Source organism: Microbacterium maritypicum MF109, from assembly GCF_000455825.1.
GTDB lineage: Bacteria > Actinomycetota > Actinomycetes > Actinomycetales > Microbacteriaceae > Microbacterium > Microbacterium maritypicum_A.
The window spans coordinates 1-56,587 of the sequence record NZ_ATAO01000101.1 but is presented as its reverse complement, the minus strand read 5'-3'; the positions used below and the strand labels follow the sequence as shown (position 1 = coordinate 56,587).

51 protein-coding genes and 1 tRNA gene (1 of these 52 cut by a window edge) are annotated in these 56,587 nt (G+C 69.0%); 24 read left to right on the top strand and 28 right to left on the bottom strand.

Annotated elements, in window-relative coordinates; all coding sequences use genetic code 11:
- Positions 1-223 carry the final stretch of a phosphoribosyltransferase gene (locus tag L687_RS26455; RefSeq protein ID WP_021198813.1) on the top strand. It extends 287 nt beyond the left edge of the window, so the window shows 223 of its 510 coding nt (coding positions 288-510); its start codon lies beyond the left edge, outside the window; the stop codon is at positions 221-223.
- A gap of 16 nt (positions 224-239) precedes the next feature.
- Here L687_RS26455 and L687_RS26450 read toward each other — a convergent pair whose 3' ends face one another.
- The 8 genes from L687_RS26450 to L687_RS26415 all read right to left on the bottom strand — a co-directional run bounded on the left by L687_RS26450 (position 240) and on the right by L687_RS26415 (position 7,006).
- Positions 240-1,763, bottom strand: coding sequence for an ATP-dependent DNA ligase (locus L687_RS26450; RefSeq protein WP_031206820.1), 1,524 nt, complete (start codon positions 1,761-1,763; stop codon positions 240-242).
- Between the two features lie 160 nt (positions 1,764-1,923).
- On the bottom strand, positions 1,924-2,694 hold the full coding sequence (locus L687_RS26445; protein WP_021198811.1) for an enoyl-CoA hydratase/isomerase family protein: 771 nt from the start codon (positions 2,692-2,694) through the stop codon (positions 1,924-1,926).
- 13 nt (positions 2,695-2,707) lie between these two features.
- Positions 2,708-3,871, bottom strand: coding sequence for a 1,2-phenylacetyl-CoA epoxidase subunit PaaE (paaE, locus tag L687_RS26440; protein WP_021198810.1), 1,164 nt, complete (start codon positions 3,869-3,871; stop codon positions 2,708-2,710).
- A gap of 1 nt (position 3,872) precedes the next feature.
- Positions 3,873-4,367 carry a 1,2-phenylacetyl-CoA epoxidase subunit PaaD gene (paaD, locus tag L687_RS26435; protein WP_021198809.1) on the bottom strand — a complete coding sequence of 165 codons (495 nt, stop codon included), beginning with the start codon at positions 4,365-4,367 and terminating at the stop codon, positions 3,873-3,875.
- The gene (paaC, locus tag L687_RS26430; RefSeq protein WP_021198808.1) at positions 4,361-5,224 is read right to left on the bottom strand and encodes a 1,2-phenylacetyl-CoA epoxidase subunit PaaC; all 864 of its coding nucleotides are present in this window, start codon (positions 5,222-5,224) and stop codon (positions 4,361-4,363) included. The genes paaD and paaC overlap by 7 nt, the downstream gene beginning before the upstream one ends.
- Entirely contained in the window at positions 5,221-5,526 is a 306-nt protein-coding gene (paaB, locus tag L687_RS26425) for a 1,2-phenylacetyl-CoA epoxidase subunit PaaB (protein WP_017828375.1), read from the bottom strand. Before paaB ends, paaC begins: the two co-directional genes overlap by 4 nt.
- A complete protein-coding gene (gene paaA / locus L687_RS26420) occupies positions 5,526-6,500 on the bottom strand; it encodes a 1,2-phenylacetyl-CoA epoxidase subunit PaaA (protein WP_021198807.1) in 975 nt (324 codons plus the stop codon). The genes paaB and paaA overlap by 1 nt, the downstream gene beginning before the upstream one ends.
- An 86-nt stretch (positions 6,501-6,586) precedes the next feature.
- Complete coding sequence (locus L687_RS26415; RefSeq protein WP_021198806.1) at positions 6,587-7,006, bottom strand: hypothetical protein; 420 nt, start codon at positions 7,004-7,006, stop codon at positions 6,587-6,589.
- A 92-nt stretch (positions 7,007-7,098) separates the two neighbouring features.
- On the opposite strand from L687_RS26415, the gene L687_RS26410 reads away from it, so the two are divergent.
- The gene (locus L687_RS26410) at positions 7,099-9,219 is read left to right on the top strand and encodes a RecQ family ATP-dependent DNA helicase (protein ID WP_021198805.1); all 2,121 of its coding nucleotides are present in this window, start codon (positions 7,099-7,101) and stop codon (positions 9,217-9,219) included.
- 123 nt (positions 9,220-9,342) lie between these two features.
- Here L687_RS26410 and L687_RS26405 read toward each other — a convergent pair whose 3' ends face one another.
- Entirely contained in the window at positions 9,343-10,110 is a 768-nt protein-coding gene (locus L687_RS26405) for an IclR family transcriptional regulator (RefSeq protein WP_029260505.1), read from the bottom strand.
- Positions 10,111-10,270: 160 nt separating this feature from the next.
- On the opposite strand from L687_RS26405, the gene dhaK reads away from it, so the two are divergent.
- From dhaK to L687_RS26375, 7 genes are all read left to right on the top strand, one after another.
- Entirely contained in the window at positions 10,271-11,263 is a 993-nt protein-coding gene (gene dhaK, locus L687_RS26400; RefSeq protein ID WP_029260506.1) for a dihydroxyacetone kinase subunit DhaK, read from the top strand.
- The gene (gene dhaL, locus L687_RS26395; RefSeq protein ID WP_021198802.1) at positions 11,263-11,904 is read left to right on the top strand and encodes a dihydroxyacetone kinase subunit DhaL; all 642 of its coding nucleotides are present in this window, start codon (positions 11,263-11,265) and stop codon (positions 11,902-11,904) included. Before dhaK ends, dhaL begins: the two co-directional genes overlap by 1 nt.
- Positions 11,904-14,411: a phosphoenolpyruvate--protein phosphotransferase gene (ptsP, locus tag L687_RS0121110; RefSeq protein WP_021198801.1), complete on the top strand. Its 2,508-nt coding sequence runs from the start codon at positions 11,904-11,906 to the stop codon at positions 14,409-14,411. Before dhaL ends, ptsP begins: the two co-directional genes overlap by 1 nt.
- Before the next feature lie 154 nt (positions 14,412-14,565).
- Positions 14,566-15,855: a sensor domain-containing protein gene (locus L687_RS26390; protein WP_021198800.1), complete on the top strand. Its 1,290-nt coding sequence runs from the start codon at positions 14,566-14,568 to the stop codon at positions 15,853-15,855.
- Positions 15,856-15,991: 136 nt separating this feature from the next.
- Complete coding sequence (gene paaI / locus L687_RS26385; RefSeq protein WP_021198799.1) at positions 15,992-16,420, top strand: hydroxyphenylacetyl-CoA thioesterase PaaI; 429 nt, start codon at positions 15,992-15,994, stop codon at positions 16,418-16,420.
- 21 nt (positions 16,421-16,441) lie between these two features.
- A complete protein-coding gene (paaK, locus tag L687_RS26380; protein ID WP_021198798.1) occupies positions 16,442-17,767 on the top strand; it encodes a phenylacetate--CoA ligase PaaK in 1,326 nt (441 codons plus the stop codon).
- A 76-nt stretch (positions 17,768-17,843) separates the two neighbouring features.
- The gene (locus tag L687_RS26375; RefSeq protein WP_021198797.1) at positions 17,844-18,485 is read left to right on the top strand and encodes a TetR/AcrR family transcriptional regulator; all 642 of its coding nucleotides are present in this window, start codon (positions 17,844-17,846) and stop codon (positions 18,483-18,485) included.
- Positions 18,486-18,516: 31 nt separating this feature from the next.
- Here the strand turns inward: L687_RS26375 and paaZ are convergent, their stop codons facing one another.
- The 8 genes from paaZ to L687_RS26335 all read right to left on the bottom strand — a co-directional run bounded on the left by paaZ (position 18,517) and on the right by L687_RS26335 (position 28,689).
- Complete coding sequence (paaZ, locus tag L687_RS26370; protein WP_021198796.1) at positions 18,517-20,598, bottom strand: phenylacetic acid degradation bifunctional protein PaaZ; 2,082 nt, start codon at positions 20,596-20,598, stop codon at positions 18,517-18,519.
- 41 nt (positions 20,599-20,639) lie between these two features.
- On the bottom strand, positions 20,640-21,509 hold the full coding sequence (locus L687_RS26365) for a 3-hydroxyacyl-CoA dehydrogenase family protein (RefSeq protein ID WP_021198795.1): 870 nt from the start codon (positions 21,507-21,509) through the stop codon (positions 20,640-20,642).
- A complete protein-coding gene (locus tag L687_RS26360; protein ID WP_021198794.1) occupies positions 21,506-22,261 on the bottom strand; it encodes an enoyl-CoA hydratase/isomerase family protein in 756 nt (251 codons plus the stop codon). The genes L687_RS26365 and L687_RS26360 overlap by 4 nt, the downstream gene beginning before the upstream one ends.
- Entirely contained in the window at positions 22,261-23,466 is a 1,206-nt protein-coding gene (locus tag L687_RS26355) for a thiolase family protein (protein WP_021198793.1), read from the bottom strand. Before L687_RS26355 ends, L687_RS26360 begins: the two co-directional genes overlap by 1 nt.
- A 148-nt stretch (positions 23,467-23,614) precedes the next feature.
- Positions 23,615-24,934, bottom strand: coding sequence for an MFS transporter (locus tag L687_RS26350; RefSeq protein WP_021198792.1), 1,320 nt, complete (start codon positions 24,932-24,934; stop codon positions 23,615-23,617).
- Between the two features lie 136 nt (positions 24,935-25,070).
- Positions 25,071-26,537, bottom strand: coding sequence for a dihydrolipoamide acetyltransferase family protein (locus tag L687_RS26345; RefSeq protein ID WP_021198791.1), 1,467 nt, complete (start codon positions 26,535-26,537; stop codon positions 25,071-25,073).
- The gene (locus L687_RS26340) at positions 26,534-27,562 is read right to left on the bottom strand and encodes an alpha-ketoacid dehydrogenase subunit beta (RefSeq protein WP_021198790.1); all 1,029 of its coding nucleotides are present in this window, start codon (positions 27,560-27,562) and stop codon (positions 26,534-26,536) included. The genes L687_RS26345 and L687_RS26340 overlap by 4 nt, the downstream gene beginning before the upstream one ends.
- Positions 27,559-28,689: a thiamine pyrophosphate-dependent enzyme gene (locus L687_RS26335; protein WP_031206816.1), complete on the bottom strand. Its 1,131-nt coding sequence runs from the start codon at positions 28,687-28,689 to the stop codon at positions 27,559-27,561. Before L687_RS26335 ends, L687_RS26340 begins: the two co-directional genes overlap by 4 nt.
- Before the next feature lie 150 nt (positions 28,690-28,839).
- On the opposite strand from L687_RS26335, the gene L687_RS26330 reads away from it, so the two are divergent.
- Complete coding sequence (locus L687_RS26330) at positions 28,840-29,277, top strand: Lrp/AsnC family transcriptional regulator (RefSeq protein WP_021198788.1); 438 nt, start codon at positions 28,840-28,842, stop codon at positions 29,275-29,277.
- Here L687_RS26330 and L687_RS26325 read toward each other — a convergent pair.
- The 3 genes from L687_RS26325 to L687_RS26315 are packed head-to-tail and all read right to left on the bottom strand — an operon-like array spanning position 29,262 to position 30,761.
- Entirely contained in the window at positions 29,262-29,699 is a 438-nt protein-coding gene (locus L687_RS26325; RefSeq protein ID WP_021198787.1) for a DUF202 domain-containing protein, read from the bottom strand. The two genes, L687_RS26330 and L687_RS26325, sit on opposite strands and share 16 nt — an antisense overlap.
- On the bottom strand, positions 29,696-30,052 hold the full coding sequence (locus L687_RS26320) for a YidH family protein (protein WP_021198786.1): 357 nt from the start codon (positions 30,050-30,052) through the stop codon (positions 29,696-29,698). Before L687_RS26320 ends, L687_RS26325 begins: the two co-directional genes overlap by 4 nt.
- A 58-nt stretch (positions 30,053-30,110) precedes the next feature.
- Entirely contained in the window at positions 30,111-30,761 is a 651-nt protein-coding gene (locus L687_RS26315) for an HAD-IA family hydrolase (protein WP_021198785.1), read from the bottom strand.
- 95 nt (positions 30,762-30,856) lie between these two features.
- Here L687_RS26315 and L687_RS26310 point away from each other — a divergent pair, with 95 nt between their 5' ends.
- The gene (locus tag L687_RS26310; protein WP_021198784.1) at positions 30,857-31,972 is read left to right on the top strand and encodes a DUF998 domain-containing protein; all 1,116 of its coding nucleotides are present in this window, start codon (positions 30,857-30,859) and stop codon (positions 31,970-31,972) included.
- A gap of 32 nt (positions 31,973-32,004) precedes the next feature.
- Here L687_RS26310 and L687_RS26305 read toward each other — a convergent pair whose 3' ends face one another.
- The gene (locus tag L687_RS26305) at positions 32,005-32,931 is read right to left on the bottom strand and encodes a hypothetical protein (RefSeq protein WP_136053605.1); all 927 of its coding nucleotides are present in this window, start codon (positions 32,929-32,931) and stop codon (positions 32,005-32,007) included.
- A gap of 91 nt (positions 32,932-33,022) precedes the next feature.
- On the opposite strand from L687_RS26305, the gene L687_RS26300 reads away from it, so the two are divergent.
- The 3 genes from L687_RS26300 (at position 33,023) to L687_RS26290 (ending at position 37,719) form a co-directional block, all read left to right on the top strand.
- Positions 33,023-34,846 (top strand): ABC-F family ATP-binding cassette domain-containing protein, encoded by a 1,824-nt coding sequence (locus L687_RS26300; RefSeq protein WP_021198782.1) that lies wholly within the window; start codon positions 33,023-33,025, stop codon positions 34,844-34,846.
- 40 nt (positions 34,847-34,886) lie between these two features.
- A complete protein-coding gene (locus L687_RS26295; protein WP_021198781.1) occupies positions 34,887-36,653 on the top strand; it encodes a Na+/H+ antiporter in 1,767 nt (588 codons plus the stop codon).
- An 88-nt stretch (positions 36,654-36,741) separates the two neighbouring features.
- Positions 36,742-37,719, top strand: coding sequence for an NADP-dependent oxidoreductase (locus L687_RS26290; protein WP_021198780.1), 978 nt, complete (start codon positions 36,742-36,744; stop codon positions 37,717-37,719).
- Positions 37,720-37,803: 84 nt separating this feature from the next.
- On the opposite strand, the gene L687_RS41785 is transcribed toward L687_RS26290, so the two are convergent.
- The gene (locus L687_RS41785) at positions 37,804-38,433 is read right to left on the bottom strand and encodes a hypothetical protein (protein WP_136025231.1); all 630 of its coding nucleotides are present in this window, start codon (positions 38,431-38,433) and stop codon (positions 37,804-37,806) included.
- A 295-nt stretch (positions 38,434-38,728) separates the two neighbouring features.
- Here L687_RS41785 and L687_RS26280 point away from each other — a divergent pair, with 295 nt between their 5' ends.
- The 3 genes from L687_RS26280 (at position 38,729) to L687_RS26270 (ending at position 41,445) form a co-directional block, all read left to right on the top strand.
- A complete protein-coding gene (locus L687_RS26280; RefSeq protein ID WP_021198778.1) occupies positions 38,729-39,640 on the top strand; it encodes a MetQ/NlpA family ABC transporter substrate-binding protein in 912 nt (303 codons plus the stop codon).
- Between the two features lie 102 nt (positions 39,641-39,742).
- A complete protein-coding gene (locus L687_RS26275; protein WP_021198777.1) occupies positions 39,743-40,786 on the top strand; it encodes a methionine ABC transporter ATP-binding protein in 1,044 nt (347 codons plus the stop codon).
- Positions 40,786-41,445 carry a methionine ABC transporter permease gene (locus L687_RS26270; RefSeq protein WP_021198776.1) on the top strand — a complete coding sequence of 220 codons (660 nt, stop codon included), beginning with the start codon at positions 40,786-40,788 and terminating at the stop codon, positions 41,443-41,445. Before L687_RS26275 ends, L687_RS26270 begins: the two co-directional genes overlap by 1 nt.
- On the opposite strand, the gene L687_RS26265 is transcribed toward L687_RS26270, so the two are convergent.
- The 3 genes from L687_RS26265 to L687_RS26255 are packed head-to-tail and all read right to left on the bottom strand — an operon-like array spanning position 41,432 to position 43,400.
- Positions 41,432-42,382, bottom strand: a complete 951-nt coding sequence (locus tag L687_RS26265; RefSeq protein WP_197020511.1) for a pseudouridine synthase — start codon at positions 42,380-42,382, stop codon at positions 41,432-41,434. The genes L687_RS26270 and L687_RS26265 overlap by 14 nt on opposite strands.
- Before the next feature lie 19 nt (positions 42,383-42,401).
- Positions 42,402-42,896 (bottom strand): MarR family winged helix-turn-helix transcriptional regulator, encoded by a 495-nt coding sequence (locus L687_RS26260; protein WP_021198774.1) that lies wholly within the window; start codon positions 42,894-42,896, stop codon positions 42,402-42,404.
- Positions 42,897-42,926: 30 nt separating this feature from the next.
- Positions 42,927-43,400 (bottom strand): GNAT family N-acetyltransferase, encoded by a 474-nt coding sequence (locus tag L687_RS26255; RefSeq protein WP_021198773.1) that lies wholly within the window; start codon positions 43,398-43,400, stop codon positions 42,927-42,929.
- Between the two features lie 111 nt (positions 43,401-43,511).
- Here L687_RS26255 and L687_RS26250 point away from each other — a divergent pair.
- The 6 genes from L687_RS26250 to L687_RS26225 all read left to right on the top strand — a co-directional run bounded on the left by L687_RS26250 (position 43,512) and on the right by L687_RS26225 (position 49,105).
- Positions 43,512-43,583 (top strand) — tRNA-Gln (locus L687_RS26250).
- A 1-nt stretch (position 43,584) separates the two neighbouring features.
- Positions 43,585-45,015 (top strand): bifunctional UDP-N-acetylglucosamine diphosphorylase/glucosamine-1-phosphate N-acetyltransferase GlmU, encoded by a 1,431-nt coding sequence (gene glmU / locus L687_RS26245; protein WP_021198772.1) that lies wholly within the window; start codon positions 43,585-43,587, stop codon positions 45,013-45,015.
- Positions 45,016-45,021: 6 nt separating this feature from the next.
- Positions 45,022-46,056 (top strand): ribose-phosphate diphosphokinase, encoded by a 1,035-nt coding sequence (locus L687_RS26240; protein WP_021198771.1) that lies wholly within the window; start codon positions 45,022-45,024, stop codon positions 46,054-46,056.
- A gap of 93 nt (positions 46,057-46,149) precedes the next feature.
- A complete protein-coding gene (locus tag L687_RS26235) occupies positions 46,150-46,620 on the top strand; it encodes an FMN-binding protein (protein WP_021198770.1) in 471 nt (156 codons plus the stop codon).
- Between the two features lie 14 nt (positions 46,621-46,634).
- The gene (locus L687_RS26230; protein WP_021198769.1) at positions 46,635-47,516 is read left to right on the top strand and encodes an FAD:protein FMN transferase; all 882 of its coding nucleotides are present in this window, start codon (positions 46,635-46,637) and stop codon (positions 47,514-47,516) included.
- A 14-nt stretch (positions 47,517-47,530) separates the two neighbouring features.
- Positions 47,531-49,105 carry an FAD-dependent oxidoreductase gene (locus L687_RS26225; protein ID WP_021198768.1) on the top strand — a complete coding sequence of 525 codons (1,575 nt, stop codon included), beginning with the start codon at positions 47,531-47,533 and terminating at the stop codon, positions 49,103-49,105.
- 18 nt (positions 49,106-49,123) lie between these two features.
- On the opposite strand, the gene L687_RS26220 is transcribed toward L687_RS26225, so the two are convergent.
- The 3 genes from L687_RS26220 to L687_RS26210 all read right to left on the bottom strand — a co-directional run bounded on the left by L687_RS26220 (position 49,124) and on the right by L687_RS26210 (position 52,434).
- Complete coding sequence (locus tag L687_RS26220) at positions 49,124-50,623, bottom strand: sensor histidine kinase (RefSeq protein WP_021198767.1); 1,500 nt, start codon at positions 50,621-50,623, stop codon at positions 49,124-49,126.
- Between the two features lie 26 nt (positions 50,624-50,649).
- Positions 50,650-51,378 (bottom strand): response regulator transcription factor, encoded by a 729-nt coding sequence (locus L687_RS26215; protein WP_017828429.1) that lies wholly within the window; start codon positions 51,376-51,378, stop codon positions 50,650-50,652.
- A 90-nt stretch (positions 51,379-51,468) separates the two neighbouring features.
- Positions 51,469-52,434, bottom strand: a complete 966-nt coding sequence (locus L687_RS26210; protein ID WP_021198766.1) for an acetylxylan esterase — start codon at positions 52,432-52,434, stop codon at positions 51,469-51,471.
- A 124-nt stretch (positions 52,435-52,558) separates the two neighbouring features.
- On the opposite strand from L687_RS26210, the gene L687_RS26205 reads away from it, so the two are divergent.
- Positions 52,559-56,569: a golvesin C-terminal-like domain-containing protein gene (locus tag L687_RS26205; RefSeq protein ID WP_152525859.1), complete on the top strand. Its 4,011-nt coding sequence runs from the start codon at positions 52,559-52,561 to the stop codon at positions 56,567-56,569.
- Positions 56,570-56,587 lie beyond the last annotated feature (18 nt).

Genomic DNA, 56,587 nt, shown 5'->3' with positions numbered 1-56,587 from the left:
GCTCGTCGACGATGTCGCGGATTCGGGTCGCACGCTCGCCCTGGCCGTGCAGCTGCTGAAGGACAAGGGGGCCGACGTGCGGTCGGTCACGATCTACACCAAGCCGTCGACGATCATCCAGCCCGACTTCGCCTGGAAGGACACCGACCTCTGGATCGACTTCCCGTGGTCGTTCCGTGGAACCGTCCGCGAAGAGGATCAGGGGCTCGCGCCCTCCGCCTGAGCCTGCTGCGCGGGGGTCACGCGTGCAGCAGCGAACGCAGCGTCTGGATCGTGTCGGCCTCGACTGCGGTTTTGTCGGTGCGGTATCCCTTCACGCGAGCGAATCGCAGCGCGATGCCTCCCGGGTATCGCGGTGAGCGCTGCACGCCGTCGATCGCGATCTCCACGACGAGCTCTGGGCGCAGGAACACGGTCGACGCGGTGCGGTGCGACTCGTGCTCGGGGAACTCCGCGGTCTGCCACCTCAGCAGTTCATCGGTGAGCCCCTTGAACGTCTTGCCGACCATGACGAACCCGCCGGGCTCGCCGAACTCGCCCTCCGGGTCGCGGGCCCCCAGGTGCAGGTTCGAGAGCCAGCCGCGACGGCGGCCGGAACCCCACTCCGCGCCGAGGACCACCAAATCGAAGGTCAGCACAGGCTTGACCTTGACCCACGACTTGCCTCGGCGACCGGCCGCGTAGGGCGCGTCGATCGCCTTGACCACGACACCTTCGTGGCCCGCGGCGAGGGCCTCGCGCGAGAGACGTTCGGCGGCTTCGGCATCGTCTGTCACTATGCCGGGCATCCGCCAGTCGCCGGCCACGCGTTCCAGTTCGGCCAGCCGCACGGACAGCGGCTCGTCGATCAGGTCGCGCCCATCCACGTGCAGCACATCGAAGAACCACGGCCGCAGGACGAGTTCGCGGGACACATCGGCGCCGAACCGCGACATCGTCTCCTGGAACGGGAGCGGCCCTCCGTCCTCGTCGAGCGAGAGCGTCTCCCCGTCGAGGATGACATCCGTGACGGGGAGCGCGCGCACGATCTCGACGAGCTCCGGCACCCGGTGGGTGACGTCGGCGAGGCTCCGCGTGTAGACGCCGACCTCGTCGCCATGACGGTGCACCTGGATGCGGGCGCCATCGAGCTTGTACTCGACCGACGCCTCGCCGGTGATCTCGAGCGCGGCGGAGGGAGTCGGCGCGGTGGCCGCCAGCATCGGCAGGACGGGGCGTCCGACCTGCAGACCCACGGCTTCGAGGTCGCCTTCGTCTCCGGTGAGTGCGATGCGGGCGGTCTCGCCGAGATCGCCGGAGAGCATGGCGGCGCGACGCACGAGGGCGAGGGGGCGGTCGGCTGCTCTCGCGATCGAGTCGAGGAGCACGCCGGACAACGCCCCCGTGCGGAGTTCGCCGAGCATGGCGCGGACCAGGAAGTCCCACTCCGCCGCCGTGGCGCGCGACGCGAGCTCGACGAGGATGCCCGTGCGGGTGGCCGTCGAGCCGGAACCGGACGCTGCGGCGAGGGCGTCGAGCGAGGCGTCGACATCGCCCACGGTCAGCGCGGGATCGTCGGCGTGCGCGATCTCGATGGCCGTGAGTCCCCGCCATCCGACGCCGAGTCGGCCCTGACGTGGGGAGGCCAGCAGCAGTCCCACGAGCGTCGCGATCTCATCTGGGGCGGATCGCGCCAGCAGTCGCGCCAGGGCATCGACCTTCGTGAGACGGGACGCCGTGGCGGAGACCTCTTCTGTCGTGGTGACGACCTCGGAGAGCATCATCCCGGTATTGTCGCACCGGCCACCGACGCTGGACAGGAGACGGATTCAGGCCGATGCGCCGATTCAGGCCGATCGTCGCCCGAACTGCCTGATGCGGCGCGAGTGCCTGATGCCGCGTGAATCGTGTCCCCGCTCGGGCACGCGTGAGCGGGGCGGCGCGTCAGCGCCCGCCGAACTCGGGCTTCCGCTTCTCCTGGAAGGCCGCGAAGCCCTCGCGGTAGTCGTCGGTGTCGCACAGCGCGGCCTGCGCGGCGTTCTCGATGCCGACCGCATCCCACAGCGCGAGCCGCTCGTCGCGGATGCGGGCGATGAGCTCCTTGCTCGCCAGGAACGCCGCCGTGGCACCGCGCGCCGCCGTCGCTGCGGCATCCGTCGTCGCCTGCACGACCTCGTCATCCGGGAACACGCGCGAGAACAGGCCCGATGCCACGGCCTCCGCGCCGCTCATGAGGCGGCCCGTGTAGATGAGGTCGAGTGTCTTGTGCGCCCCGAGCCGATCGAGGAACAGGGCGTGGCCGCCGGAGTCGAGCGTCGCGCCGAGCGCCGCGAACGGGGAGCCGATCTTCGCAGACTCGGCTACGTACACGACATCGGTCGCGATCAGGAGGCCGAGGCCGACCCCGAGGCAGGCACCGTGCGCGACGGCGAACGTCGGCGCGGGAAACCGGGACATCCGCTGCAGCAACGGCGTCACGAGGCCGCCGAGGTAGCCGAGCACATCGTCATCCCGCGGGTCGACGCCGGAGATATCCCGCCCAGCGCAGAACCCGCGTCCTTCGCCACGGAGCACGAGGGCCCGCACGCCCGCCGTCTCCGCCTCGACATATGCGGTGTCGAGTTCCGCCAGCCCCTGTTCATCGAGGGCGTTCCGCTTCGACGGCGCGTTCAGCACGATCGTGGCGACGTCGTCGGCGATGGTGAGGTCGATCATGGGGCCTCCGGGGTCAGACGTCGTAGTCGACGACCACGCGGTCGCTGGTCGGGTGGGACTGGCAGGTGAGCACGAATCCGCGTTCGAGCTCGTCGGGCTCGAGCGCGTAGTTCTCGGTCATGGTCACGCTGCCCTCGATCACGCGCGCGCGGCACGTGCCGCAGACGCCGCCCGCGCAGGCGAACGGAGCGTCGGGCCGCACGCGCAGCGCCGCGTTGAGCACCGACTCGTGTGCATCCACCGGGCTCTCCACGGTCGAGGAGACACCGTCGAGCGTGACCTCGATGCGCACGGTCTTCTCGCCGGCGCGCACCTGCACCGGCCGGGCCGCACGTGCCGGTTCATCACCGGTCGTGAACAGCTCGAAGCGGATGTGCGAGCGATCGACCCCGACATCGGCCAGCACCTCGCGACAGAGGTCGACCAGCGCGAGAGGTCCGCACAGGAACCATTCATCGACGGTCGCGGGCGGGATGAGGGTGCCGAGGATCGTGCGGAGCTTCTCCTCGTCGATGCGTCCGGACAGCACAGGAGCCGCCCGCTGCTCTCGGGACAGCACGTGGTGGAGCACGAGCCTCGTCGGGAAGCGGTCCTTGAGGTCGGCCAGATCTTCCAGGAACATCACGTCGAGCGTCGCGCGGTTCGTGTAGAGCAGGGTGAACCGCGACGTGTCCGACCGGTTCAGCACCGTGTGCGCGAGTGCCATCAGCGGCGTGATGCCGGAGCCGGCGGCGATCCCCACCACATGGCGGTCGTCGAGGTCGTCGAGCGCCGAGGTGAAGGTGCCCTGCGGGCTCATGACGTCGATCTCGAAGCCGGCGTGCAGGCCTGTCTGCGCCCACGTGGAGAAGAGTCCGCCCTCGTCGCGCTTAACGGCGACGCTCAGCCGGGTGTCCTGTCCGTCGTCGCGATGCTCCGGTGCGCGGCACAGCGAGTAGGAGCGCCGCACCTCGACGCCGTCGAGGGTGGTGCGCAGGGCGACGTACTGACCGGGAAGGTGGTCGTATTCGTCGGCGAGCGCGGCCGGGACCGTGAACGTCACTTCCACGGCATCCTCGGTGAGCGGACGCACGTCTTCGACGACGAGGGTGTGGAAACGGGCGCGCTTCCGGGGGGAGGTCGCGCGTGCGGCGGTCGTCCGCGGCGAGGGCGCGGGCGCCGAGGTGAAGAGCGACATGTCAGTGCACCTTGAAGTGGTCGAAGGGCTCGAGGCAGGCGCGGCACTCGAAGAGCGCCTTGCACGAGGTCGAGCCGAAGTGGGAGACCTCGCGGGTGTCGAGCGACCCGCATCGCGGGCAGCGCACGCTCAGCGCCAGGCGGATCGGCCCGGTCGAGACGGCGGCGCGGCCGGAGGGCGGCGCGATGCCGTACTCCGCGAGCTTCGTCTTGCCGACTTCCGTCATCCAGTCCGTCGTCCAGGCGGGCGAGAGGACCAGCCGCACATCGACCCGGTCGAAGCCGGCGGCGGTGAGGGCGAGGATCACATCGTCTCGGATCGTGTCCATCGCGGGGCAGCCGCTGTACGTCGGCGTGATGTCGACGTGCACCCGGGTGCCGTCGACCTCGACCGCACGGAGCACGCCGAGGTCCTCGATCGTGAGGACGGGGACCTCGGGGTCGGGAACGGAAGCGGCGATCCGCCAGGCGGCCTGCGTCGGAGTGAGAGTCACCATGTCGCCCCCGGATGCCGTCGCGCGAGCACCTGCATCTCGGCGAGGATGTGGCCGAGGGGGGTCGCGTGCGCGCCGCGACGCCCGCCCGCCGACGACGACATGACGTCGGGAACCGTCAGCTCCGCCTCGGTGAAGACGGTCGCGACCACGCCGTCGAACCCGGGACGCAGGCGCGACGGGGACACGGCCGCATCGCCGAGTCGCTCGATCAGCTCATCGTCGCGGAACAGCTCGTCGACGTACGGCCAGACATCACCGATCGCCCGGATGATGCGGGTGCGGGACTCCTCGGTGCCGCCCGCGAGGCGCAGCATCCACTGCACGGCGTGATCGCGGTGGTAGTCGACCTCCTTGAGCGATTTCTCGGCGATCGCGGCGAAGGTCTCGTCGCTGCTGCCGCGCAACGCCGTGTAGAGCTCGAACATGTAGGTCGCCACGACGAACTGTCGGGCGATCGTCTGGGCGAAGTCGCCGTTGGGCTGCTGCACGATCCACGCGCAACGGAACTCGGGCTCGTCGCGGAAGAAGGCGAGGTCGTCTTCGCTGCGGCCGTCGTACGACCCCGCGTAGTGCAGGAATGAGCGCGCGTGGCCGAGCAGGTCGAGCGCGATGTTGCCCAGGGCTACGTCCTCCTCCAGCTCCGGGGCCCGCGAGATCCAGGCGCCCAGCTGCTGGGAGAGGATGAGGGCGTCGTCTCCGAGGCGCAGTGCGTACTCGGCGATGTCGGCGGACATGGCCACCGCGCCGGTGCCGGAGAGCTCCTGCGAGAGGCGGAGTTCGTCGACCGAGACGTCGCCGTGGATGTCGCCGTGAACGTCGACGTCCTCGGGCGCGGTGGTCGGGTGCGGTGTGCTCACAGGTGCGGCACTCCCTCGGAGGCCGTGTAGTACACGGCGTGGCGGTAGTTCTTGCCCGCGGGGCTCTCGAAGTATGCGCCCTTGGCGTCGGGATCGCTCGTGGTGATCGCGTCGGCGGGCGCCACCCAGATCGACACGCCCTCGCCGCGGCGGGTGTAGAGGTCGCGCGCGTTGCGGATCGCCATCTCGGCGTCGGGTGCGTGCAGCGAGCCGACGTGCACGTGGCTGAGCCCGCGATTGGCGCGCACGAACACCTCCCACAGCGGCCAGGGTTCGCGCTCATCCGCGCCCGGTGTCGCCATCACGCCACCGCCTTCGTCTCGAGGGACTGCTTGCGGGCATACTCCGCGGCGGCCTCGCGCACCCAGGCGCCCTCTTCGTGGGCCGTGCGTCGGCGCTCGAGTCGCTCGGCGTTGCACGGCCCGTTGCCGCGCACCACCTCGAAGAACTCGTCCCAGTCGATCTCGCCGATCACATACTGGCCGGTCTGCTCGTCGAAGCGCAGATCGGGGTCGGGCAACGTCACCCCGAGGATCTCGGCCTGGGGCACGAGCATGCCGACGAACCGCTGGCGCAGCTCGTCGTTCGAGAACCGCTTGATCTTCCACTTCATCGACTGCGCCGAGTTCGGGGACTGGTCGTCGGGCGGCCCGAACATCGCCAGGCTCGGCCAGTACCAGCGGTTCACGGCATCCTGTGCCATCTCGCGCTGCTCCGCGCTGCCCTGCATCAGCGTGAGCAGGATCTCGAAGCCCTGCCGCTGGTGGAACGACTCCTCCTTGCACACGCGCACCATGGCGCGGCCGTACGGACCGTAGGAGGCCCGGCACAGCGGCACCTGATTGCAGATCGCGGCGCCGTCGACGAGCCAGCCGATCGCGCCCATGTCGGCCCAGGTGGGGGTGGGGTAGTTGAAGATCGACGAGTACTTCGCCTTGCCGCTGATGAGCTGATCCATCATCTCGTCGCGCGTGGTGCCCAGGGTCTGCGCCGCGGAGTAGAGGTAGAGACCGTGGCCGGCCTCGTCCTGCACCTTCGCCATCAGGATCGCTTTGCGCTTGAGGCTCGGCGCGCGTGTGATCCAGTTGCCCTCGGGTTGCATGCCGATGATCTCGGAGTGTGCGTGCTGGGAGATCTGCCGCACCAGCGTCTTGCGGTAGGCATCGGGCATCCAGTCGCGGGGCTCGATGCGCTGCTCGTTCGCGATGAGCTCGTCGAAGAGACGCTCCTCATCGGAGAGCTCGCCCACCAGGGACAGGTCTGCGGGACTGGTCATCGTCGACTCCTCGGCCTCCGGCCAACTTTACTGACCGATCGTTAGGTAATTCTGACACAGAGCACGGCCGGTTTCAAGGCACCTGCTCAGTGCGAGCGCGAGATCAGCTCGAGGAGCGCCCGGCCGTAGGCCTCCGAGGGATCGGGGTGCTCGAAGGCGATCACATGGCCACCGATCTCGACGTCGACGCGAAAGGCGTCTTCGAGGCGCACCAGCGCGCGGAAGGTGCCCCGGAGCAGGTCGCGCAGCTGATCCTCCCGCGGCAGCCACACCGCATCCGCGAGGGTCACCGCGTCGAGCGCCCATTCCGTGGTGCCGTTGAACGCCAGATCGGTGCCGCTCGGCGTCTGGCGGGCTTCGATCGTCATCTCGCTGACCGTGAAGACCTCGGCCTCCGCTTCGAGTTCCACCTCGTCCGGCAGGTCGAGCTGGAAGCGGTCGCCCTCGGCGGGATGCCAGACGAGTCCGGAGTCTCGCAGGGCGACGGCGAGCTCGCGTGTGATCATCTCCTCACGCTAGACGACGGGACTCGCCGACGGCTCGGCGAACCTGTGGATGACGACGTCGTCGTGTCGGCGGCGTGGGGCAGAGTGGGCGCATGACATTCGCAGCTCCCGCCGACACCCGCGAGGCCGCACGCGCGGCGCTGCGCGAACTCGTCGGCCGCCCCGACGCCGACTTCCACGACGGGCAGTATGAGGCGATCGAGGCGCTGGTCGAGGGGCGTCGGCGCGCGCTCGTGGTGCAGCGCACCGGCTGGGGAAAGTCCGCGGTGTACTTCGTCGCCACCCTGCTGCTGCGTCGACAGGGGGCGGGGCCGACCGTGCTGGTGTCGCCGCTGCTCGCGCTCATGCGCGACCAGATCGCCGCGGCCGAACGTGCCGGGGTGAGGGCGGTCGCGATCAACTCCACCAACGCGCACGAATGGTCTGAGGTGCTCGGGCAGCTCGACCGCGATGAGGTCGATGTGCTGCTGGTCTCGCCGGAGAGGCTGAACAACCCCGCGTTCCGCGAGCAGCAGCTGCCGGCGCTGGTGCGTCGCATCGGCATGCTCGTCGTCGACGAGGCGCACTGCATCAGCGATTGGGGACACGACTTCCGTCCCGACTACCGGCGGCTGCGCGACCTGATCGCGCAGATGCCCGCCGACGTGCCGGTGCTGGCGACCACCGCGACGGCGAACAGCCGGGTCGTGGCAGACGTCGCCGAGCAGCTCGGCAGTCTCCAGAGCGGTGACCGCGACGCCGAGCCGGTGCTCACCATCCGCGGCCCGCTCGCCCGCACCTCATTGCGTCTGGGGGTGCTCCGCCTGCGCGATTCGGCGAGTCGTCTCGCGTGGCTGCTCAGCCACATCGACGATCTTCCCGGATCCGGCATCATCTACACGCTGACCGTCGCGGCCGCCGTCGACACCGCCCGGCTGCTGCGAGACCACGGACACGACGTGCGGGCCTACACCGGACAGACCGACACCGATGAACGCGCCGAGTCCGAGGGGATGCTCAAGCGCAACGAGGTGAAGGCGCTCGTCGCCACGAGTGCGCTCGGCATGGGCTTCGACAAGCCCGATCTGGGATTCGTGCTCCACCTCGGTGCGCCCTCGTCGCCGGTGGCCTACTACCAGCAGGTCGGCCGTGCCGGTCGCGCGAGTGAGAGCGCCGACGTGCTGCTGCTCCCCGGCGTCGAGGATCGCGATATCTGGCATTACTTCGCGACGGCGTCGATGCCCGACAAGGAGCGGGCGGAGCGGGTGATCGGTGCGCTCGGCGATGCTCCGATCTCGACGCCGGCGCTCGAAGCGATGGTCGACATCCGCCGCACGCCGCTCGAGCTGCTGCTGAAGGTCCTCGACGTCGACGGCGCGGTGCGGCGCGTGCAGGGCGGCTGGGTCGCGACCGGCGAGCCGTGGACCTACGACGCCGAGCGCTACGAGCGCATCGCCGCCGAGCGTCTCGCCGAGCAGCAGCACATGATCGAATACGAGCAGACCGACGGCTGCCGTATGGAGTTCCTGCAGCGTGCCCTCGACGACGACACGGCCGCGCCCTGCGGAAGGTGCGACAACTGCGCGGGCGGATGGTTCCCTCGCGAGATCGGAGAATCCGCGAGCTCGCAGGCCGCGGAGTCGCTCGACCGTGTCGGTGTGCCGATCGAGCCTCGTCGTGCCTGGCCGACCGGAGCCGATCGGCTCGAGGTGCCGGTCAAGGGGCGCATCCCCGCCGACGAGCAGGCTGCCGAGGGGCGAGCACTGGCGCGCCTCACCGACCTGGGCTGGGGAGGGGCGCTGCGCGAGATCTTTGCCGCGGGCGCGCCCGACGCCGCGGTGACCCCGCAGTTGCTCCAGGCCTGCGTCCGCGTGCTCGCCGGATGGGGCTGGGAGGAGCGCCCGGTGGCTGTCGTCGCGATGCCATCGCGTTCGCACCCGCTACTGGTCGACTCGCTCGCCCGCGGGCTCGCCGACGTCGGCCGTCTGCCCTCCCTCGGCGCGCTCGAACCCGTCGGCGGCGGGCCCTCCGGCGGACCGGGCGGGAACAGCGTCTTCCGTCTCGCCGGGCTGTGGGACCGTTTCAGCGCGCAGCACCTCGACGTGCCGTCGGGGCCGGTGCTGCTCGTGGACGATCTTGTCGACAGTCGATGGACGATGACGGTCGCGGCCCGGACTCTCCGTCAGGCCGGGGCGACCGCGGTCCTGCCGTTCGCCCTCGCGCTTCGCGGCTGAGTGGATTCGCGGCTGAGTGGATTCGCGGCTGAGCGGAGTTAGCGGCTGGGTGGAGGAGGCGTCGGCGAGCGCCGGTTCGTCGGGCGAGTGCTGATCCGCCGCACCGGATCGGACGCGCGGACGTCAATCGTCGGCGGGCGCCACGCGCGGTGGCCAGGTGGTCGCGCCGAGTTCGCGGGAGACGTTCCGTGCCGTCTCGCGCAGGGCATTGAGGATCGCGTCCGAGGCGGGTGTCTGCGATGTGGGCAGCACCACGGCGACCGCGGCGACGATGTCGTTCGACGCGTCAGCGACGGGGGCGGCGATCGAGGACTCGCCGAGCACCGCCTCGTCGAACTCTCCGGCCGTGCCGCGTTCGGCGATGGCCGGCAGCTCGAGGGTCAGCCGAGCGACGTCGGTGATCGTGTCGCCGGTGAGGCTGCGCAGCGGCTGTTCGAACACGCTCTGCTGGAAACCCAGGTCGTAGGCGAGGAGGACCTTGCCCATCGCCGAGGCATGGGCGGGGATGGCCACCCCGGTCTCGAGCATCTGCTGGCTGTCGTCGGGTCGCAGGTTGTGATGGATGACGAGCACGTCGGTGAAGTGCGGTGCGCCCAGCCGTACCGAGAGGTTGGTGCGGCGCGCGAGTTCCTGCGTCCATCTCATCGCCCTGGCGCGTACGTCGAGGGTGTCGAGGTAGACGTTGCTCAGGCGCAGGAGAGTCGGACCGAGCATGTAGCGCTGGCCGCCCCGCTCCTTCGCGACGAGTCCGTGCGACCGCAGCGACTTCACGATCCCGTGCACGGTCGACGGCGGCAGGCTGAGTGCCGCCGCGAGGTCGGTGATGCCGAGGTGGCGTGCTCCCTGGAGCAGTTCGAGGATCTTCGCCGCGCGGTCGATCGCCTGGATCACGGGGAGGCCTCCTTCCGGTGCGTCGTCGAGCCGGAGCCGATGGAGCCGGGCTTCACGATTGATCTTGACAACCCGGCAGGGTCCGAGCATATTCGACATTAACGAATTGCTTTCGGATTTTTTGCGAAAGAGACCTCGAAGGATCAAAGGAGATCGAATGATGAAGAAGCTCATCAACGCCCCGGAAGACGTTCTCGTCGAATCGTTGAAGGGTGTCGCCCTCGCTCATCCGGAGCTCTCCGTCGACCTCGAGAACCATGTCATCACCCGAGCCACGCCCAAGGCCCAGGGCAAGGTAGCGATCGTCTCCGGTGGCGGCTCCGGCCACGAGCCGCTGCACGGCGGGTTCGTCGGCACCGGGATGCTGGATGCGGCGGTCGCCGGCGAGGTCTTCACCTCCCCGACCCCCGATCGCGTGCAGGTGGCCACCCAGGCCGTGGATCGCGGCGCAGGTGTGCTGCACATCGTGAAGAACTACACCGGCGACGTGTTGAACTTCGAGATGGCCGCCGAGCTCGCCGCGATGGACGGGATCGAGGTCGGGAGCATCACCGTGGATGACGACGTCGCCGTGCAGGACTCGCTGTACACCGCCGGTCGCCGCGGGGTGGGCCTCACCGTGCTGCTCGAGAAGATCGTCGGAGCGGGCGCGGAAGAGGGGCGGGACCTCGCCGCCGTCGTCGAGCTGGCCAAGAAGGTCAACGGACAGGGGCGCTCGATGGGCATGGCTCTCACCAGTTGCACCGTGCCCGCCGCAGGCAAGCCCACGTTCGACCTTCCGGACGATCAGATGGAGATCGGCATCGGCATCCACGGCGAGCCCGGGCGTCACCGCGAACCCCTCGCTCCGGCATCCGAGATCGCCCGGCAGCTGGTCGAGCCGATCCTCGCCGATCTCGACGCCGCAGGACCCGCGATCGTGATGCTCAACGGCATGGGGGCTACGCCGCTCATCGAGCTCTACCTCATGTACGGCGAGGTCGCGGCGATCCTCGAGAAGTCGGGCGTGCAGATCGCCAGGAACCTCGTCGGCAACTACATCACGTCGCTCGACATGGCCGGGTGCTCGGTCACCCTGCTCAAGGCGGACGATGAGCTGCTGCGGTTGTGGGATGCCCCGGTGAACACTCCCGGTCTGCGGTGGGGCGTCTGATGGGCGCGGTCGACACCGTCGTGCTCGCCGACTGGGTCGCCCGGTTCGGTGCCGCCGTCACCGAGAAGCGCGACTGGCTCACCGAACTCGACTCGGCCATCGGTGACGCCGACCACGGAGCCAACATGGCTCGCGGTATGAGCGCCGTCGGCGAGAAGCTCTCCGCGGGCGCACCCGGAAAGGTCGACGAACTGCTCAAGACCGTCGGCATGACCCTGGTGAGTTCCGTCGGCGGAGCCAGCGGACCCCTCTACGGCACCTTCTTCCTGCGGACGGGAATGGCGGCCGGGCCGGTGTCCGAACTCGACGGCCCCGCTCTTGCGGCTGCGTTGCGGGCAGGACTCGACGGCATCGTCGCACGCGGTAAGGCGGAAGCGGGGGACAAGACCATGTTCGACGCGATGGCGCCGGCGGCGGATGCGATGGACGCGGCACTCGCCGCGGGATCCTCTGTCGCCGAGGCGACCAGGGCCGCCGCGGACGCCGCGGCAGCCGGACGCGATGCCACGCTGCCGCTGGTGGCCCGCAAGGGCAGGGCGAGTTACCTCGGGGAGCGCAGCGCGGGGCACCTCGACCCGGGAGCGGCCTCCACGGCGATCCTCTTCGACACGCTCGCCGCAGCGGTCGCGGACACGGCCTGATGATCGGCATCGTCGCCGTCTCCCACAGCGCACGGCTCGGGGAGGCGGCACTGGAGCTTGCCCTGCAGATGGTGCACGACGGCGGAGTGCGCGTGCAGGTCGCGGCCGGAGCGGGAGTCGACGCCGAGGGGGCACCGATCCTCGGCACCGATGCCGTCGCGGTGGCAGCGGCCATCGATGAGCTCGCGGCGGAGTGCGAGGGCGTGCTCGTGCTCATGGATCTGGGATCCGCCGTGCTCAGCGCCGAGCTCGCCCTCGAGCTGCGATCGAGTGCGGTGCCGGTGCGGCTCGCCCCGGCACCGTTCGTGGAGGGACTGCTCGCCGCCGTCGTGTCCGCTGCTGCGGGCGGGACGCTGGATCAGGTGGCCGCCGAAGCCACGGCGGCGCTCGGGGTGAAGACCGGCGCGCTCGGCGCCGGGGAAGACCAGATCGCCGACGCACCGGCTGTGCCGCAGGCGGATGGTGACGTGCAGGTGCGTCGGGTGCGCGTCCGCAATCCGCTCGGCGTCCATGCGCGTCCCGCTGCCCTGATCGCCCGGGCCGCCGCCGGGACCGACGTACACCTGCGACGGCTTCCCGACGGCCCGGATGCGGCCGCCGCGAGCCTGACGCGCCTGCTCGTGCTCGGCGCGCGCCAGGGCGATGAACTGGAGCTGACCGCTCGCGGCGATGACGCGACGGAGGCACTGGATCGGCTGGTCGCTCTGTTCGACGACGGGTTCGGCGAGGGGACGGAGCAGGCACCACCCGAGACGGCGGTCGCACCGCCTTCCGGGGTGTCCGGAGCCGCAGAGGCATCCGCGGTCGATGCGCCGTCGTCGCGGGAGGGGGAGCCCGCGCGTGCGGTCCCGCCCGGCACGGTGCTTCGCGGACGAGGAGTGAGCTCCGGCCGAGTCGCCGCGCCCGTGGTCCACCTCGCGCCCCCGCTTCCCGAGCCCGACCCGACCACGGTCGTCCCCGAGGCCGACCGGGACTCCGAGGTCTCAGCGATCGAGTGGGCGGCCGTCGCTGTGGCCGATCAGCTCCGCTCGCGCACCGCGCAGGCGACGGGGGAGACCAGGGCGATCCTCGACGCTTCCCGGCTTCTGGCGTCCGATCCGGAGCTGGTGTCCGAGGCCACGGCGCTCGTGCGATCGAAGGGACGCAGTGCGGCCCGTGCGGTCTGGGAGACGGCTGTCGTCCATGAGAAGGCGCTCGCCGCGCTGGGAGGGCGGATGGCCGAGCGCATCGCCGACATCCGTGACGTGCGCGACCGGATCATCGCCGAGATCCTCCAGGTCGACATGCCGGGCGTGCCCGAGCGCGATGAGCCCTTCGTGCTGGTGGCGACGGATCTCGCCCCCGCCGATACCGCGCTGCTCGCCGGCGGAGGATGCATCGCCCTCGTCACCGCGCAGGGCGGGCCGACCTCGCACACCGCCATCATCGCGCGCTCCCTCGGTCTTCCGGCCGTGGTCGGCCTCGCGGACGCGGAAGCGATCCCGACCGGAGTCACGGTGCTCGTCGACGGTGACCGGGGAACGGTCGAGGTCGAGCCTGCGCCGTCCCGCGTCGCCGAGGCGCGAGCGTCGGCGACGGTCCTCGAATTCGACGGTGCAGGCGCGCTCGCCGACGGGCAGCGCGTCCCGCTCCTCGCGAACGTCGGGGGTGCGGCGGACGCGACGAACGCCGCTTCGGCCCAGGCGGAGGGCATCGGCCTCTTCCGCACGGAGTTCTGCTTTCTCGATCGCACGGACGCCCCGAGCGTCGACGAGCAGATCGCCGCCTATCGAGGGGTGCTGGCGGCCTTCCCCGGACGCAAGGTCGTGGTGCGCACCCTCGACGCCGGCAGCGACAAGCCGCTGCCCTTCGCCAACGCGGACCGCGAGGACAACCCGGCGCTCGGGGTCCGCGGTCTGCGGATCGCCAGACGTCGACCGCAGCTTCTCGACGACCAGCTGCGGGCTCTCGCACGGGCGGCCGCCGAGGAGGAGGCTGTGGTCGAGGTGATGGCGCCGATGGTCGCGACGGTCGACGAGGCCGCGGAGTTCGCCGATCGGTGCCGGGCGGCGGGGCTGGACCGGGTCGGCATCATGATCGAGACCCCGTCGGCGGCCCTGCTCGCGGCCGAACTGTTCGAGGTCGTCGACTTCGTGAGCCTGGGTACCAACGACCTCGCGCAGTACACGATGGCGGCCGACCGACTGCTCAGCGAGTTGGGGGATCTGAACGATCCGTGGCAGCCTGCGGTGCTTCGTCTCATCGCCGCCGTCGGCGAGGCAGGCCGTGCGGTGGGCAAGCCGGTGGGGGTGTGCGGCGAAGCCGGCGGTGACCCGGCACTTGCTCCCGTGCTGGTCGGACTGGGCGTGACCTCGCTATCGATGGCTCCACGGTCGCTGGGTCGGGTGGCAGCGAAGCTGAGCGAGCTGTCCTCGGTGGAGTGCGCACGGGCCGCGGCCGCCGCGGTCGGCGCTCCTTCGGCCGATGCGGCACGTTCGGCTGCTGCCGCTGCACTCGCCGACGGGTGAGCGACCCGGGTCAGCCCGCACCATATGCGTGCAGCGACATATTCTCCGTTTCATTCTGATATCGACATGCGCGCTCGGTGACGCTGTGGCGGGCCGGCCCCTAAGCTCAGAGGAGAGGGGGGCGAGTGGCCACCCACGAGCAATCGGAGGGCTCATGTCCGCGCTGCGGTCCTATTCGCGATCAACTCTCGGGCTGCTGGCCGTGGGGGCCGTCGTGGCCCTGTCCGGATGCACCCCGGCTCCTCAGACGACGCCGAAACCGACCCCGTCGCCGGTCGAATCGGCACCGGAGCCCTATGCCGGCCCCGCGGTCTTCGTCGGCGACGAGCTCGACTGGTTCCTGCCGAGCGCGGAGGATATCGCGAGGATCCTGCCCGACGTCGGTGAGGTCGGCACGCCGACACCGTCCCTGATCCAGGTCTCCGACGGCGGTGGTCCCGACCTCTCGCCGGCGATCTGCAGCTCGTTGGTGTACGAACCCTCCCTGACGTCGATCGGTGCACGCTCCGTCACCTGGACCAGTGCTGTGCCCGAGCAGAGGGAGGGGTGGCTGCATGTGCTCCAGTTCGCCGACGAGGCGGCGGCGCAGGGGCTCATGGACACGTACGTCGACGCCGCTCAGCAGTGCGCGCAGTTCGCGTACGGGGGCGGCGCGTCGACGTTCGATTCGACCACGGCGGAGTCCGAGGACGGAGTTCGGGCCGTCGCGGGGTCGCTGGTGATCGATGACGGGTTCGGCGGCGGACACCGTCTCTACCAGGGGTATGCCTCGGTCGGCAATGTGCTCGTGAACTTCTGGCAGCCGTTCTCCGGCGAAGCCGCCTTCGACAGCGCGCAGGCCGCGTCCTTCCTCCGGGACCAGGCATCCGCCGCCCAGAAGCGGCTGGTGGAGGAGCTGACCGCGAATCCGCCGGAGGCCCCTGCCTCCCCGCCCGCGGTCGACCCCGGAGCCGCGTGGAGCACGTGGGACGTGACCGTCGAGGGTATCGGACCGATCGTCCTCGGAACCGAGCTCGACGACGCCATCGCGGCGGTGCCGGGAGCGGAGGTCATCCGGTCGGAGTGGGCGGGCGGGCAGACCCGGATCGTCAGTCCCGACGGGGCTGCGTCGTTGCTTCTCTGGACGGACGACGGCGCCACCGTGGTGGTCGCCGCCTCGGTCGGCTTCGCCAACGTCGCGGATGAGCCGCGTGAGGACCCGGCTGCGCTGCCGGCGGCAGGCGATGTGAGGATCGGGGACACCGTGGCCGAAGCCATGAGCGCGTTCCCGGGCGGGACATCGATCAGGATCGTGTCGTCGGGGGAGTACCTGTACCAGTGGACGACTCGCGAGGGAGAGGCGATCCGGTTCCGCGTCGATCGCGACGCCGCGGACCCGGATGCCGTGATCACCGGAATCCTGACGGAGGACGCGACGCTGCGCCGGCTCCCCGACTTCGGCTGAGCTTCACCCCGCGGGGGCGGGGCGCTCGGAAGGCTCGGCGGGGCTTCCGTTTGACTAACTGAACGATCGGTCGGTTAGTATGAGCGGATCGGGTGCTGCAGGTGCGCATCCGACCCGCTCGACGAGGAGGTCGACGATGACGGAAGCGACGACGCAGACGCCGGATGCCGTGCGCCCGAATCGAGCCATGATGGAACGTGACCGCGCATCGGCCGCACTGGGGCTCGTCGTCGAACGCGACGATCCGGGCCATGCGATCGTGTCGATGCGCGTGCGGGACGACATGACGAACGGCTTCCACATCACGCACGGCGGCTTCGTGTTCGCCCTCGCCGACACCGCCTTCGCGATCGCGTGCAACGAGGATGACCGGGTGACGGTCGCGGCGGGTGCGGACATCTCCTTTCTCAAATCGACCGTGTCCGGCCAGACGCTCACCGCGACGGCGGTCCGACGGACGCGCACGGGGCGCTCCGGCATCTATGACGTGAGCGTGGTCGACGAGCAGGGTGAGCCCGTCGCCGAGTTCCGCGGACGCTCCCGCACCACCAACCAGACCCTCTGATCCCCACCTCCGGAGCCCCTCGTGTCGACGACGACCGCAACGCCCTCCCGTGTCCGCCCTCCCGCAGCCGACGAGCTCGACGCCGAAGAGCGTATGAGTCGCGAGGAGATCGCGGCTCTCCAGCTCGAACGGCTTCAGCAGACCGTTCGCCATGCGTACGCGAACGTCCCTCTCTACACGCGCAAGTTCGATGATGCGGGTGTGCATCCGGATGACATCCGCACCCTGGATGACGTGCAGCGGCTGCCGTTCACGACCAAGGCGGATCTGCGCGAGACCTATCCGTTCGGGATGTTCGCGGTGCCGATGTCCGACGTCGCCCGCATCCACGCATCCAGCGGCACCACGGGCCGGCCGACGGTCGTCGGCTACACGAGGGGCGATCTCGACCGGTGGGCTTCTCTGGTGGCGCGTTCGCTGCGGGCGAGTGGCATCCGCGCCGGCATGAAGGTGCACAACGCCTACGGATACGGACTGTTCACGGGGGGACTCGGCGCGCACGCGGGCATCGAAGCGCTCGGTGCGACCGTCATCCCGATGTCCGGTGGCCAGACGGCCCGTCAGGTGCAGCTGATCCTCGATTTCGAGCCGGATGCGATCCTGTGCACTCCGAGCTATCTGCTCACGATCGCCGACGCGATGGCGGCGCAGGGGGTCGACCCGCGCTCCACGTCGTTGAAGGTCGCTGTCCTGGGCGCCGAGCCGTGGTCGAACGAGATGCGCCACGAGCTCGAACAGCGTCTGGGAATCGACGCTCTGGACATCTACGGACTCAGCGAGGTCATGGGGCCCGGGGTGGGCAACGAATGCCTCGAGACGAAGGACGGCCCGCACCTGTGGGAGGACCACTTCCTGCCGGAGATCATCGACGGCGAGAGCGGGGCGGTGCTGCCGGACGGGGAGCTCGGCGAACTCGTGTTCACCTCGCTGACGAAGGAGGCCTTCCCCGTGATCCGCTATCGCACCCGCGACCTCACCCGTCTGCTGCCGGGGACCGCGCGTCCGGGGATGCGCCGCATGGAGAAGATCACGGGCCGCAACGACGACATGATCATCCTGCGCGGGGTGAACCTGTTCCCCACCCAGATCGAGGAGCTGGTGCTGGGGATCGAACAGCTGACGCCGCACTTCATCCTCGAGCTGTCGAAGGACGGCCGGATGGACACGTTGAAGGTGCGGATCGAACGCCACCCCGACCTGTCCGTCGAGACCTGCCAGAGCGCCGCGGAGGTGCTCGCGCAGCGCATCAAGATCTTCGTCGGGTCGACGGTCGCCGTCCAGCTGGAAGAGCCGGGGACGCTGCCGCGAAGCGAGGGGAAGTACAAGCGGGTGTACGACCTGCGGTGACGACGGACGACACCCGGATCGCCTCGCGGCCGGCGATCCGGCCTGTGCGGCTGATCGGGTGCGAGACTGTGGGGTGATGTCCGAGATGCAGAGCACACGACGCGGCCGCCCCGGCTACGACCAGCAGGGGATCCTCGGCGTCGCCGTCGCCGCCTTCAACGAGCACGGGTACGACGCGACGTCGATCGGCATGCTCGCCGAGCGGCTCGGCCTGTCGAAGTCGGCGATCTACCACCACTTCGGCTCGAAGGACGAGATCCTCGACCTCGCGCTCGATGCGGCGCTGAGCGGGCTGGAAGCCGTGGTCGAGAACCCGCTTCCGGAATCGGAGGATGGACCGGAGGCCTCGAACGCGGTGGACCGCCTCGAGCATGTGCTGCGCGGTGCCGTCCGTGTGCTCGTGGAGCAGCTGCCGGCCGTGACGCTGCTGCTGCGCGTACGGGGCAACACCGACGTGGAGCGCAAGGCGCTGATCCGCCGTCGGGCCTTCGACCGTCGGATCACCGCGCTGGTGTCGGAGGCGCAGAGCGAGGGCGCGTTGCGTGCCGACATCGATGCGAGCGTGGTCGCGCGTCTCGTGTTCGGGATGATCAACTCGATCGTCGAGTGGTACCGACCCGGGGGGCGCGAGGGCGCCGACCGTCTCGCCGACGACGTGGTCGCGATCGCCCTCGACGGGCTGCGCACGAACGACGACGCCGGAGTCCCTGCCGTCTGACCGGGATCCGGCGGTCGTTGCGACGCCGCCGTCAGACCTGCGCCTTCTCCTTCGCGACCAGCGTGAGCACATCGTAGGTGGCCACGATGTCGTCGTGCTGGTTCTTCAGCACGGCATCCCAGCGCACCTCCCCGTACTCGTCGGTCTCCCGCGGAGTGATCTGCTTGGCGGTGAGCTCGACGCGGATGTCGTCGCCGGGGGAGACCGGCGTCACGAACCGCAGGTTCTCGAGCCCGGAGTTGGCGAGCACGGGGCCGGGCGCCGGGTCGACGAAGAGCCCCGCAGCCCACGACACCAGCAGATAGCCGTGGGCGACGCGTCCCGGGAAGAACGGGTTCGCTGCGGCCGAGGTCTCATCCATGTGGGCGTAGAACGTGTCGCCGGTGAATGCGGCGAACGTCTCGATGTCCTCGAGGGTGACGGTGCGGGAACCGCTCGCCACCTGGTCGCCCACATGGAGCTCGGCCAGCGACTTGCGGAAGGGATGCACTCCGTCGCTCTGCTCGTACGGGCGTGAGGTCGCTCCCTGATGCCAGACGCCGGTGAGGGCGGTCATCATCTCGGGCGAGCCCTGCACCGCGGTGCGCTGCATGTGGTGCAGCACGGCGCGGATGCCGCCGAGCTCCTCGCCTCCGCCCGCGCGCCCGGGGCCGCCGTGCACGAGGTTCGGGAGCGGGGAACCGTGCCCGGTCGAGCTGCGCGCATCATCGCGATCGAGGAAGAGCACGCGCCCGTTGTACGCGGCCATGCCGGTCGCGAGTGCGACAGCGACCTCGGGGTCGTGCGTGGCCACACTCGTCACGAGCGACCCTCCGCCCCGGGCCACGAGGGCGCTCGCCTCATCGAGGGTGCGGTAGCCGACGATGCTCGACACCGGGCCGAACGCCTCGATCTCGTTGACCGCCGCGCTTTCCGGGTCGGGGAACCGCAGCAGCATCGGCGCCACGAACGCACCGTCGGGGGCCGGCCCTTCGCTGCCGTCGCCGTGCCGGACGGTCGGTGCATCGGTCGTGCCGATCACGAGCTCTCCTCCGCCGGCCTGCAGGCGGCCGACCTGACGCAGCACCTCCTCGCGCTGCGCGATCGAGGCGAGCGGACCCATCGTCACGCCCTCGGCGCGGGGGTCGCCGAGGACGACACGTGTCGAGAGGCGTTCCCGGACTGCGGCGATGACGTCGTCGACGGCAGTCGTCGGCACGATCGCGCGGCGGATCGCCGTGCACTTCTGGCCGGCCTTGGTGGTCATCTCGGCGACGAGCTGCTTGACGTACGCGTCGAACTCGGGCGTGCCGGAGACGGCATCCGTCCCGAGGATCGAGGCGTTGATCGAATCGGTCTCGCTCGTGAAGCGCACACCTCCCGTCTGCACGGAATCGTGAGCGCGCAGCTGCTCGGCCGTCGATGCCGAACCGGTGAAGGCCACGAGGTCGCCCAGCCGCAGCTCGTCGAAGAGACCGGGCACGCTGCCCGAGACGAGCTGCAGCGAGCCGTCGGGAAGGAGCCCCGACTCCACCATCACGCGCACCATGGCTTCGGCGAGGTACCCGGTGGGGGTGGCGGGTTTCACCAGGGTCGGGACGCCGGCGAGGAACGCGGGCGCGAACTTCTCGAGCGATCCCCAGACCGGGAAGTTGAAGGCGTTGATCTGCACGGCGACGCCGCGCAGCCGCGTGTAGATGTGGCGGCCGAGGAAGGAGCCGTCCTTGGACAGGTTCTCCACGCCTCCGTCGACATACACCTTCGCATTCGGCAGCTCGCGTCGGCCCTTGCTCGAGTACGCGAACAGCACGCCGATCCCGCCGTCGATGTCCACCCAGGAATCCTGCGCCGTGGCACCGGTGCGGCTGGAGAGCTCGTACAGCTCGGCCTTGCGCTCCGTCAGGGCGAGAGCCAGTTGCTTGAGGCGCACGGCACGCTGATGGAAGGTGAGCTCTCCCAGCGAGACCTGGCCCACGGTGCGGGCGTGCTCGAGGGCGGCGCCCAGATCGAGTCCCTCGGTCGAGACACGGGCCACGACCTCACCCGTCGACGCATCCCGGACCTCGGTGGTCTTCGCGTCGGACGACGGCGTCCACCACTCTCCCTGGACGTAGCTGGGGAGGGTCTCGATCATCTCTGTTCCTTTCATGTGGGTTCCTTTCATGAGGGTTCCCTTCATGAGGCGTCCCATTCGTAGAAGCCGCGTCCGCTCTTGCGGCCGAGGTGTCCCTCGGCGACCAGTCGACGCAGCAGGGCGGGAGGTTCGAAGCGCTCGCCCAGATGCGCGGCGAGGTACTCGGCGATGCCGAGCCGCACGTCGAGGCCGACGATGTCGGTGAGCCGGAGCGGGCCGACCGGGTGCTTGTATCCGAGCGTCATCGCGGCGTCGATGTCCTCGGCGGAGGCGACGCCTTCCTCGAGCATGCGGATCGCCTCGAGGCCGACGGCGACGCCGAGTCGGGAGGACGCGAATCCGGGGGCATCTGCCACCACGATCGGCGTCTTGCCCAGCGCCTCCACCCAGCTGCGGGCGGAATCGACGAGCGGGGGAGCCGTGGTCGCACCTCGCACGATCTCGACGAGCGTGGAGGCCGGCACGGGGTTGAAGAAGTGCATGCCGAGGAAGCGTGAGGGGTGATCGAGCACGGCGGCCAGCTCATCGATAGAGATGGAGGAGGTGTTCGAGGCGATCGCCGCGTCGGGCGCGATCGCCGCCTCGACGCGTCGGAGCGCATCGATCTTGAGGGCGAGGTCTTCCGGCACCGCCTCGACGACGAGCGCGCACGACGCGAACAGCGCCGTATCCGTGCCCGTGGCGAGACGCTCCCGGTACCGGTCGACGGATTCGCCCGCCGTGCCTCTGGCGATCGAGGAGTCGACGGATTCGAGCACGCGGGCCGATGCCGATCTGGCCGCATGGGCATCGCGTTCGACGACGGTGACGCGGGAGCCTGCCAGCAGGAATGCGTGGGCGATCCCGGCGCCCATGCGTCCGCCGCCGAGCACCCCCACGTGTCGCGGGGCCGGGGAACTGCTCTCGGTCATCGGTCTCTCCGCTCCAGGAAGTCGGTCATCCGCCGGAACTTCTCCGGACTCTCGAAGAGCTCGGCCTGCGCTTCCAGGTCGACGGCGGGATGGTGGTCGCGCGGCGCGCGGAAGACACGCTTGGTCGCGATGGTGGCTGCCCGGTCGTTGCGGGCGATGCGATCGACGAGGGCGTGGGCGGCGGGCAGAAGCTCCGCTGTCTCATGGATCGCCGATACGAGACCGATGCGCAGCGCCTCATCGGCCTTCACGGTGCGACCGGTGAGCAGCAGCTCGATGGCCCTGGCGTCTCCGATGATCTCCTTCAGGCGCCACCCTGCCCCCGCTGCGGCGAGGATGCCCAGCCCGGTCTCGGGGTTGCCGATGGCGAGCGATGGCGAGGCGATGCGGATGTCCGCGGCATAGGCGAGTTCGGCTCCTCCACCGAGGGCGTACCCGTCGATCGCGGCGATGACCGGCATCGGCAGCTCGGCGAGCCGGATGAACGCGTGGGCGTTGATCCCACGAAGCGCATCGGCCGCACGGCGCTCGCGCAGCTCGGCAATGTCGGCGCCCGCGGCGAACACTCCTCCGGCCCCGGTGAGGATCAGCGGGCGCGGCACGGCTTCGAGTTCGGCGCACAGCACGTGGATCGCGTCGATCGTGGCCTGGTCGATCGCGTTGCGCTTGTGCGGTCGGTGGAGCGTCGCCACCACGCGGTCGTCGTGACGCTCGACGACGAGCGGTCCGCTGTCGAGGGGGCCGGCGGCCATCAGACCTTCTCCACGATCACGGCTGCGCCCTGCCCCACGCCGACGCACATGGTGGCGAGTCCGTATCGAGAGCCTTCGCGCTCCATGCGGCCGAGGAGGGTGACGAGCAGACGGGATCCGGAGGAGCCGAGTGGGTGGCCGAGGGCGATGGCTCCGCCGTCGGCATTCACGCGCGACTCGTCGAGTCCGAGTCTTCTGATGCAGGCGATGGATTGCGTGGCGAACGCCTCGTTGAGCTCGATCGAGCCGATGTCGTCGATGGAGAGCCCGGATCGACGCAGCGCCTTCTGTGTCGCAGGAACCGGGCCGAGGCCCATGACCTCGGGAGCCAGGCCCGCACTGGTGCCGGCCACGATACGTGCCCGCGGCACCAGTCCGTAGCGCTCGACGGCTTCCGCGCTCGCCACGACGATCGCGGAAGCACCGTCGTTGAGGGCGCTGGAGTTGCCGGCGGTGACGACCTGACCGCCGGCCACGACGGGACGCAGGCGCGCAAGTCCCTCGAGGGTCGTCTCCGGACGGGGGCCCTCGTCCACGCGGACCTCCGCACCGGCGCTGACGGCGGCGTCGAGGGGGACGCCGACGATCTCCGCCTCGAAGCGTCCATCGGCGATCGCCGATGCGGCGCGCTGCTGCGATCGCAGTGCGAACGCATCCGCTTCGTCGCGGGTGATGCGGTCGACGCGAGCGACCTCCTCTGCGGTCTCCGGCATCGTGAACGTCGCCTTCTCTCGTGCGAGCAGGCGGGGGTTCGGGAATCTCCAGCCGATCGAGGTGTCGAAAGCAGCGCCCGGCTTCGCCCAGGCCTTCTCCGGTTTGGCCTGCACCCAGGGGGCGCGTGTCATCGACTCGACGCCGCCGGCGACGATGAGGTCGGCATCACCGGCGCGGATGGCCTGCGCTGCCATCGTGACGGCCGACATCCCCGAGGCGCACAGCCGGTTGACCGTGATGCCGGGCACGGTGTCGGGGAGGCCCGCGAGCAGGACGGCCATCCTGGCGACGTTGCGGTTGTCTTCCCCGGCCTGGTTGGCCGCACCGAGGATCACCTCGTCGATCTCCGCCTGCAGGGGGTCGATCCCCGCGCGCCGCACCGCTTCGCGCACGACGATCGATGCGAGGTCGTCGGGGCGCACGGAGGCGAGGGCGCCGCCGTAGCGTCCGACCGGGGTGCGTACGCCTCCGACGAGATATGCCTCGGTCATGCGGAACTCCTGACTTCGTTGTCTCGACGGCGACCGTCGTCCGGCTGATCGGTCTGTCCGGACGATCGGCCCGAATTACTGACCGATCGTCCGGTAATTATGGCACAGGCGCGGTGACCACCGCGATCCCGCGTCGTCGATCGGCTCGTCAGGTGTGCAGATCCACGCCCTTCGTCTCTTTGACGAGCGAGACGCCGATGAGCGAGATCACGGCGGCCACGGCGATGTAGATGCCGATTGTCCATGCCGCGTGGAACTGGTTCATCAGAGCCTCGGCGATCATCGGTGCGAAGGCTCCGCCGAGGATGGCCCCGAGGGCATACCCGATCGAGACGCCCGAGTAGCGCACGTTCGCGGGGAACATCTCCGCGTAGAGGGCGGCCTGAGGGCCGTACGACAAACCGAGGGCGAACGTCATCACGAACAGCGCCACGAAGTACCAGAGGATGTTCGCGGTATCGATCAGGAACCACATCGGCACCGCCCAGAGCGCGAGTACCACGTAGCCGATCTGGAAGGTGCGGATGCGGCCGAGTCGATCGGAGAGATGTCCGCCCCACAGGGTGAAGATGAGCCAGCCGAACGAGGCGAGCGTCGTCGCCAGCAGCACCGGCGGACGTTCCATGCCCAGCGTCGTGACGGCGTAGGTCGCGAAGAAGGCGATGAGCAGGTAGCCCGCCGCGTTGTTCGCGATGAAGATGATCGCGGTGAGGACGACCTGCTTGGTGTTCTGGCGGAACAGGCGGCTCAGCGGGGCGGAGGCCTCCTTGCGGCGACGTCGCAGATCCTCGAAGACCGGGCTCTCGTCGACCGCGCGACGGATCACGTAACCGACAGCGATGAGCACGATCGAGAGCAGGAACGGGATGCGCCACCCCCACTCGAGGAAGGCCTCCGGCGACATCGAGCTGGTGAGCACCCACAGTGTCGAGGTCGCGAGGATCATGCCGACAGGCACGCCGATCTGCGGAAAGGCCCCGAAGAGCCCTCGTCGGTTGTTCGGGGCATGCTCGACTGCCATCAATGCCGCGCCGCCCCACTCGCCACCCGCGGAGAACCCCTGCACGATGCGGAGCAGGATGAGCAGGATGGGCGCGGCCACGCCGATGGCCGCGTACGTCGGCAGGAGACCGATCAGAGACGTGGACAGTCCCATCATGATGAGTGTGAGCACGAGCATCTTCTTGCGCCCGAGCTTGTCGCCGAGGTGGCCGGCGACGATCGCCCCCAGGGGGCGGAAGAGGAACGAGATGCCGATCGTGGCGAAGGAGAGCACCTGCGCGAAGCCGGGACTCTCCTCGGCGATGGGGGCGAGGAACAGGGGCGCGAGGACCAGCCCTGCGGCCTGGGCGTAGATGAAGAAGTCGTACCACTCGATCGACGTACCGACGAGGGTGCCGGCGAGCACCCTCCGTTCTTCGGCGGGCATTCGTGCGGACGAGGTGCGGTCGGACACTGCTGACGTCATGCGAACTCCGTTGTTCTGCGATTCCGAGGGGAGAGGGCGATGAAGCACTCCGGTTATTCATGACCGAATGGTCGGTCAGTAATTGCCGAGCGTAGCGCATCGTCATCCGCGGAATCGAGAATCCAGGACTTCTCCGTCAGACCCTCCCGAACGCGCGCAGCGGATGCTCGATGAGCTCGGTCACCCGCCGCAGGAAGCCCGCGGCGTAGCCGCCGTCGCACACCCGGTGGTCGAACGCGAGGGAGAGCTGCACGATCCGGCGCGCCACGATCGCCCCCTCCACGACCCACGGTCGCTCGATGATCCGCCCGATGCCGAGGATCGCCACATCGGGGTGGTTGATGATCGCGGCCGATCCATCGACCCCGAGGCCGCCGTAGTTGTTGAGGGTGAACGTCGATCCCCGCAGGCGCTCCGGCGGCATCGTCCCGGAGCGCGCCGTGGCGGTGAGCTCGCGCAGTGCCGTGTCGAGCTGCGCGACCGTGAGCGCGTGCGCGCGGGGGAGCACCGGAACAAGGAGCCCCCGTTCGGTGTCTGCTGCGATGCCGAGGTTCACGCCGTCGAACGAGATGATCTCGTCCCCGCTCTCCTTGAGGCGCGATGCGAGCACGGGATAGTCCTCGAGGGCGAGCAGGACGAAACGTGCGAGGAGCGCGGTCACCGACGGAGCCTTGCCTCCCTCCGGTGCCATCTGCGAACGCAGGTCCCACAGCGTGGTGGCATCGACGTCGACCCAGACGGTGGCTTCGGGGATCTCGGATCGGCTGCGGGTGAGCTTCGCGCTCACAGCCCGACGCAACGGCGACATCCGCTCGCGGGAGAGCACCCCGAGGCCGTCGACCGTCTCGGCGAGCGGGTGTCCGGGCGTGCCGCCGCCTGCGGTGGAGCCGTCATGGTGTGCAGCGGCAGCGTCCACGGCAGTGTCCACGGCAGTGTCGACGGCGTTCTCGACGGCGGCCCGCAGCACGTCTGCGCGCGTCACGGCGCCGTCGGTGCCGGTCGCGGCGATCGAGTGCACGTCGAGACCGAGGTCCCGAGCGAGTCGGCGAACGAGCGGGGAGCGGACAGCGACAGGTCTGCGGTCGGCCGATCGCGACGGAGGAGGAGTCTCGGGGGTGCTCGGGGCGGAAGGGACCGCGGTCGGCGTGGGGGTCGATGCTGTCGCCGGTGACCGAGGCGCAGACACCGAGGCGGCTGACGGACGGCGTCGCCCCATGGTGGGACGCGCGGTGGTGCCGTAGCCGATGAGCACGTTCCCCGAACCCGCGCGCTCCTCTTCGCGGTAGGCCTCGTGCTCGGGCTGCGCCGGTTCGGCGGTGGGCGCGGCCGGAGACGGCAGGGAGTCCGCCACCTCGAGCACGGGGGCACCGACGTCGATCGTGTCGCCGGCGGTGCCGTGCAGCGCGGTGACGATGCCGGCGAACGGCGACGGCAGCTCGACGATGCTCTTCGCGGTCTCGACCTCGGCGATCGGCTGATCGGTCGTGATGGTGTCTCCCACCGACACGAGCCACTGCACGAGTCCGGCCTCGGTGAGGCCTTCGCCGAGGTCGGGCAGGAGGAACACCTGCGTGCCAGCGTGCGGCTTCAGCGGGGTGCTCATGCGTCGTCCTCCCAGTGCAGCGTGTCGATCGCGTCGAGCACGCGATCGACGTCGGGCAGGTACCAGTGCTCGAGCTTCGGCGGGGCATACGGCGTGTCGAAGCCGGTCACCCGGCGCACGGGAGCTGCGAGGTACTCGAAGCAGCGCTCGAAGACGCGAGCCTGGATCTCGGATGCGACGCTCACGTATCCCGGGGCCTCGGCGATGACCACGGCGCGGCCGGTCGACTTCACGGCGGCCGTCACCGTCGCATCGTCGAACGGCGAGAGCGAGCGCACGTCGACGACCTGCACGCTGCGCCCCTCGGCGGCGGCGACGTCGGCGACGTCGAGCGCGAGCGGAACCGATGACCCGTATGCCAGGAGCGTCACGTCGGAACCCTCACGGGCGATTCGGGCCGTTCCCAGGTCGGCGGTGACCGAGGTGTCGACCTCGCCCTTGGCCCAGTAGAGCTTCTTCGGTTCGAGGAAGACCACAGGGTCGGGGGAGGTGATCGCCGCACGCAGCAGCGAGTAGGCATCCTGCGGAGTGGACGGGCTGACGACCGTGAGGCCGGGCGTGTGCGCGTAGTAGGCCTCGGACGAGTCGCAGTGATGCTCCACCCCGCCGATGCCGCCGCCGAAGGGGATGCGGATCACCAACGGCATCCGCATGCCGCCCCGGGTGCGGTTGCCGAGTTTGGCGACGTGGCTGACGACCTGCTCGAAGGCGGGGAGGGCGAACGCATCGAACTGCATCTCGACCACGGGACGAAGGCCGTTCATGGCCATGCCGACAGCGGTGCCGACGATGCCGGATTCCGCGAGCGGGGTGTCGAAGCAGCGCTCTTCGCCGAACCGGGCGGTGAGACCGTCGGTGATGCGGAAGACACCGCCCAGCGCGCCCACGTCTTCGCCGAACACCACGACATCGGGATCGGACTCGATGGCATCGGCCAGGGCACGGTTCAACGCGGCGGCCATCGTCATCGTCGTCACCGTGGCGGCTTCGCTCTCGGTGCGGGTGTCGTCCTGTGCGATCGTCATCGGCGTGCTCCGTTCATCGCGGCTCCGGCTCCGGCTCCGGCATCGGTGAGACGCGACCGTTCGATCTCGCCGCGCAGCAGGTCCCACTGCTCGTCGAGCTGAGAGGATCGGGTCTCGGTCACGAAGCGGAACAGGTCTTCGGGGTCGAGGTCGGCGTCGGTGTTCAACGCGGTCCGCATCGCTGCGGCGATCTCCTCGGCTCCCGAGGCGAAGCGCTCCTCGGTCGCGGTGTCGAGCGCGCCGGTGGCGGTCAGGTGCGCCCGAAGGCGCAGCAGCGGGTCACGGGCGATCCAGGCCTGCACCTCGTCGCGCTCCCGGTAGCGGGTGTCGTCGTCGGCGTTGGTGTGCGCCTGCATCCGATACGTGTGCGCCTCGACGAGGCTCGGCCCTCCGCCGGCGCGGGCGCGAGACATGGCCTCGTCGAGCACGGCGACCACGGCGGCGACGTCGTTGCCGTCGACCCGCTGCCCGGGCATCCCGTAGCCGATGGCCTTGTGGGCGAGCGAGGGGGCGGCCGTCTGGCGAGAGAGCGGGACCGAGATCGCGAACTCGTTGTTCTGCACGAAGAAGACCACGGGGACGTGGAACACCGCGGCGAAGTTCATGGCTTCGTGGAAGTCGCCCTCACTGGTGGCGCCGTCGCCGCAGAGCGCGAGGACGACCGTGTCCTCGCCCCGATGCTTCGCCGCCTGGGCGAAGCCGACGGCGTGCAGCAGCTGGGTGGCGAGCGGAGTGGCCTGCGGGGCGACGCGGTGTGCGCGCACGTCGTACCCCGAATGCCAGTCGCCCTTGAGGAGCACCATCGCATCGGCGGGGTCGACACCGCGCGCGATGACGGCGACCGAGTCGCGATAGGTGGGGAACAGCCAATCCGTGGCGCCGAGCGACATGGCGGCACCGACCTGGCAGGCTTCCTGCCCGTGCGACGACGGGTAGACGGCGAGGCGGCCCTGGCGCACGAGGGCTCCGGCCTGATCGTTGATGCGCCGGCCCTCGACGAGCCCGCGGTACGCCGCGAGCAGCGTGTCCGAATCGGGGAGCGCATACCGCTCGTCGGCGACGGCCGTTCCGTCTTCGTCGATCAGTTGCACCGCGGTGTCGCGCGGGAGCAGGTCGGTGTGCAGCATGCGTTCGCCCTCCTTGCCGAACTCGATGAGGACAGCATGCCTCTGGGGCGTCACTCATCCAAGATCTTTTGCGGAATCGTGGATGAAAGCTCGTCACATGAGGCATTCTTGAGCGAAGTGTCAGAAATTCTGCATCGAGGAAGGGGTCGCATGGTCGCTCTGGATGAGACGGATCGGGCAATCCTCGAGGAACTGCGTCAGGATGCGCGCGCGTCGATGACCGCGATCGCGGATGCCGTGCACATCTCGCGCGCCGGTGCGCACGCGAGGATCAAACGGCTCACCGACACAGGCGTCATCACGGGGTACACGGTGCGCACCGACCCTGTGCTGCTCGGGCACCACGCCAGTGCCTACGTGACCCTCGCGATCGAGCAGGCGACCTGGCAGGCGGTGAGCGAACGGCTGCGCTCGATACCCGAGATCGAGCACATGGCGCTGGTCGGTGGCGACTTCGACGTGATCCTGCTGGTGCGTGCGAACGACGCCCGCGATCTGCGTCGCATCGTGCTGGAGGACATCCAGGCGATCCCCTCGATCCGCTCGACGAGGACGACGCTGATCTTCGAGGACTATCCGCGCAACTGAACGAACGACGACACGACGACGATCCCGATGCACAGGACCCCGAATGCCGTTGCGAGAGCGGTGAGGGCGACGAGCAGCCCTCCGCCGGGCGCCGTGATCCGCGCCGAGCCCGGCGGCGTCGCGCCCGGAAGTGTCGAGTGCAGCCATGCGGTCATCCGCAGCTGACGTCGGCGTGCCGCGAACCAGAGGGCGCAGGCCGCCACGAGGCCGACAGCACCGGGGACGAACCCCCACGCGGTGAAGGCGGGCGGTAGCAGCAGAGGGAAGATGCGCAGCGACACCAGCGAGCCGATGGCGATCGCGAGGGCCGTGCGGCGCCAGGCGAGTTCGGTGCGCTCGGGTTGCAGGCCCGGATCGAAAGGCCCCTGTGCGTGTGGCCCCGGAGCATCCGGTCGTCCGGTATCCGACCTGCGAGCCGTCACCGCCAGAGCACCCCGGCCAGGACGAGCAGGCCGACGACCGTCACCACGATCGCGAGCACCACGGCAGAGAATGCTCCGGGCAGTGGGCGGGAGCGACGCATCGCACGTTCGGCGCGCATCCACTCCCACCAGGCGAGCGGTGCGACGGCAGTGCCGGTGACGATCAGCACCAGCGAGGCTGCGAGACGGAAGCCGGCGTGGAGGTCGAGGCCGAGCACCTCGAGGGCGACGCCACCGGCGATCAGCGCGAGCCCGGTGCGCGTCCAGGCGAGAAACGTCCGCTCGTTCGCGAGAGAGAAGCGCGGATCGGGCTCCTCACCGGTTTCGTAGACCGAGGCGGGGAAACGTCGCATCGCCTCATCGTAGCGGCGCGGGCAGATCGTGAAGGGTCGGCGGGAGGAGCGGGCGACGTCATCCGATCGTGAGCTCGAACCCGTCGGCCGTGGGGGAGACAGCGACCTGGGAGAGGTCGGTGACTAGGACGGTCGGGTGGTGGGCCGCGGCGTGCGTGCCCACGCCGACGACGCGCATTCCCGCAGCGAGGCCCGCCTGGATGCCCGCACCGGAGTCTTCGAACACGACACAATCCGCCGGAGCGATCCCGAGCAGTTCTGCCGCGCGGAGGAACCCTTCGGGGTCGGGCTTGGAGGCGGACACATCCTCGGCCGTGACCTTCTGTGCGGGAACGGTGAGGCCCGCGGCCCGCATCCGTGCGGTCATGAGTGCGACGTTCGCGGAGGTGACGATCGCGTGTGGGAAGGGCCGCAGCGCATCGAGCAGCGCACGTGCGCCGGGGATCTCGATCACTCCGTCGACGTCACCCGCCTCGTTCGCGAGCATGATGTCGTTCTCGTGGAGGTTGATCGCATGATCGCGCTCCGGAAGCATGATCGCCATGCTCTGATGGCCCTGTCGCCCGTGCACGGTGCGCAGCACCGTCTCCGGATCGATGCCGTGCGGCTCTGCCCATGCGAGCCACAGCCGTTCCACGACGGCGGTCGAGTCGACGAGGGTGCCGTCCATGTCGAGGAGGGCGGCGCGGGCGGCGATGGTCTGGGTCACCCGTCCAGGCTAGTCGCACACGCGACGAACGCCCGGGCGCGCAAGCCGGTGCGCGGCGTGCGCGGCTTCTAGGATGTGGACCGGGAAGGACGAGGATGAACGCACTCGCGAGCAGGGTGATGCAGGTGCTGCGTCAGGTGCGCGGCCCGGCGACGGCGGAGGCCGTCTTCGAGGCGACGGCGCTGATCGTCGGCGCCGGTTTCTTCGTCTCAGGATTCCTGATCGGACTCCCGGTCTTCTGGGGCCACGACCTGGCGATCAGCGGCAGCGGCTCGATCGGAGTCTTCGCGGCGTACGGGGGCGCGATCACCGCCGTCATCGCCTTCACCCTCGGGCGCGTCGCCGTACGCCCCGCGCAGCCCGACCCCCGCGCGGCGCGCGACGGTTTCAGCGTGCCGGGGGATCGGCTGCGGTGGTACGACCTCACCGCCATCGCCTTCGCCCACGCGGCCATCGCGTACCTCGGCTGGCTCGGCGTCGCCGAGCTCCTCGAGCGGAGCTTCACCGATGCCCCGGTGTTCCCGTTCCCCGGCGCCATCCTGGTGGCGGTCGCCTTCGCGCTGACCGGATACGTCTGTTTCCTCAGTGCCGTCGCCCTGACCCCGATGGTGCTGTCGCTGGTGCTCGCCGTCTTCCTCGTGGTCGGCGCATTCGCCAGCATGCTCGCCTCCAGCGACGTGCACTGGTGGCGCGACAACCTGTCAGCGCTCGGCATGAGCACCAACAGCGCATCGGTCGCGTTCAATGTGACGCTGGTCATCGCCGGGGTGATGATCACGACGATCTCCCGCTACGCGACCGCGGGGCTCCCGGCCGAGAGCCCGGAGGAACGGCGAGGACGCTTCATGGTGCGCGGCGGACTGATCCTGATGGGCATCTTCCTCGCGTGCGTCGGTATCTTCCCGGTGGACGAGTTCTTCCTCCTGCACAACACCGTCGCGACGGGTATGACCGTGGTGTTCGGGATCGTCGTGGTCGGCCTGCCGTGGTTCCTGCCGACCATCCCTCGTGTGTTCGTGGTCTTCGGGTGGATCTACGTGCTGGTAATCATCCTGCTCGCGGCCTTCTTCGCGGTCGGCTACTACAACCTCACCGCTGTCGAGCTGATCGCCGCCGTGCTGATCTTCAGCTGGATCATCGTGTTCCTCCGCACGGCGGGGTCGGTCACCGCACCGGCGGTCTCGGCCGATGCAGCGACCGAGACGGGCTGACGAGGCGGGCTGACGAGGCGGTCGCGCCGGGGCTAGTCCCAGATCGGATCGTCGGGGTCGGGGGAGTCCGTGCCGTCGGCGTCGGTCATGATGCGCGCTTCGGCGATCCACGACGTCAGAGAATCGTCGTGGAGCATATGAGGTCGTGGCGGGCCGAGAAGCTCGGGGATCGTCACGATGCTCAGCGGCTCGTCGCTCGCGAAGATGACGACGTTGCCCAGTGGCCCTTCATCATCCTCCGGTTCGGCGTCGAGGACGACGGCGACGTGGTCGAACACGGTGCGCAGGGTGGCCGCCTGTCGCCGTGAGTACTCGAACGGGTGCCCGTCGAGCAGGTTCACGGCCACGACGCCCGCCGCGGCGGAGCGTGCGGCGACGCGGCGGTAGAACTCCTGGCTGGCCACACGATGTCGGATGACCGCGGCATCCCACAGATCCACGACTGTGAACTGCGCATCCACCCAGTCGGTGTCGATCGCGGTGCTCTCCGCTGCAGCCGCGGCGACCGCGGGGACAGAGGACGAGGGCGCCGACGAGCGCTTCTCGTCGGGGAGATCCGCGTCTGCGACCGCTCGCGCATCGCCGAAGATGACGCGCAGATCGGTGCCGGAGGGCAGCGGCAGGGCGGCGACCACCGCGGTGTAGAGGGCGGGTTCGAACTCCACCGCGAGCTGCGGGGACCCGGCACGCGTGGCCGCGACGTAGCGAGCCAGCGTGAGTGCTCCGGCGCCCAGATGCACGGTGAACAGCGGGGCACCGGGCTCCGCCGCGGCGTCCATCGCTCTGGCGATGTGCTGGATGTAGGCGTATTCGAGCGCGGTGGGATCGGTCATCGAGACGACGGACTGCGGAATCCCATCGACGCTGAGCTCGAAGCGACCGGGTCGTCTCTTCGACTCCATCAGCTTCGCCTTGCGATTGTCGAGCATGAGCGAGAACACCCGGCGATTCCTTGGCACCCGTCGATCCTAGATCGGGCGACGTCCGTCGGAGGCAGCCTTCCGGGCAACGGCCGGACGGTTCGTCGCACGCGGCTACCCTGGAAGGAACATGGCACATCTTCTCGGGGCTGAAGCCCTCCACCTCGAATATCCGACCAGGGTCGTCTTCGACTCCGTGACCCTCGGCATCGAGGAGGGCGACCGCATCGGCATAGTCGGCCGCAACGGCGACGGCAAGTCGAGCCTGCTCGGCATGCTGGCAGGCATCAAGGAACCGAACTCTGGACGCGTCACGGTGCGCGGAGGAACGCGGATCGGCGTGCTCGATCAGGCCGACAACCTGCCAGACGACCTCACCATCAGTGCGGCGGTCGTCGGCGACACCCCGGAGTACGAGTGGGCGGGCGATGCGCGGATCCGCGACGTCATCGAAGGGCTGCTCACCGACCTCCCGTGGGATGCCGAGATCGGTTCTCTCAGCGGTGGGCAGCGGCGTCGGGTGTCGCTCGCGAAGCTCCTCACCGGAGACTGGGACGTCATCGCCCTCGACGAGCCGACCAACCATCTCGACGTCGAGGCGATCACCTGGCTCGCCGGACACCTCAAGAAGCGCTGGTCGCCGAACTCGGGCGCCCTCATGGTCGTGACGCACGACCGATGGTTCCTCGATGAGATCAGCACCGAGACCTGGGAGGTGCACGACCGCATCGTCGAGCCCTTCGAGGGCGGCTACGCGGCGTACATCCTGCAGCGCGTCGAGCGCGACCGGATGGCGGCCGCCACCGAGGCGAAGCGTCAGAACCTCGCCAAGAAGGAGCTCGCGTGGCTCCGCCGTGGCGCTCCGGCCCGCACGGCCAAGCCGAAGTTCCGCATCGACGCGGCCAATGAGCTCATCGCCGACGTCCCCGAGATCCGCGACAAGGTGTCGCTGCAGTCGCTCGCCGTCTCGCGACTCGGGAAGGACGTGGTCGACCTGCTCGACGTCGGGGTGACCTACCCGACGGCGGACGGCGGCGAGAAGGTCGTGCTGCGCGACATCGAGTGGCGCATCGCGCCGGGGGAGCGCACCGGGATCCTCGGTGTGAACGGCGCCGGCAAGTCGACGCTGCTCGGCCTCATCTCCGGCACCGTGGAGCCGACCGTCGGACGGGTCAAGCGCGGCACGACGGTGAAGGTGCAGACCCTCACACAGCGGCTCGACGAGCTCACCCAGCACTGGAACGACCCGGTGCGTGTGATCATCTCGGGCCTGCGCACCTCCTACACGATGGGGGCCGGCTCCAAGGCGCAGGACCTCACGCCCGGGCAGCTGCTCGAACGGCTCGGGTTCGACTCCGCCCAGCTCTCCACTCCGGTCAAGGATCTCTCGGGTGGACAGCAGCGTCGCCTGCAGCTGCTTCTCGTGCTGCTCGACCAGCCGAACGTGCTGATCCTCGACGAGCCGACCAACGACCTCGACACCGACATGCTCGCCGCGATCGAGGACCTTCTCGACTCCTGGTCGGGCACGCTCCTGGTCGTCAGCCACGACCGGTACTTCCTGGAGCGCGTCACCGACCAGCAGTACGCGATCCTCGACGGTCACCTGCGTCACCTCCCCGGCGGGGTCGACGAGTATCTGCGACTGCGTCACCTGCAGTCCTCCACCGGGTCGAAGCAGACCGCGACGGCCGCAGCGACGGCGACGGCCACAGCTGCCGCGAAGGGGCTCGACGGTGCGGCACTGCGCACGGCGCAGAAGGAGGTGTCCGCTCTCGAGCGGCGCATCCAGAAGCTCACGCAGCAGGTGAACGCCGCCAAGACCGCGCTGGCGGACCACGACCAGTCCGACTATGCGGGCCTCGGCGACCGGATGAAGAAGATCAGCGACCAGCAGGCCGAGATCGAGGAGCTGGAGCTGCGCTGGTTCGAACTCACGGAGGAGATCGGCTGACGGAGGAATATCCTTCTCTCAACGCTGTTGGGAGGTAGGGATGGAAGGCCTCGAAGTAACTGTCCTGCTCGGACTCACGATTCTCGTCGGAACCCTGATCGCCCCGCGCGTGCGTCTCGCGCTGCCCCTCGTCCTCGTCATCTTCGGACTGCTGCTGGGGTTCGTGCCTCCGCTGCGCGAAGTGCAGCTGCCTCCCGAAACGGTGCTGCTGCTGTTCCTGCCGGTGATGCTCTTCTGGGAGAGCCTCACCACGTCTCTGCGGTCGATCCGCCGTGACTTCCGCTACATCCTGCCGATGAGCACAGTGCTGGTCGTCGCCTCGGCGTTCGCGGTCGCCGGTATCGGAGTGCTGTTCGGGATGCCGTGGGAGATCGCCCTCATCCTGGGTGCCGCGGTCGCGCCGCCGGATGCCACGGCCGTCGCCGCCCTCGGGCGTCTGCTGCCGCGCCGCATGTTCATGAAGCTCAAGGCCGAGAGCCTGACCAACGACGGCACGGCGCTGGTGCTTTACGCGATCGCGGTGTCGCTGGCGCTCGGCGGCCAGATCACCCCGCTGTCGGTCACGCTCGACGTGCTGGTCTCCTATGTCGGCGGCATCGCGGCCGGTGTCATCGTCGCGGCTCTCGGGTACCTGCTGCTGCGGCGCACGTCGTCGACGATCGTGATCAACGTCGCTCTGCTCCTGATTCCCTTCACGGCGTTCCTCGTCGCCGAGATGGTGCACGCCTCCGGTGTGCTGGCGGTCGTGGTCGCGGGTCTCATCGTCGCCTACGTGTCGCCGAGGGTCACGACGGCCTCTTCCCGGCGGCAGGCCGACGCGGCGTGGCCGTTCGGCGTCTTCCTGCTCAACGGCGCCCTGTTCGTCCTGATCGGGCTCGAGGTGCAGTACGTCGTGCATGAGATCTCCGCGGCGGCGATCGGTCGCCTGGTGCTCATCACGCTCGCCGTCTGGGCGACGCTGCTGGCCGTGCGCTACCTGTTCCAGCTGGTGAACGTGCTGTTCCAGCGTCAGGCCGGGCCGAGACCCGCACGCGGCGCCAGGGCACGGGCCAGAGTCGTCTCCACCGTCGCCGGTATGCGCGGCGCCGTCTCGCTCGCGATCGCGCTGTCTGTCCCCACGAGCATCACAGAGGGTGGGGCCATCAACGGACGCGATGAGATCGTGTTCGTGACCGCCGGCGTCATCCTGCTGAGTCTGCTCGTGCAGGGGCCGCTCCTGCCCGCGATCGTGCGGTGGGCGCGGTTCCCCGTCGACCACGTCGAGGACGAGGAATACGAACTCGCCGAGCGGGCGATCTCCGGGGCGGCGCTCGCCGCTCTCGACGACCTCGCGGCTGAGCACGGCGTGGGTCAGGAAGTCCTCGATCGCGTGCGGTCGGAGGGCTATCAGATGCTCGAGTTCGCGAACGCCCGGTCGTTGGCCCGCGAGCAGGCCCTCGTCGACGCGGAAGCCGATGCTCTCGACGAGATGCTCGGCGAGCCCGACCCCCTCGGTGCCGGAACCGCCGACATCGGAGACGACCCCACCACGGGAGGCGGAACCTCGCAGGCGACGGAGGGGGAGGGCACCGACGGCACGGTGCTGCAGATGATCGCGACCTCGACCGATGTCGACCTCGCGCAGCGCTCGCCGCTGATCCGGCATGAGGAGCACACGCGACTCAAGCTCGCCCTGATCGACCGCAAGCGTGAGGTCCTCCTCGGGCTGCGTGGCGCCGGCACGGTCGACGACATCGTCGTGCGCCGCATCTCCGCCCGACTCGACCTCGAGCAGGTGCGCCTGCAGGGGATCGAGGAGTACGACTGAACACCCGAGCGGACGACACCGCCGTCGGAGCGCATCGAGACGACGGCGCGCACCCGCCAGAACGATCCGCCTGAGAACGAGGAGACCGATGCCCACCATGATGAGAGCCATCATTCTCGATCGATTCGGCGACGAGGGGGAGCTGCGTGAACAGTCGGTTCCGATCCCCGCGGTCGGCGAAGGTGATGTACTCATCCGCATCGATGTCGCCGGCATCGGGTCATGGGATCGGGAGGAGCGCGAAGGCCACTACGAGGGAGCTTTCGGCGTGCCGTCGACCTTCCCCTACATCCTCGGGTGGGAAGGGGCGGGAACGGTCGAGGCGGTCGGCGCCGACGTGACGCGCTTCGCCCCGGGGGATCGGGTGTACGCCGCGTCGACCCCCGTCCCGCGAGGCGGGTTCTACGCCGAGTATGCGGTGGTCGACCAGGAGCATGTCGCCCCGGTGCCCGCGCGGCTGACCGACGAGCAGGCCGGAGTGCTCGCCTGGGACGCACTGACGGCCACGAGCGGACTCGACACGATCGATGCGCGCCCCGGAGACGCCGTGATGATCTTCGGCGCGAGCGGAGGGATCGGTCACCTCGCGGTGCAGCTCGCCAAACACCGTGGACTCCGGGTGTTCGCGGTCGCCTCAGGACAGGACGGCGTGTCGCTGGCCGGGGGCCTCGGCGCCGATGTCGTCGTCGACGGGAGGCGGGACGACGTGATGGCGGCCATCGAGAGCTTCGCTCCGGAGGGCCTCGACGGCGCACTCGTCACCGCCGGAGGTCGGGCGGCCGAGGATGCGCTGCGCGGGGTGGCACCGTCGGGGCGCATCGCGTGGGCGCACGGTGTGAATCCGCCACCGTCGGCCGAGGTCGTCGAGCGTGTGTCGTTCTACGACGGCGACCGCAGCCGAGCGGCGCTGCAGCGTCTGAACGAGGTCATCGAGTCCAGTCTCATAGCCCCGCACGTGGCGCAGGTGTTCGACGCGGCCGAGGTCGCCCAGGCGCACCACGCGCTGCGAAGCCATTACGTGGGAAAGCTGGCGTTGCGCGCACCGCGCTCTTCGCACCAGCTGTGACGCTGTGTGCCGCACGCTTCCGCGTGTGAGGTGAGAGAAGGGTCCGAGTGTGCGAATACTGCTCGGACCCTCCTCACCACGGGATCAGATACCGGACAGGTCGACCCAGTGCGTCAGCTTCAGCCACGCACTGCCCGTCCCCGAGAGCTGGTACTTCACCTCGGCCAGCACCCGTGGGGAGGTGAGAGAGTTCTGCGGTGGCTTGATCTGGAAGCCCCATCCGGTGTTGTAGCTGTAGCTGTTCGCCGTCGGCGCCTTCTTGATGATCGACGGCACTCCACCGCCGCTGTAGATCTCCACCTTCCGCTCTTTGAGTCCGAACCCCGGGTCGGGCGTCCAGCTGCCCGTGACCTTCTCTGTCCGAATCTGATCGCCCTTCAAGGTGTACTGGATCGTGATCGACGACTTGACCGAACCGTTGTCGTGATTCCCGCCGACGGAGGACCGCGGGGCGATGATGCCCGGCTCAGTTGGAGCAGCTGATGATTCGGTCGAAGGGATCCGCGCCTCGATCGTGGCCGACGTGCTGTTCGTATCCACAGGGATCTGCTCCGACTGCTGATACACGATCGCTCCGGTCCTCACATCCGTGACGACGACTGTCGAGTTCGCGTACAGATGCTCCTCTGTCGCCGCGTGAGCGGCGGCGGGCAGCGAGAAGGACAGAAGTACCGCGGTGGCCGTGGCGAGTGCGACTTTCTTTCGTGTTTTCATGACGTCTCCGGTCGTTGGATCGGTGCCGGACGGCACCGACACTCTTTCGAGTGCGTCGAGCAGAACACACGGTGCGATTGCTGTCGCCGACTGTGTCCTGCTGTCGCCGACTGTTTCTCGCCGTCGCCGACTGTGTCGTTCGATGACGCACGGCCAGGGCACAGGCGTGCGCGGTCGATCCGAGTCGGGTGAAGACGGTCGACCTGTCGCTGTGACGCCGTGTGACACTCGATTCCGCGTGCGTCGCGCGGCCTGCCTAACGTATTCGAGTCCCCCAAGAGAGGAACTCCTTCACATGTCACGCCGTACCACTTCCATCCTGGCCGCGCTCGCCGCGGTCCCGCTCTTCGTCGCACTCACCGGGTGCGCCACGGGGTCGTCCGATGCCGGATCCGGCAGTGAGGGATCGTCCGAGAACGAGGTCGTCAAGATCGGCGTCGTCGGCGAGAGCGATCCGCAGTGGCCCGCGTTCGTGGATGCGGCTGCGGCGGAAGGCATCACGGTCGAGCTCGTCGATTTCGGTTCGTACGAGCTTCCGAACCCTGCGTTGAGCGAGGGCGAGGTGGACCTCAACCAGTTCCAGCACATCGTGTATCTGGCTCAGTACAACGAGGCATCGGGCGATGATCTCGCGGCGATCGGATCGACGCAGATCTACCCGCTGGGTCTCTATTCGACGAAGTACGATTCCGTGAAGGACATCCCGGAAGGCGAGACCGTCGCTGTACCCGATGATGCTTCGAACCAGGCCAGGGCGCTGCTGGTGCTGCAGGCCGCCGGACTCGTCGATCTGAAGGACGGCGGCACCGCCTTCTCGGATCTCGCTGACGTCGATGAGAGCACGTCCAAGGTCAAGGTCACAGCGCTGGAAGCGGCCCTCACCCCTGAAGCCCTGCCCGATGTCGCAGCAGCCGTCATCAACAACGACTTCGTGGAGGACGCGGGGCTCTCGTTCGACGACGCGCTCTTCACCGACGACCCCGAGGACCCGAGTGCGCTCCAGTACGTGAACATCTTCGCGTCGCGCGCCGAAGACGTCGACAACGAGACCTACCTCAAGCTGGTCGAGATCTTCCAGACCGACAAGAACGTGCAGGAGGGCCTGGCGAAGTCGTCGGGCGGCACCGGCGTCACGTTGCAGACACCGGCCGACGAGCTGGCCTCGCTGCTCAAGGACGTTCAGAAGGACGTCGCGGCGAACAGCTGATCAGGTCGACCTGAGAGAATCGGGCGACGCGCGAGCGTCGCCCGATTCGTCGTCTGCAGGTCGACCACGCCCTTCCTTTCCCCTTCAAGACCGGAGCACTCCATGCCCATCGTGTCCCTCGAGAACGTATCGAAGAGATACCCGTCCCCGGCTGGGGCTGACGAGCAGATCACGGCGGTCGACGGCGTCACGTTGCAGATCGATCAGGGAGATGTCTACGGCATCATCGGATACTCCGGCGCAGGCAAGTCGACGCTCGTGCGTCTCATCAATGCTCTGGAGCCTGCCTCCGAGGGGCGGATCACTGTCGATGGCGTGGAGATCACGGCTCTCGCGGAGCGCGAGCTGCGCCGGGTGCGCAGTGGAATCGGAATGATCTTCCAGCAGTTCAACCTCTTCTCGTCGAAGAGCGTGCGGGCGAACGTCGCGTATCCCCTCAAGCTGGCCGGGTGGTCGAAGCCCGACATCGAGGCGCGTGTCACCGAGCTGCTCAGCTTCGTGGGGTTGAGCGACAAGGCGCGCTCATACCCCGAGCAGCTCTCCGGCGGTCAGAAGCAGCGTGTGGGCATCGCCAGAGCCCTCGCCACGAGGCCGGCCATCCTCCTCGCAGACGAGGCGACCAGCGCGCTCGACCCGGAGACCACGCACGAGGTGCTGGCACTGCTCAAGAAGGTGAACGAGGAACAGGGCGTGACGATCGTCGTGATCACGCATGAGATGGATGTCATCCAGACGATTGCGACGAAGGTCGCCGTCATGGACCGCGGTCGCGTCATCGAGCACGGCGACGTGTTCGAGGTCTTCTCCAACCCACAGCACGCCGCTTCGCAGCGGTTCGTCGGCACGGTCGTGAAGGGGGTGCCCTCTCCGTCTGAACGGGCGGTGCTCCGTGAACGTCACGATGGACGCCTCGTGACGTTCTCGTTCCGTGACGGCGGTCCGTCCCAGGCGCAGGTCTTTCTCCAGCTCGCCGACGCGGGACTGGAATTCGAGCTCGTGTTCGGGGGCATCAACGACATCCGCGGGCGTGCCTTCGGACACCTCACTCTCGCGATCCGCGGTGAGGACGGTGTCATCGAGCAGACGCTCGCGAGCATCGCCCCACATGTCGACGTGTCCGACATCGACAGCGAGGAGGTGCGCTGATGGATCGTCTCATCGAGCTGGGGCCCGAGTTCTGGACGGCTGCTGTCGAGACTCTCTACATGGTCTCTCTCACGCTGGTGCTGGGCGGCCTGCTGGGCGGTCTGATCGGCGTCGGTCTGTACCTCACCAGGCCGGGAGGGATGCTGCAGAATCGGGCGGTCTCCGCAGTCCTGAACCTCTTCATCAACTTCTTCCGCCCCATCCCGTTCGTGATCCTCATCACGGTGCTGATCCCGTTCTCGCGTTTCATCGTGGGCAGCGGCATCGGCACGAACGCCGCGATCGTGGCGCTCGTCGTGGCCTCGATGTTCGCGATCGGCCGCATCGTCGAACAGCATCTCGTCGGGGTCTCACCCGGAGTGATCGAAGCCGCACGCGCCATGGGGGCCGGCCCCTGGCGGACGCTCTTCACGGTCGTGATCCCGGAGGCCCTGGGGCCGCTCATCCTCGGGTACACGTTCGTCATCGTCGCCCTCATCGACATGACCGCGATGGCGGGTTACATCGGTGCAGGCGGTCTCGGAAACTTCGCACTGACCTACGGACGTCGTCAGTTCGAGCCCGTGGTGATGTGGGCGGCCGTGCTGCTCATCGTCGTCTTCGTGCACGTGGCGCAGACGCTCGGAACCCGCCTGGCCCGCAAGGTCATGCGCCGCTGACGGGGCTCTCGACCGGGTTCTCGTCGGCAGGCGCCTCCTGCAGGGTGCGACGAGTGGTGAACACCCGCTCCGTCCCGCTCAGCGGATCGATGAAGCGCAGTTCACGAGCGAGCAGCTGCAGCGGGCGGTCGAAGTCGTCGGGCAGGTCGTCGAGCAGCTCCGGGTAGAACCGGTCGTTCAGGATGCCGATGCCGAGGGCGGCCAGGTGCACGCGCAGCTGGTGCATCTTGCCGCTGTGCGGGCGGAGCAGCGTATGCACCACGCGATCGTCGCTGCCGATCAGCGCGATCAGCGTCTCGGCGTTCGGCTCCCTGGCATCGTCGACCTGCACACGCACCTGGGCGCGGGGCTTCTCGATGTGGTTGCGGTAGACGAGCGGGAACGAGGGGAGCTCGCCGTGATCGGGGAGCTCCGACACCGCCTCGTACACCTTCTGCACCTGCCGCTTCTCGAACATCAGCTGGTAGGCGCCGCGGGTCGCCGGTCGTGTCGAGAACATCAGCAGGCCGGCGGTCGCGCGATCCAGGCGGTGGATCGGCGCCAGGTCGGGATTGTCGAGGAGGTTGCGCAGGCGCACCAGCGCCGAGTTCTGCAGGAACTTGCCGCCGGGAGTCGTGGGCAGGAAATGCGGCTTGTCGACGACCACGAGATGCTCGTCCTGGTGCAGGACCTCGATCTCGAAGGGGATCCGCGTCTCGACGGCGGGTTCGCGGTAGTACCAGACGAATTCGACGCTGCCGAGCGGGGCGTCGCGCGGGACGGGGGAGCCGTCGGCCCGCACGATCTCGCCGCGGTCGAACCGCTGGAGAAGACGCTCGGGGTCGAGGTGGAAGAAGCGCTCGACCATGTAGGCGGCGACGGTGGGCCACGAGCCGGAGAGGGGCACGTGCAATCGTGTGGCTCCCACGCCGTCACGCACGGGGAGGGGGGAGGGCATGCCCATCAGATGCGGCCGGTCACGAGTCGAAGCTCAGGCTCAGCTTGCGCAGCAGCCCCGCGAGGCGATCCCGATCCGAGCGCGAGAGGGCCCGCAGCAGGTCGGCCTCCACATCGACGAGACGAGTGATGGCGGCATCCACGCGGATGCGCCCATCGTCGGTGAGCGTCACCAGCACGCTGCGCCCGTCGCCGGGGTCGGCCTCGCGGCGCACGAAGCGGCGGCCGACAAGACGGTCGATCCGGTTGGTCATCGTGCCGCTCGAGACCAGAGTCTGCTGCAGCAACTGCTTGGGGGAGAGCTGGAACGGCGCCCCTGCTCGGCGCAACGCCGAGAGCACATCCCATTCCCAGTGCTCCAGGTCGCTGCGGCGGAACACGTCGCGTCGGGCACGGTCGAGGTGGCGCGACAGCCGGTCCATCCGCGACAGCACCTCGAGCGGGGAGAAGTCGAGGTCGGGGCGCTGGGTGTTCCACGCGCCGACGATCCGGTCGACCTCATCCACCTCGCTCATCCGCCCATTATCGCGTGTGCGGCTCGGGGATCAGGACGCCGCCGGCAGGTCGATCGTCATGAAGGTGCTGTGCGGGTCGAGGACATAACCGCCGAACGGGCCGCATTCGTGGAAGCCGGCGGCGGAGTAGAGGGCGCGCGCCGGGGCGAAGAACTCGGCGCTCCCGGTCTCGAGCGAGACACGGCTGATGCCGCGCGCCTCGGCATCCTCCAGCAGGAAGGCGAGCATGGTGCGTCCGAGACCGCGCCCGCGCAGCGCGGGGTCGGTGCGCATCGACTTGATCTCCTCGTGCCCTTCCGCCACCGTCGCCAGGGCGCCGGTGGCGACGGGGCGGCCGTCGAGGTGCCCGGCGAACAGCCGCACTCCCGGGGCGAGCAGACGCTCGAACACCAGGGCATGACGGCTCTCCGGTGGAGCCGTGTGCTCCAACTCCGCATGATGGGCGATCAGGAACTCGGCGAGGGCGGGGTCTGCGGTCTCCACCCGTTCGATCACGATGCTCATGACGCCAGCATCCCAGAGCGGTGTTTCGGGTGGATGACGCACGGGGTGTCAGCGGAACCGGGGCCGGGGCATGGCAGACTTGATGCCGCGGCGCCCTCGTGGGCGGCGCGGTCCGCCGTGGTGTAATGGCAGCACGACAGCCTTTGGAGCTGTGAGGTCTAGGTTCGAGTCCTGGCGGCGGAGCATGACTGGGAACAATCTCGCCATCATCGTCCTCGCCGCAGGCCAGGGCACTCGCATGAAGTCGCGCCTGCCGAAGGTGCTGCATCCGATCAGCGGACGTCCACTGGTGGGGCACGTGCTCACCACCGCGGGGCGGCTGCAGGCCGCGCACGTCGAGGTCGTCGTCCGTCACGAGCGCGACCAGGTGGTCGCGGCGCTCGCGGTCGATTACCCCGATGCGGTCTTCGTCGACCAGGACGACATCCCCGGAACCGGTCGTGCGGTGCAGGTGGCCGTCGATGCCCTCCCCGCCGACTTCGACGGCGACGTGCTCGTGCTCTCCGGCGACTGTCCACTCGCCGATGCCGACACCCTCTCCGCCTTCCTCGCAGAGCACCGCGCCTCGGGCGCGCCGGCCACGCTGATGACCGCACTGGTCGACGATCCGACCGGCTACGGACGCGTCGTGCGCGATGCCGACGGTGGGGTCGACCGCATCGTGGAGCAGAAGGATGCGAACGAGGAAGAGGCCGCCGTCCGCGAGATCAATGCCGGGATGTACGTGTTCCGCGCCGCGACGCTGCGGGCGTACCTGCCCCAGCTGAGTCTCGACAATGCCCAGCGTGAGATGTATCTGACCGATGTGCCGGGATTGCTCCGTCGCGACGGCGACCGTGTCGCGGCATCGGTGGTGTCCGATGTCACGGTCACCTATGGAGTCAACGACCGCGCGCAGCTCGCTCTGGTCGGGCGCCTGCTCAACCAGCGGATCGTGCGTCGCTGGCAGCTCGAGGGCGTGACCGTGATCGACCCCGCCACCACCTGGATCGACGACGACGCGAAGCTCGCACCCGACGTCACGATCCTCCCGAACACGCAGATCCTCCGCGCCACGGTGATCGCCTCCGGTGCCGTCATCGGTCCGGACACGACACTCGTGGACTGCGAGGTCGGGGAGGACGCGATCGTCCGCCGCACCGATGCCACGCTGGCCGTGATCGGTGCCGAGGCGACGGTCGGCCCGTTCTCGTTCCTCCGCCCCGGCACGATCCTCGGAGTCCGGGGCAAGATCGGCGCCTACGTCGAGACCAAGAACGCCGAGATCGGCGAGGGCAGCAAGGTTCCGCACCTCTCCTACGTGGGCGATGCGACGATCGGCCGCGGGGTGAACCTGGGCGCGAGCACCATCACGGCGAACTACGACGACGTCAACAAGCACCGCACCGAGATCGGTGACGAGGTGCACACCGGGTCGCACACGGTGCTCGTCGCGCCCGTTAGGCTGGGAGCCGGTGCGAAGACCGGTGCAGGCGCCGTCGTCCGCAAGGACGTCCCCGCCGGCGCGCTGGCCATGAGCGTCGCCCCCCAGCGCAACATCGAGGGCTGGGTCGAGAAGAACAGAGCAGGGACGGGCGCGGCGGATGCTGCGTCCCGCGAGAATTCGGCGGAATAGGCGGACATGGCGCGCAAGAAGAAGACGGTCGATCTGGATCGCGACAACGGCGTGGCCCCCGGGATCATCGCGAAGACCAAGAAGCGGCTCGTCGTCGCCGGTGGACGTTCGCATCCCGAACTCACCGCAGCGGTCGCCGAGGCCCTCGGCACCGAGATCGCACCGGTCGAGCACCGGACGTTCGCCTCGGGCGAGATCTACGCCCGCTTCGAGGTGTCGATCCGCGGTGTGGATCTCTTCCTGATCCAGACCTTCGGCGAGCCGGTCAACGAGTGGCTCATGGAGACGCTCATCATGATCGACGCCGCCAAGCGCGCGTCGGCCAAGCGCATCACCGTCGTCGCGCCGTACTATCCGTATTCGCGTCAAGACAAGAAGGGCCGCGGTCGTGAGCCGATCAGCGCCCGTCTCGTCGCCGACCTGCTGAAGACCGCGGGCGCCGACCGGGTCATGAGCGTCGATCTGCACGCCGCGCAGATCCAGGGCTTCTTCGACGGTCCCGTCGACCACCTGTTCGCCAAGCCCGTGCTCCTGGACTACTTCGAGCGCACGCTGTCGCCCGAAGACCGTGAGATCCTCACCGTCGTCTCGCCCGACATGGGCCGCGTGCGCGTCGCCGACACCTGGTCGGACAGCCTCGGTGCACCGCTGGCGATCATCCACAAGCGGCGCGACCCGAAGGTCGCGAACCAGGTCTCCGTGCACGAGATCGTCGGTGCCGTCGACGGCCGCACCTGTCTCCTCGTCGACGACATGATCGACACCGGTGGCACGATCGTCAAGGCCGCCCAGGCGCTCAAGGCGAACGGCGCCCACCGCGTCATCGTCGCAGCGACGCACGCGATCTTCAGTGACCCGGCGTCCGATCGGCTGCAGGACTCGTCCATCGACGAGGTCGTCATCACCGACACGATCCCGCTCACCGAGTCGCGTCGCTGGGACAAGCTGACCATCCTCCCGATCGCCCCGCTGCTGGCGCGCGCGATCCACGAGGTGTTCGAAGACGGCTCGGTGACGAGCATGTTCGGCGGCGACGCGTAACGCATCGTCACGGCACAGCCCGCGCATAGCCGGGGTGCTTACGGTCGAATGGCCGACGAGCGCGTCGGCCGACACCGAGCCGGGAGGACCACCATGATCCGCACGACCGTACCGACCTCTGTCCGCAAGGGAACCGCACTCCTCGGGATCGCGGGACTCTTCGTCCTCGCCGGATGCTCCGGAAACGCCGACGCCGAGGCGCCCGCCGACAACAGCAGCACCCCGGACGCCGGTTCCTCCTCGTCCTCCGGTGGCGACTCCACGGGAACCTACGCCGACGGCACCTACACCGCCGAGGGGTCGTACCAGACGCCCGAGACGGTGGAGCAGATCTCCGTCACCCTGACCCTCGCCGACGGCGTCGTGACCGATGTCGAGGTGACCGGCGACCCGCAGGCCCCAGAGAGCAAGCAGTACCAGGGGCAGTTCATCGACGGGATCGCCGAGCAGGTCGACGGCAAGGCTCTCGACGACCTGAACGTCAGCCGCGTCGCCGGCTCGTCGCTCACCAGCGGTGGGTTCAACAAGGCCGTCGAGGCGATCAAGGAGCAGGCCGCCGCCTAGGCGCCTGATCCACCATGGCCAGTTGGCGTTTCGAGGCCATCGGGACGCAGTGGGAGATCGAGACGACGGAACCCCTGCCGGAGTCGGCACGCGCCGCGGTGACAGCGGAGATCGACCGCTTCGACCGCGAGTGGTCCCGATTCCGTGCAGATTCGGAGGTCGTGCGCCTCGGACGTGAGGGGGGCGGCTTCGCCTCCGCCGATGCCCGGCCGATGCTCGACGCGTACCGTGGGCTCTCCGCCGCGACCGGAGGCGCCGTCAACCCGCTCGTCGCGGACAGCCTCGCCGCGCTCGGGTACGACGCCGACTACTCCCTCGTGCCGGGCGATCCCGTGCGCGCACCGGGGGCCTGGGAACAGGATGTGTCCTGGACGGATACCGATGTCACGGCCTCGGCGCCTGCCCTGATCGATGTCGGCGCGCTCGGCAAAGGGCGTCTCGTGGACCTCGTGGCGGCGGCGTTGGCCGCGGTGCCCGGAGACCTCGTGGTCGACGCCGGTGGTGACATCCGGGTCCGCGGCTCCGGTGTGCGCATCGGCCTCGAGCACCCGTACGATCCGACGAAGGCGATCGGGGTCGTCGATGTGCACGACCAGGCGCTGTGCGCCTCGGCGATCAACCGGAGGGCGTGGGGGAGCGGGCTGCATCATGTGCTGGATGCCCGCACCGGGATGCCCGTGCGCACGTGGGCCGCGACCTGGGCATGGGCGCCGGAGACGATGACGGCCGACGCCGTGGCGACGGCTCTCTTCTTCGACGGCGGTGTCGAGCTCGCAGCGATGTGGAACGTCGAGTGGGTGCGCATGAGCACCGACGGGCGCGTGCAGCGCTCACCCGGATGCCCGGCCGAACTGTTCGTCACCGCGGGGCCGTCGCACCCCTCAGGTCGGAATTAGGGAAGAGTGGAGACGTGATCACCTCATTCGCCGCCGCACGACAGCGGGTCCTCGCGGTGCTGGGATCGTTGTCGATGTACCGCCTCGTGCTGTTCGCGCTCGTCGCTCTCGCGGTCATCGCCTTCGTCCTGTCGCTCTTCGGCGTGATCGTCTCGCCGACCCCGCTCGAGCTCGTGGCCTCGTTCCTCGTGCTCGCGGTCGTCATCTCCGCCGTCGACGCGGTGGCGCAGCGCATCCTCCGGCTGCCCTGGCGCGTCGAATCGTCACTGGTGACCGCACTCATCCTCCTGTTCGTCCTCCGGCCGGGCATCGAGCCTGGCGCGCTCCTCGGCCTCGCCCTCGCCGGTGCCGTCGCGAGCGTCTCGAAGTATCTGATCGCATGGCGTGGGCGGCACATCTTCAACCCCGCCGCGTTCGGGGCGGCCGTGGTCTCGATCCTCGGCGCTTTCGGAGCGTTCGAGTGGCTGGGGACCTCGTCGTCGTGGTGGGTCGGCACGCCGGTGCTCACGATCCCCGTGGCGGTGCTGGGCCTCGCCGTGCTGTGGCGCACCGAGAAGATCCGGATCGTGCTCGTGTTCCTGCTCGTCGCCGTCGCCACGTCGGTCGTGCGTCAGATGGTGCAGGCCACAGAGTTCGACATCACGTTCGACATCGTGGCCGCACTGCAGTTCGCGGTGCTGCAGTCGCCTTTCCTGTTCCTCGGGGCGTTCATGCTCTCGGAGCCGCTGACCCTCCCGCCGCGCCGTCGGCAACAGCTCGTCGTGGCCGTCGTGGTGGGTCTGCTCGCGGGGTGGCCGATCTCGGTGGCCGGGCTGTTCACCCTCGGTCAGGAGCGTGCGCTGCTGATCGGCAACCTGGTGGCGTTCGCGTTCGCCCTGCGCGGTTCTGTGCGGCTCGTGCTCGAGCGGCGTGAGTTCGTCACCCCGACCGCGCAGGAGCTGACGTTCCGTGCCAAGGGGCGCGTGCGCTTCCTTCCGGGGCAGTACCTCGAGCTCGACGTTCCGCATCATCGCCCCGACGCCCGCGGAACCCGGCGGGAGTTCAGCATCGTGTCGGCACCGGCCGATCTTCCGACGTTGCGCATCGCGTACAAGAACGGCGACCAGAAGCATCCGTCGAGCTACAAGCGCGCTCTCGCCGCCGCAGAGCCGGGGGCGACCTTCGCGGTGACCGGCACCTGGGGGGATTTCATCCTTCCTCGCGGAGACCAGCCGGTGCTCATGGTCGCGGCCGGCATCGGGGTGACACCGTTCGTCTCGCAGCTGCGGCAGTTGCAGGCGACCGGTCAGCGCCGCGATGTGGTGCTCGTGTACGTCGCGTCCGACGCCTCCGAACTCGCCTTCCGCGATGAGCTCGCCGCGACGGGGGTGCCCACCGTGGTGTTCACACGTGACGAGCCTGGCGACCTACCCGCGCACTGGTCCTGGGCGCGAGGCGCACGTCTGGATGCGGAGACCCTGGAGCGCGCCGTCGCCGACCTGGCCATGCGTCATGCGTTCATCTCGGGCCCGCCGCGGCTCATCGCCGACCTCGCCCCTGCCCTGCAGAAGGCCCGCAGCCTCACCACCGACGCGTTCGCCGGATACTGAGTCGACCGACCCGTCGGGTCAGGCCTCGGCGGTGTCGTCGTCGGCTGCCGCCGGGTTACGCGGGATGCGGACGGTGAAAGTCGTGTCACCGGGTTCGCTGGTGACGGTGATGAAGCCATGGTGCCCTTCGACGATGGCCTTCGCGATCGCGAGTCCGAGGCCCGTGCCGCCGGTCTGCCGGGCCCGCGAGCTGTCTCCACGGGCGAAACGGGCGAACAGCTCGTCACGGATGGCGGGATCGATGCCCGGACCGTCGTCGTGCACGCGCAGCACGGCATCCTCACCCTCCTGCGCGACGCTCAGTGTCACGGTCGTGCCGGCTGGCGTGTGGGTGCGGGCGTTCGCGAGCAGGTTCGCGACGACCTGATGCATGCGTCCGGCATCTCCCACGATCGTGACGGGTTCGTCGGGCACGTCGATGTTCCAGTGGTGGTCGGCCGCGGTCGGGCGTGCGTCCGAGAGGCCTTCGAGGGCCAGCTGGGTCAGGTCGACCGTGCCGTAGACGAGTTCCTGGCCTTCGTCGAGTCGGGCCAGCAGCAGCAGGTCCTCGACGAGGCGGGTCATCCGCAGCGACTGGGCCTGGATGCGCTCCAACGACGACGTCGTGCCCTCGATGACCTCGGGACGCTCCGCCTGCGCGTTCGACTGGCGCAGCGCGCGCAGCGACAACTCCGAGTATCCACGGATGGAGGCGAGCGGGGTGCGCAGCTCGTGGCTGGCGTCGGCGACGAAGCGCCGCATCCGCTCCTCGTTCTTCTGGCGGGAGGCGAGCGAGGTGTTCACATGATCGAGCAGCTTGTTCAGGGAGGCGCCGACGATCCCGGTCTCGGTGCGCGGATCCGCCTCGGACGCCGGCACGCGCTCGGTGATCGTTACCTCGCCGCGATCGAGCTGCTGGTTGGCGACCCTGGTCGCGGTCATCGCGACAGCACGCAGCGGTCGCAGACTCACTCTGATCGTGATCGCAGTGGTCAGCGCCAGCAGGATGAGCCCGCCGATGGTCGCGAGGGCGATGACGGTGAGCAGTTGCGTGAGCTGGTTCTGGATCTCGTCACGGGGGAGTCCGGTGACAACCACGACGCCCGTGCTCGCAGGGTTTGCGACGACCCGGTAGGAACCGAGCCCCGCGAGCGAGACGGTCGCCGGCGTGCCGCTGCCCAGAGCGCTGATGAGTTCGTGCAGCTGATCCGCTGTGAGAGCCTGGGATGTTCCGCCGAGGTCGCCGTTCGAGTTGTCGAAGGCGATTCCGGTTGCCCCGGTGACAGGACTCGCGACGGCGAACAGCAGGCCGGGAATCTGCGGGTTGCCGCCCTTGAGGATGTTGTCGACCGTGGCTCGTTCAGCCGGGACCTGTTGGACGAGCTGCTTCGTGATGCCCGCGGCATAGCTCTCGACCTTCTCGTCGAGCTGCCGCTCCAACGTGCTGCCCAGCGTCGCGCTGGTGATGACGGCGACGATGATGAGGATCAGCGAGACGAACCCGATCACGGCGGTCATCAGCCGTGTCTGCAGGCTCATCGGCCGCCTCATCACCGTCGCAGAACTCACTGCGGAGCCTTGATCATGTAGCCGACGCCCCGGACGGTATGCAGCAAGGGGGTGCGTCCGGCATCGATCTTCTTGCGCAGGTAGGAGATGTACAGCTCGACGACCGACGACTTGCCGCCGAAGTCGTAGCTCCACACCCGGTCGAGGATCTGCGCCTTCGAGAGCACACGGCGTTCGTTCCGCATCAGATAACGCAGCAACTCGAACTCGGTCGCGGTGAGCTCGATCTCGGTGCCGTCGCGCACGACCTCGTGGCTGTCCTCGTTCAGGGTGAGGTCGGCGACGCGCAGGATCGACTGCCCGTCGTCGGCCGTGGCGTGACCGGTGCGCCGGATGATCGCGCGCAGACGGGCGATCACCTCTTCCAGGCTGAACGGCTTCGTGACGTAGTCGTCGCCGCCCGCGGTGAGCCCGGCGACGCGATCGCCCACGGCGTCCTTCGCGGTGAGGAAGAGCACCGGGACGAGGTTGCCGGACTCGCGGAGCCGCTTGAGCACGGACATCCCGTCGAGATCGGGCATCATGATGTCGAGCACCAGTGCGTCGGGCTCGAACTCGCGCGCCACCTGGAGGGCTTCCATCCCGGACGAGGCCGTGCGCACCTCCCAACCCTCCATGCGCAGGGCCATGGCGAGGAGATCGGTGAGCATCTGCTCGTCGTCGACGGCGAGGATGCGCAGGGGGGAGCCGTCGGGGCGGCGCAGTTCGGGCAGGTCGCTGGTCATGTCCCTATTCTGCGGAATCTCCTATGCGATTTCTATGGAGAATGCTATGTGTTCTCTGAGAGATGCCGCGTCGGCGAGGAGATGACATACTCACGCGATGCGCTCGTCGGGAAGCGCGAGGAAATCCATGCCGTCCTGCAGGGCGAGTCGGTCGGACAGGACGCCGACCGGTCCGTCGAGGTGACCGCCTGCGCGCACCCCGAGCCTCTTCGGGCCCGACAGCGCGTGATAGACCGCGAACTGCCCGCGCGGGTCCACTGCGGGGTCGAGCACCGCCGCGCTGACGTGCACGGGTATGCGCAGGCGCCGTGCGGCGGTCGCCGCATCGAAGTAGTCGAGCACCGGCCGCACCTCCGGGTGATGACGGAGGTGCTGGCGAACGGCCTCTCCGCTCCCGGTGCAGTGCCGCGAGAGGCGCACATCGTGGTTCCCGAAGCTCGGCACGTCGAGAGCTGCACGGCGGAACCGGGTATCCCAGGGGAGCGCCAGGGCTCCGATGCCGCCGCCGAAGCTGCCGCCGCTGAAGTCGAGAGCTGTCGCCGCCGACGGCGCCATCTCGAGGAGGACCGTCGCTGCCCGCCAGATGTCGGCTGCGCTGAACCGATGCGAGTACGTGTCGCGGTGTGCGATTCCGGCCAGCACGTGTTCGTCGGGCGAGGCGGGGAAGCGGCTGGCGGTGCCGACGTGCGTCCCGGGGGCGACGGGGAAGATCGCCGCGGTGCCGGCGGGCACCCGTTCGATGTCCGGTCCGGTCCGACCGCCGTATCCATGTCCGACGACGAGGCTGCTGTGGACGTCGGTGGTGGCGTGCGGCAGCATCACGAAGGCGGTGGCGTCTTCCCCGGCCGAGGAGCGGAAGCGGATCTCCGTCACACCATGCGTCGCGGTCGCGGGGTGCTCCAGTGCGACCTCCCACGCCACCGGTCCGACGCCGAACTCCTGGAACGTCGCCTGCCAGAAGTCGTCGAAGTCGTCGGGCTCGTCCGGCGATGCGAGCGGTGTGAGCAGGGCGCCCAGCGAGTACTCGGTCATCTCCTCGGGAGGGTTGTGGGTCACCGCGGGCGTCCTTTCCGGATGGTCTGCCTCGATGACGCTACCGGCGCCGACAGGGGGAGGAGCGCGCGTGATCGGCGAGGCGGATCCATTGACATGATCGCATATGAATTGCAGTATGTGCATCATGGATTCAATAGCTGGCAACGGAGCCGAAGACAATCCCCTGCTGTGGAGCCGCCGCTCCGTGCTGCGCATGCTCGTGATCGCCGGTGTGCTTCCTCCGGTGCTGGGCTCGCCCTACGGCTCGGCCCCCGCCGCAGCGACAGAACTCACGACGTCGGGCGGGGTCTACGCCGATGCCCTCCGCCGCCTGGACAAACCGAACCTGGCGTTCACGCAGGTCGCGCAATTGGTCGGGGACGACCACCGCATGACGTTCTTCCAGGCCACCTGGGACGGCGGGGCGACCATCGTGCGCGATCTCGAGGTCAAGCGCAACGGCGGCTGGCTGGCGATCACCGATCCCGCCCACCGGTTCGACGAGCAGTGGCTGGTGCTGGAGGGGACGCTGCCGTCGGGGAGCGCGCCGGAGCTGTACGGACCGCTCACGCCCAGCTGGCTCGGATTCACCTCGTTCCAGGTGCTCGGGCCGCAGGCGATCGAGCTGACCACGAGCACCGACGACGTCGACCTGGTCGTGCGGTGGCGTCTGGAGGGCAGCCATCCTGAAGCGCACTATGTGGTGACGGCCAAGACTGCGGGGGACTACATCGTCGGCTATCAGAGCCAGGACACGAAGTCGCTCGACGACCTCGACGAGGTGCTGTGCGGTTCGTACCAGCACGCTCTCTCGGTGCTCGACGGTTCCGCGCCCCTGGGAGCGTGGGAGCTCTTCGCCCCGATGGCGCTGACGCAGTATTCCGTGGGCGACGTCGCCGTCACCTCGGGTGTGTACCTGCCGTCGGAGGTGGCCGAGTTCGTGCACGAACGGCAGCTCATGTCGGATCGGCAGCCGTACGGCATGAGCCTGCGCAACGACAGCCTTGACATCGTGCCGTCCATGTACTCGCCGCAGCCCGGGCTGCGCACGGCCATGACCGTCGGACAGCAGCGCGGCTTCGCCTTCGGCATCGCCGCTCGAGCCGACACCGTGTACGGCACGTACACGCAACTGTGCCGGAACGAGTACGGCCTCACCGCGTATCGGCGCAATGTGTACGACCGTTCGCTGACCGACGCGGTGCACGCGATGACCGCCCTGATCGCGGTCGAGCCGAGCGGCGACGATTCCCTCGACTACGTGCCGTCGTACTCGGGCTGGTGGAACCGCGCCAAGGGATTCGTCGACGTCGAGAACGAGGATGCGGTCCGCACGGCGGCCAGCGGAGTCGTGCTCGCCGCGCACTACCTGACCGGGGCCGACGACAGCACGCTCTACGACCGTCGTGCGCGTCCGCTCGTGGAGTACCAGCTCTCCCGCAAGGGCATCGGGCACACGCCGATGATCGGCAGCCCGGTGTACAACGACAAGACGCAGTACCGGATCGGGAAGATTCCCACCGATGCCGTGAACCTCGCGTCGCTCTACCAGCTCACGCACGGCCGCAACGCCGGCATCCAGCGGCTTGCGGTGCAGGCGACCAAGGCGGGCGTGGTCGGGCAGAGTAGGGCGCCGTTCTCGAACGCGCTGGCGACCTACCGCGTCACGGGGGATCCCGCCTATCTGGCGGAGGCGACGCTGATCGCCCGGAGGTATGCGCAGGAGCAGATCCTCACGCCGTATCGCAGCAACGGCCAACCGCCGGGAGGCTTCGCCTACAGCTTCTCGAAGTACTGGGTCGACCTTCTGGAGATGTTCGAGGCGACGGGCGAGACCGAGTTCCTCGACGGGGCATATCGCGAGGTGCAACGGTTCATCACGCAGACGGCGGTGCGCCCGGTTCCCGACACGAACGTCACGGTCCCGGTCGGAGCCGTCATCAAGCAGCAGTACGACTGGGAGTCGCGTTCGTCGCTCCCGTCGTACCCGACGACGAACGTTCCGACGGAGACGGTGCCGGCCTGGTACGTCTCGCCCTCCGGCCTGACGTTCGAGGCGCTGTCGTCGTTCAAGCTCGGTGTCAGCACGTTGACCAACCCGGGCGGCGGCTACGTGTTCAACCCGTGCTGGGCCGGAGCTCTGCTGCGCCTGGCACATCACACCGGAGACGAGCTGCTCGCTGACATCGCGCACAACATGGTGATCGGACGGTTCACCACGTATCCCGGCTACTACGGGCGGCAGTTCCAGGTCGCGCACATGAAGCCCGACTTCGCGACGAGCGGTCCGGTGGGGATCACGGGCTACTACTTCCACCACGCGCCGGCCCAGCTCGGACTCGCGATGGACTACCTGATCAGTGAGAGCTTCTACCGCAGCGCCGGCGCGATCGAGTTCCCGCACGTGTTCGAGGCCGACTTCGCCTACTTCAAGTTCTTCGCCTACGGTCATGCGCCGGGAACGTTCTTCGGCGAGGACGGCGTGTGGCCGTACTTCCCCGAGGGGCTCATCGGGGTCGACAACCCTCTGGTCAACTGGATCGGCGGCGTCGGCAACGGTGCCCTGTACGTGAGCCTCACCAACTCCGCGGGCACCGCGCAGCAGGTGGTCGTCGACCTCTCCACTGATCTCACCGGCCTGCCCCGCAGCTCGTCGACCGCGGTCGAGGTGGTCGCCGCGAACGGCGCCCGCTCGACCTCGGCGGCCCAGAACGGTCGCATCACCGTCACGGTGCCCGCACGCGGACTGCTGGCCCTGGTGGTGCGGAACGTCACGGTGCAGCGGCCGGGGCTGCCGTTCGATGACGTCGTCGATCACGGGCGCGACAGCTTCCACGAGCTCGACTCCGATCCCGCCACCGAGTACGGGGTCGCGCGCGGGATGCTTCTGGTGCGTCCCGACGGGCAGGGGTACGACGCCTACGTGCAGATCGACACCGAGCAGCAGGCCACGCTGTCGTACCGCATCGGTGCGCAGGCGGTGCAGCAGGCTCCGCAGAAGGCGTACCCGTTCGAGTGGACGATCCCCGTCGACGACCTCACCAAGACGTTCCGGTACACGATCACCTCCGGGGGCACGACCACGCCCGAGGTCACCCTCCAGCTGCCGTCGCGGATCAGCGGGGCCAACCCCGGGCTGGCGGGCGATGTGATCGCGCAGGCGACCGGAACCGCCGGAGACCGGGTTCCCTTGATCATCGAAGTGCGCAATGCGACCGACGACCCCGTCACCGGCACCGTGGCTGTGACCCTGCCGTCTGGCTGGAGCCTCGACGGTGTCGTCCCGGCGATCTCCGTTCCCGCGCAGGGCTCCGCGCGGGTCGAGTCCGCGGCCGTCATCGCGACCGCAGCGGCGCTCGGCGAGGTCGAGGTGAAGGCGAAGCTGACGGTCACGGGCGAGGACCCCGTGACGCTGCGCCCCGCCGCGATCGAGGTGATCGACCGTCGCCGCCTGGTGTCGCTCACCTCGGACGTCGAGATCGTCAGCGGTCCCGGCGCGGTCGCGAAGCTGACGGCACTCGTCATCAACACCGGGGTCACCCCGCTGCAGGGCACCCTCGCGCTCTACGGCCTCACCGGGTGGAGCGTCGGACAGCAGAGTGCGACGATCACGGTGCCGCCGAGGTCGGATCTGACTCACACCTGGACGGTGACGGCAGGGGCCGGCGTCGCGCCGGGATCGTCGACCCGATTCGAGGCACGCCTGGACCAGACTCTGCGACGCGGAGTGCTCGTGCGCGTCGCCGACGAGGGCGTGATCGCACACACGCAGTCGCCGTGGCCGGGCTACCTGGAATCGGGCAACTGGTATCCCAGTGGACTCTCCGGCTGGAACGGCACGCGCACGCGCTACAGCGACTCCGACTCCGTGGGCAGCACCGTGACGTGGAACGTCGACCTTCCGCAGGCGGGGCTCTACCGCGTCTCGGTCTGGTACCCGACGAACCCCACGACCACGACCGCGGCCGCCTACGTCGTCGAGCATCAGAACGGCAGCTCCGAGGTGATCGTGGATCAGACCCAGGGCGCGGCAGCGTGGCGATCGCTGGGTTCGTTCCGCTACGCGGCCGGTGCGACCGGAACAGTGCGGCTCGAGGTCCGCAACACCAGCATCCACCGCGTCAGCGCGGCGCAGTTCGTGCGCATCGGGGACTGACATGACGAAAGGGGTGGG

Bases quoted from the DNA above. Each gene is read 5' to 3' on its own strand.
- L687_RS26450 (WP_031206820.1), bottom strand. From the start codon at position 1,763: ATGATGCTCTCCGAGGTCGTCACCACGACAGAAGAGGTCTCCGCCACG.
- L687_RS26445 (WP_021198811.1), bottom strand. From the start codon at position 2,694: ATGATCGACCTCACCATCGCCGACGACGTCGCCACGATCGTGCTGAAC.
- paaE (WP_021198810.1), bottom strand. From the start codon at position 3,871: ATGTCGCTCTTCACCTCGGCGCCCGCGCCCTCGCCGCGGACGACCGCC.
- paaD (WP_021198809.1), bottom strand. From the start codon at position 4,367: ATGGTGACTCTCACTCCGACGCAGGCCGCCTGGCGGATCGCCGCTTCC.
- paaB (WP_017828375.1), bottom strand. From the start codon at position 5,526: ATGGCGACACCGGGCGCGGATGAGCGCGAACCCTGGCCGCTGTGGGAG.
- paaA (WP_021198807.1), bottom strand. From the start codon at position 6,500: ATGACCAGTCCCGCAGACCTGTCCCTGGTGGGCGAGCTCTCCGATGAG.
- L687_RS26415 (WP_021198806.1), bottom strand. From the start codon at position 7,006: ATGATCACACGCGAGCTCGCCGTCGCCCTGCGAGACTCCGGACTCGTC.
- L687_RS26410 (WP_021198805.1), top strand. From the start codon at position 7,099: ATGACATTCGCAGCTCCCGCCGACACCCGCGAGGCCGCACGCGCGGCG.
- dhaK (WP_029260506.1), top strand. From the start codon at position 10,271: ATGAAGAAGCTCATCAACGCCCCGGAAGACGTTCTCGTCGAATCGTTG.
- dhaL (WP_021198802.1), top strand. From the start codon at position 11,263: ATGGGCGCGGTCGACACCGTCGTGCTCGCCGACTGGGTCGCCCGGTTC.
- ptsP (WP_021198801.1), top strand. From the start codon at position 11,904: ATGATCGGCATCGTCGCCGTCTCCCACAGCGCACGGCTCGGGGAGGCG.
- L687_RS26390 (WP_021198800.1), top strand. From the start codon at position 14,566: ATGTCCGCGCTGCGGTCCTATTCGCGATCAACTCTCGGGCTGCTGGCC.
- paaI (WP_021198799.1), top strand. From the start codon at position 15,992: ATGACGGAAGCGACGACGCAGACGCCGGATGCCGTGCGCCCGAATCGA.
- L687_RS26375 (WP_021198797.1), top strand. From the start codon at position 17,844: ATGTCCGAGATGCAGAGCACACGACGCGGCCGCCCCGGCTACGACCAG.
- paaZ (WP_021198796.1), bottom strand. From the start codon at position 20,598: ATGATCGAGACCCTCCCCAGCTACGTCCAGGGAGAGTGGTGGACGCCG.
- L687_RS26365 (WP_021198795.1), bottom strand. From the start codon at position 21,509: ATGACCGAGAGCAGTTCCCCGGCCCCGCGACACGTGGGGGTGCTCGGC.
- L687_RS26360 (WP_021198794.1), bottom strand. From the start codon at position 22,261: ATGGCCGCCGGCCCCCTCGACAGCGGACCGCTCGTCGTCGAGCGTCAC.
- L687_RS26355 (WP_021198793.1), bottom strand. From the start codon at position 23,466: ATGACCGAGGCATATCTCGTCGGAGGCGTACGCACCCCGGTCGGACGC.
- L687_RS26350 (WP_021198792.1), bottom strand. From the start codon at position 24,934: ATGACGTCAGCAGTGTCCGACCGCACCTCGTCCGCACGAATGCCCGCC.
- L687_RS26345 (WP_021198791.1), bottom strand. From the start codon at position 26,537: ATGAGCACCCCGCTGAAGCCGCACGCTGGCACGCAGGTGTTCCTCCTG.
- L687_RS26340 (WP_021198790.1), bottom strand. From the start codon at position 27,562: ATGACGATCGCACAGGACGACACCCGCACCGAGAGCGAAGCCGCCACG.
- L687_RS26335 (WP_031206816.1), bottom strand. From the start codon at position 28,689: ATGCTGCACACCGACCTGCTCCCGCGCGACACCGCGGTGCAACTGATC.
- L687_RS26330 (WP_021198788.1), top strand. From the start codon at position 28,840: ATGGTCGCTCTGGATGAGACGGATCGGGCAATCCTCGAGGAACTGCGT.
- L687_RS26320 (WP_021198786.1), bottom strand. From the start codon at position 30,052: ATGCGACGTTTCCCCGCCTCGGTCTACGAAACCGGTGAGGAGCCCGAT.
- L687_RS26310 (WP_021198784.1), top strand. From the start codon at position 30,857: ATGAACGCACTCGCGAGCAGGGTGATGCAGGTGCTGCGTCAGGTGCGC.
- L687_RS26300 (WP_021198782.1), top strand. From the start codon at position 33,023: ATGGCACATCTTCTCGGGGCTGAAGCCCTCCACCTCGAATATCCGACC.
- L687_RS26295 (WP_021198781.1), top strand. From the start codon at position 34,887: ATGGAAGGCCTCGAAGTAACTGTCCTGCTCGGACTCACGATTCTCGTC.
- L687_RS26290 (WP_021198780.1), top strand. From the start codon at position 36,742: ATGCCCACCATGATGAGAGCCATCATTCTCGATCGATTCGGCGACGAG.
- L687_RS41785 (WP_136025231.1), bottom strand. From the start codon at position 38,433: ATGAAAACACGAAAGAAAGTCGCACTCGCCACGGCCACCGCGGTACTT.
- L687_RS26280 (WP_021198778.1), top strand. From the start codon at position 38,729: ATGTCACGCCGTACCACTTCCATCCTGGCCGCGCTCGCCGCGGTCCCG.
- L687_RS26275 (WP_021198777.1), top strand. From the start codon at position 39,743: ATGCCCATCGTGTCCCTCGAGAACGTATCGAAGAGATACCCGTCCCCG.
- L687_RS26270 (WP_021198776.1), top strand. From the start codon at position 40,786: ATGGATCGTCTCATCGAGCTGGGGCCCGAGTTCTGGACGGCTGCTGTC.
- L687_RS26265 (WP_197020511.1), bottom strand. From the start codon at position 42,382: ATGCCCTCCCCCCTCCCCGTGCGTGACGGCGTGGGAGCCACACGATTG.
- L687_RS26260 (WP_021198774.1), bottom strand. From the start codon at position 42,896: ATGAGCGAGGTGGATGAGGTCGACCGGATCGTCGGCGCGTGGAACACC.
- L687_RS26255 (WP_021198773.1), bottom strand. From the start codon at position 43,400: ATGAGCATCGTGATCGAACGGGTGGAGACCGCAGACCCCGCCCTCGCC.
- glmU (WP_021198772.1), top strand. From the start codon at position 43,585: ATGACTGGGAACAATCTCGCCATCATCGTCCTCGCCGCAGGCCAGGGC.
- L687_RS26240 (WP_021198771.1), top strand. From the start codon at position 45,022: ATGGCGCGCAAGAAGAAGACGGTCGATCTGGATCGCGACAACGGCGTG.
- L687_RS26235 (WP_021198770.1), top strand. From the start codon at position 46,150: ATGATCCGCACGACCGTACCGACCTCTGTCCGCAAGGGAACCGCACTC.
- L687_RS26230 (WP_021198769.1), top strand. From the start codon at position 46,635: ATGGCCAGTTGGCGTTTCGAGGCCATCGGGACGCAGTGGGAGATCGAG.
- L687_RS26220 (WP_021198767.1), bottom strand. From the start codon at position 50,623: ATGAGCCTGCAGACACGGCTGATGACCGCCGTGATCGGGTTCGTCTCG.
- L687_RS26215 (WP_017828429.1), bottom strand. From the start codon at position 51,378: ATGACCAGCGACCTGCCCGAACTGCGCCGCCCCGACGGCTCCCCCCTG.
- L687_RS26205 (WP_152525859.1), top strand. From the start codon at position 52,559: ATGGATTCAATAGCTGGCAACGGAGCCGAAGACAATCCCCTGCTGTGG.